The 45,036-nt window shown below is 60.7% G+C and carries 42 protein-coding genes; 26 read left to right on the top strand and 16 right to left on the bottom strand.

All coding sequences use genetic code 11. From position 1 onward, the window contains the following. Positions 1-142: 142 nt before the first annotated feature. A complete protein-coding gene (gene amn / locus ACSFE6_RS18775; protein ID WP_435429028.1) occupies positions 143-1,642 on the top strand; it encodes an AMP nucleosidase in 1,500 nt (499 codons plus the stop codon). Between the two features lie 70 nt (positions 1,643-1,712). Continuing rightward, a complete protein-coding gene (locus tag ACSFE6_RS18770; protein WP_435429027.1) occupies positions 1,713-2,354 on the top strand; it encodes a pseudouridine synthase in 642 nt (213 codons plus the stop codon). On the opposite strand, the gene ACSFE6_RS18765 is transcribed toward ACSFE6_RS18770, so the two are convergent. Beyond that, complete coding sequence (locus ACSFE6_RS18765) at positions 2,349-2,558, bottom strand: DUF2788 domain-containing protein (RefSeq protein ID WP_046815823.1); 210 nt, start codon at positions 2,556-2,558, stop codon at positions 2,349-2,351. The genes ACSFE6_RS18770 and ACSFE6_RS18765 overlap by 6 nt on opposite strands. A gap of 198 nt (positions 2,559-2,756) precedes the next feature. Further along, positions 2,757-3,236: an Lrp/AsnC family transcriptional regulator gene (locus ACSFE6_RS18760; protein WP_007937367.1), complete on the bottom strand. Its 480-nt coding sequence runs from the start codon at positions 3,234-3,236 to the stop codon at positions 2,757-2,759. A 569-nt stretch (positions 3,237-3,805) separates the two neighbouring features. Here ACSFE6_RS18760 and ACSFE6_RS18755 point away from each other — a divergent pair. After that, positions 3,806-4,780, top strand: coding sequence for a DUF6515 family protein (locus ACSFE6_RS18755; protein ID WP_435429026.1), 975 nt, complete (start codon positions 3,806-3,808; stop codon positions 4,778-4,780). Here the strand turns inward: ACSFE6_RS18755 and ACSFE6_RS18750 are convergent. Beyond that, entirely contained in the window at positions 4,762-5,670 is a 909-nt protein-coding gene (locus ACSFE6_RS18750; RefSeq protein ID WP_435429025.1) for a cation diffusion facilitator family transporter, read from the bottom strand. The genes ACSFE6_RS18755 and ACSFE6_RS18750 overlap by 19 nt on opposite strands. A 29-nt stretch (positions 5,671-5,699) precedes the next feature. Further along, complete coding sequence (locus ACSFE6_RS18745) at positions 5,700-6,119, bottom strand: polyribonucleotide nucleotidyltransferase (protein ID WP_435429024.1); 420 nt, start codon at positions 6,117-6,119, stop codon at positions 5,700-5,702. Between the two features lie 110 nt (positions 6,120-6,229). On the opposite strand from ACSFE6_RS18745, the gene hrpB reads away from it, so the two are divergent. The 6 genes from hrpB to argE all read left to right on the top strand — a co-directional run bounded on the left by hrpB (position 6,230) and on the right by argE (position 13,715). Further along, positions 6,230-8,746, top strand: a complete 2,517-nt coding sequence (hrpB, locus tag ACSFE6_RS18740) for an ATP-dependent helicase HrpB (RefSeq protein ID WP_435429023.1) — start codon at positions 6,230-6,232, stop codon at positions 8,744-8,746. Positions 8,747-9,215: 469 nt separating this feature from the next. Continuing rightward, the gene (locus tag ACSFE6_RS18735) at positions 9,216-9,575 is read left to right on the top strand and encodes a DUF6124 family protein (protein ID WP_435429022.1); all 360 of its coding nucleotides are present in this window, start codon (positions 9,216-9,218) and stop codon (positions 9,573-9,575) included. Between the two features lie 305 nt (positions 9,576-9,880). Then, entirely contained in the window at positions 9,881-11,290 is a 1,410-nt protein-coding gene (locus ACSFE6_RS18730) for a PAAR domain-containing protein (RefSeq protein ID WP_435429021.1), read from the top strand. Beyond that, the gene (locus ACSFE6_RS18725) at positions 11,287-11,670 is read left to right on the top strand and encodes a hypothetical protein (protein WP_435429020.1); all 384 of its coding nucleotides are present in this window, start codon (positions 11,287-11,289) and stop codon (positions 11,668-11,670) included. The genes ACSFE6_RS18730 and ACSFE6_RS18725 overlap by 4 nt, the downstream gene beginning before the upstream one ends. A gap of 187 nt (positions 11,671-11,857) precedes the next feature. Next, the gene (locus tag ACSFE6_RS18720; RefSeq protein WP_435429019.1) at positions 11,858-12,535 is read left to right on the top strand and encodes a DUF1028 domain-containing protein; all 678 of its coding nucleotides are present in this window, start codon (positions 11,858-11,860) and stop codon (positions 12,533-12,535) included. Next, entirely contained in the window at positions 12,528-13,715 is a 1,188-nt protein-coding gene (gene argE / locus ACSFE6_RS18715; RefSeq protein ID WP_435429018.1) for an acetylornithine deacetylase, read from the top strand. Before ACSFE6_RS18720 ends, argE begins: the two co-directional genes overlap by 8 nt. A gap of 104 nt (positions 13,716-13,819) precedes the next feature. Here the strand turns inward: argE and ACSFE6_RS18710 are convergent, their stop codons facing one another. Then, the gene (locus tag ACSFE6_RS18710) at positions 13,820-14,734 is read right to left on the bottom strand and encodes a LysR family transcriptional regulator (protein WP_435429017.1); all 915 of its coding nucleotides are present in this window, start codon (positions 14,732-14,734) and stop codon (positions 13,820-13,822) included. A 232-nt stretch (positions 14,735-14,966) separates the two neighbouring features. Between ACSFE6_RS18710 and ACSFE6_RS18705 the strand changes: the two genes are divergently transcribed. The 5 genes from ACSFE6_RS18705 (at position 14,967) to ACSFE6_RS18685 (ending at position 21,141) form a co-directional block, all read left to right on the top strand. Next, positions 14,967-16,457: an aldehyde dehydrogenase gene (locus ACSFE6_RS18705; RefSeq protein WP_435429016.1), complete on the top strand. Its 1,491-nt coding sequence runs from the start codon at positions 14,967-14,969 to the stop codon at positions 16,455-16,457. Positions 16,458-16,601: 144 nt separating this feature from the next. After that, positions 16,602-17,657 (top strand): ABC transporter substrate-binding protein, encoded by a 1,056-nt coding sequence (locus ACSFE6_RS18700; RefSeq protein WP_435429015.1) that lies wholly within the window; start codon positions 16,602-16,604, stop codon positions 17,655-17,657. Positions 17,658-17,716: 59 nt separating this feature from the next. Continuing rightward, entirely contained in the window at positions 17,717-19,099 is a 1,383-nt protein-coding gene (locus ACSFE6_RS18695; RefSeq protein ID WP_435429014.1) for an aspartate aminotransferase family protein, read from the top strand. 298 nt (positions 19,100-19,397) lie between these two features. Next, the gene (locus ACSFE6_RS18690) at positions 19,398-20,678 is read left to right on the top strand and encodes a flavin-containing monooxygenase (protein WP_435429013.1); all 1,281 of its coding nucleotides are present in this window, start codon (positions 19,398-19,400) and stop codon (positions 20,676-20,678) included. Between the two features lie 37 nt (positions 20,679-20,715). Further along, on the top strand, positions 20,716-21,141 hold the full coding sequence (locus ACSFE6_RS18685) for a RidA family protein (RefSeq protein WP_435429012.1): 426 nt from the start codon (positions 20,716-20,718) through the stop codon (positions 21,139-21,141). Between the two features lie 104 nt (positions 21,142-21,245). Here the strand turns inward: ACSFE6_RS18685 and ACSFE6_RS18680 are convergent, their stop codons facing one another. Next, positions 21,246-22,325, bottom strand: a complete 1,080-nt coding sequence (locus ACSFE6_RS18680; protein WP_435429011.1) for an endonuclease/exonuclease/phosphatase family protein — start codon at positions 22,323-22,325, stop codon at positions 21,246-21,248. Between the two features lie 66 nt (positions 22,326-22,391). Further along, entirely contained in the window at positions 22,392-23,066 is a 675-nt protein-coding gene (locus ACSFE6_RS18675; protein ID WP_435429010.1) for a YciC family protein, read from the bottom strand. Positions 23,067-23,246: 180 nt separating this feature from the next. Between ACSFE6_RS18675 and ACSFE6_RS18670 the strand changes: the two genes are divergently transcribed. The 3 genes from ACSFE6_RS18670 (at position 23,247) to ACSFE6_RS18660 (ending at position 25,338) form a co-directional block, all read left to right on the top strand. Then, positions 23,247-24,017, top strand: a complete 771-nt coding sequence (locus tag ACSFE6_RS18670) for a DUF2076 domain-containing protein (RefSeq protein WP_435429009.1) — start codon at positions 23,247-23,249, stop codon at positions 24,015-24,017. Between the two features lie 207 nt (positions 24,018-24,224). Beyond that, a complete protein-coding gene (locus ACSFE6_RS18665; RefSeq protein WP_110965011.1) occupies positions 24,225-24,704 on the top strand; it encodes an NYN domain-containing protein in 480 nt (159 codons plus the stop codon). 22 nt (positions 24,705-24,726) lie between these two features. After that, positions 24,727-25,338, top strand: coding sequence for a 3'-5' exonuclease (locus ACSFE6_RS18660; protein WP_175387864.1), 612 nt, complete (start codon positions 24,727-24,729; stop codon positions 25,336-25,338). Positions 25,339-25,532: 194 nt separating this feature from the next. Here ACSFE6_RS18660 and ACSFE6_RS18655 read toward each other — a convergent pair whose 3' ends face one another. Further along, positions 25,533-25,991, bottom strand: coding sequence for an Lrp/AsnC family transcriptional regulator (locus ACSFE6_RS18655; protein ID WP_435429008.1), 459 nt, complete (start codon positions 25,989-25,991; stop codon positions 25,533-25,535). A 166-nt stretch (positions 25,992-26,157) separates the two neighbouring features. Between ACSFE6_RS18655 and yedA the strand changes: the two genes are divergently transcribed. Together yedA and ACSFE6_RS18645 are read left to right on the top strand one after the other, a co-directional pair. After that, entirely contained in the window at positions 26,158-27,099 is a 942-nt protein-coding gene (gene yedA, locus ACSFE6_RS18650) for a drug/metabolite exporter YedA (protein ID WP_435429007.1), read from the top strand. A gap of 65 nt (positions 27,100-27,164) precedes the next feature. Beyond that, the gene (locus tag ACSFE6_RS18645; protein ID WP_435429006.1) at positions 27,165-28,502 is read left to right on the top strand and encodes a DEAD/DEAH box helicase; all 1,338 of its coding nucleotides are present in this window, start codon (positions 27,165-27,167) and stop codon (positions 28,500-28,502) included. A 223-nt stretch (positions 28,503-28,725) separates the two neighbouring features. Here ACSFE6_RS18645 and ACSFE6_RS18640 read toward each other — a convergent pair whose 3' ends face one another. Then, entirely contained in the window at positions 28,726-29,967 is a 1,242-nt protein-coding gene (locus ACSFE6_RS18640) for a TIGR03862 family flavoprotein (protein WP_435429005.1), read from the bottom strand. 281 nt (positions 29,968-30,248) lie between these two features. Then, the gene (locus tag ACSFE6_RS18635) at positions 30,249-31,169 is read right to left on the bottom strand and encodes a histone deacetylase family protein (RefSeq protein WP_435429004.1); all 921 of its coding nucleotides are present in this window, start codon (positions 31,167-31,169) and stop codon (positions 30,249-30,251) included. Between the two features lie 93 nt (positions 31,170-31,262). On the opposite strand from ACSFE6_RS18635, the gene ACSFE6_RS18630 reads away from it, so the two are divergent. The 3 genes from ACSFE6_RS18630 to ACSFE6_RS18620 all read left to right on the top strand — a co-directional run bounded on the left by ACSFE6_RS18630 (position 31,263) and on the right by ACSFE6_RS18620 (position 33,397). Then, a complete protein-coding gene (locus ACSFE6_RS18630; protein ID WP_435429003.1) occupies positions 31,263-31,832 on the top strand; it encodes a GNAT family N-acetyltransferase in 570 nt (189 codons plus the stop codon). A gap of 105 nt (positions 31,833-31,937) precedes the next feature. Beyond that, positions 31,938-32,807: an acyl-CoA thioesterase II gene (gene tesB, locus ACSFE6_RS18625; protein WP_435429002.1), complete on the top strand. Its 870-nt coding sequence runs from the start codon at positions 31,938-31,940 to the stop codon at positions 32,805-32,807. Next, on the top strand, positions 32,804-33,397 hold the full coding sequence (locus ACSFE6_RS18620) for an HAD family hydrolase (protein WP_435429001.1): 594 nt from the start codon (positions 32,804-32,806) through the stop codon (positions 33,395-33,397). Before tesB ends, ACSFE6_RS18620 begins: the two co-directional genes overlap by 4 nt. Before the next feature lie 96 nt (positions 33,398-33,493). On the opposite strand, the gene ACSFE6_RS18615 is transcribed toward ACSFE6_RS18620, so the two are convergent. From ACSFE6_RS18615 to ACSFE6_RS18595, 5 genes are all read right to left on the bottom strand, one after another. Next, entirely contained in the window at positions 33,494-34,465 is a 972-nt protein-coding gene (locus tag ACSFE6_RS18615; protein WP_435429000.1) for an alpha/beta fold hydrolase, read from the bottom strand. Further along, positions 34,466-35,359: a KPN_02809 family neutral zinc metallopeptidase gene (gene ypfJ / locus ACSFE6_RS18610; protein ID WP_435428999.1), complete on the bottom strand. Its 894-nt coding sequence runs from the start codon at positions 35,357-35,359 to the stop codon at positions 34,466-34,468. Between the two features lie 148 nt (positions 35,360-35,507). Continuing rightward, complete coding sequence (ypfJ, locus tag ACSFE6_RS18605; protein WP_435428998.1) at positions 35,508-36,365, bottom strand: KPN_02809 family neutral zinc metallopeptidase; 858 nt, start codon at positions 36,363-36,365, stop codon at positions 35,508-35,510. Between the two features lie 95 nt (positions 36,366-36,460). Continuing rightward, complete coding sequence (locus tag ACSFE6_RS18600) at positions 36,461-37,294, bottom strand: aldo/keto reductase (protein ID WP_435428997.1); 834 nt, start codon at positions 37,292-37,294, stop codon at positions 36,461-36,463. Next, positions 37,278-39,026 carry an FAD-dependent oxidoreductase gene (locus ACSFE6_RS18595; RefSeq protein WP_435428996.1) on the bottom strand — a complete coding sequence of 583 codons (1,749 nt, stop codon included), beginning with the start codon at positions 39,024-39,026 and terminating at the stop codon, positions 37,278-37,280. Before ACSFE6_RS18595 ends, ACSFE6_RS18600 begins: the two co-directional genes overlap by 17 nt. 176 nt (positions 39,027-39,202) lie before the next feature. On the opposite strand from ACSFE6_RS18595, the gene ACSFE6_RS18590 reads away from it, so the two are divergent. The 4 genes from ACSFE6_RS18590 (at position 39,203) to ACSFE6_RS18575 (ending at position 43,120) form a co-directional block, all read left to right on the top strand. After that, positions 39,203-39,979: an IclR family transcriptional regulator gene (locus tag ACSFE6_RS18590; protein ID WP_435428995.1), complete on the top strand. Its 777-nt coding sequence runs from the start codon at positions 39,203-39,205 to the stop codon at positions 39,977-39,979. 239 nt (positions 39,980-40,218) lie between these two features. Then, positions 40,219-41,274: a Gfo/Idh/MocA family protein gene (locus tag ACSFE6_RS18585; RefSeq protein ID WP_435428994.1), complete on the top strand. Its 1,056-nt coding sequence runs from the start codon at positions 40,219-40,221 to the stop codon at positions 41,272-41,274. Between the two features lie 2 nt (positions 41,275-41,276). Next, the gene (locus ACSFE6_RS18580) at positions 41,277-42,092 is read left to right on the top strand and encodes a sugar phosphate isomerase/epimerase family protein (protein ID WP_435428993.1); all 816 of its coding nucleotides are present in this window, start codon (positions 41,277-41,279) and stop codon (positions 42,090-42,092) included. A gap of 149 nt (positions 42,093-42,241) precedes the next feature. Further along, the gene (locus tag ACSFE6_RS18575) at positions 42,242-43,120 is read left to right on the top strand and encodes a DMT family transporter (RefSeq protein WP_435428992.1); all 879 of its coding nucleotides are present in this window, start codon (positions 42,242-42,244) and stop codon (positions 43,118-43,120) included. A gap of 75 nt (positions 43,121-43,195) precedes the next feature. Here the strand turns inward: ACSFE6_RS18575 and ACSFE6_RS18570 are convergent, their stop codons facing one another. Then, positions 43,196-44,533, bottom strand: a complete 1,338-nt coding sequence (locus tag ACSFE6_RS18570; RefSeq protein WP_435428991.1) for an MFS transporter — start codon at positions 44,531-44,533, stop codon at positions 43,196-43,198. Positions 44,534-45,036: the final 503 nt, after the last annotated feature.

The raw sequence follows: 45,036 nt of genomic DNA, 5'->3' as shown, positions 1-45,036 counted from the left end.
GCTCGCGAAAGCAGTCTGTCAGTCACATTGATGTTGGATGTGCCATCGCATTCGCGAGCAGGCTCGCTCCCACAATTGATCGGTGGTGAACACGGTATTTGTATAGTGGCCACTGTTCCCGTGAGGCGACGATGCAGGCAAGATGAAGCTCTGCAAGTCAGAACACAGGATGCTGATCGTGACCGAAGCTTTTATTGTCGTTCAAACCGCCGAGCAAGCCGTGGATCAGCTTGCGTATCTGCACAATCGTGCAACCACCGCGCTGAGTCAGGCGCTCAAGCGTTACCTCAAGGATCGCGTCGAGCCCGATGCCGAGCAGCGATCGATGTTCCGTTATCCCGAACTGCGCCTGACCTATCACTGCCAGGGCGAGGTTCCGCAGACCACCCGCGCTTACGCCAAGGTCCAGCTGCCGGGCACTTACCGGGTCACCGTCACTCATCCCACCGCGTTCCGTAAGTACCTGCTGGAGCAGTTGGTCCCGCTGATGCATGACTTCACCGTGACCGTGGAAGTCGGAATCAGTGAGCAGAACATTCCTTATCCGTACGTGGTCGAGCAGGGCGATGAACTGGCCGGCTCAGGCGTCACCGCTGCGGTGCTGGCGCGAGTGTTCCCGAGTACTGACCTATCCGCGGCCAGTGATGGCATTGCCGATGGCCTGTACGACTGGGAAAACACCGATCCGCTGCCCCTGGCCTTGTTCGACGCGGCACGGGTGGACTTCTCCCTGCGCCGTCTGGTGCATTACACCGGCAGCGACTGGCGCCACGTGCAGCCCTGGATCCTGCTGACCAACTACCACCGTTACGTCGACCAGTTCATCGTCCATGGTCTGGAGCAACTACGCAGCGACCCGCGGTTCGTGCGCATGGTGTTACCGGGCAACGTGATCATCGAAAAGAGCATGGACCACGGCGAAGCTTCGGCGATTGCCGCCGGCGTGGTCTGGCACCGGTATCAGATGCCGGCCTATCACCTGATCGCTAGCGACGGTCACGGCGTGACGCTGGTGAACATCGGTGTCGGCCCGTCCAACGCCAAGAACATCACCGACCACCTGGCGGTGCTGCGTCCGCATTGCTGGCTGATGATCGGTCACTGTGGCGGCTTGCGTCAGTCGCAGACCATCGGCGATTACGTCCTGGCGCACGCTTACATGCGCCGCGACGGGATTCTCGATCGTGTGGTGCCGCCGAACATTCCGATCCCGGCCCTGGCCGAAGTGCAGATGGCCTTGCAGCAAGCGGCGGCGAACATCACCGGCGAGAAGGGCGACGAACTGAAGAAACGCCTGCGCACCGGCACCGTGCTGACCTACGACGACCGCAATTGGGAGCTGCGCTGGGCCCAGGAGCGTCCGCTGATCAACCTGTCCCGCGCGGTGGCGGTGGACATGGAAAGCGGCACCATCGCCGCCCAGGGTTATCGCCTGCGGGTGCCTTACGGCACGCTGCTCTGCGTCTCGGACAAACCGCTGCACAGTGAAATCAAGCTGCCGGGTTCGGCCAACGCCTTCTATGAGCGCGCGGTCAGCCAGCACTTGAAGATCGGCCTGGAGGCGGTGGATCTGTTGCGTACCGAGCTCAACTCGCTGCACTCGCGCAAACTGCGCAGCTTCGACGAGCCGCCGTTCCGCTGATTTGCCGATGGTCATTTAACGGTTGGGCTACTAGCATTAGCAGCCCTGACCGTTAGATGTTCCTTTTCCCATGTCCCGTCCTCAACGTCCCGTTTCCCGCCGTCCTGGTGCGAAGCCTTCATCACCGTCCTCAGCCCCGCGCCGTGTCGCCAAAGCGCCACCGGCCGAGCCGAAGCTGATCCTGTTCAACAAACCATTCGATGTGCTGACGCAATTCAGCGACGGCGAAGGGCGGGCGACGCTCAAGGATTTTATCGAGATCCCTGGCATCTACCCGGCAGGGCGGCTGGACCGCGACAGTGAAGGCCTGTTGCTGCTGACCAACGACGGCCAGCTTCAGGCGCGCATTGCCGACCCGAAACACAAGCTGGCCAAGACTTATTGGGTACAGGTCGAAGGCGAGCCGAGCGCCGAGCAATTGCAGCGTTTGCGCGATGGTGTGGAGTTGAACGACGGCATGACCTTGCCCGCCGAGGCGCGGCAGTTGGATGAGCCCGAACTGTGGCCACGCAATCCACCGGTCCGCTTCCGCAAAAGCGTGCCGACGAGCTGGCTGGAGTTGGTGATTCGCGAAGGGCGCAACCGGCAGGTACGGCGCATGACGGCGGCGGTCGGGTTGCCGACGTTGCGGCTGGTGCGGGTCAGGATCGGCGACTGGACGATCGAAGGGCTCGATCAAGGCCAGTGGAAGGAAGTGCCGGCGCGCTTATAACGTGCCGGTTTCGATCAGGCCGATCACCACGCTTTTGATCACGAATGCCGCGACACCCAGCCCGAGCACGAAGAACAGGATGAAGGAACCAAAGCGGCCGGCCTTGGACTTCTTCGCCAGATCCCAGACGATGAAACCCATGAAAATGATCAGGATGCTGACAAGACCAGTCATCATCCACTCTTCGAATACTGCAGGATCCATTGGACATCTCCAGCGCGGGCGGGGCTAAAAGGGCGCTGGAGTATAAGGCATGGAGGTGGTGTGCAGTGCGGGCCTGCGGCGGTGTGTCGCAGCTATTCGTCGCCTGTCCTGGCCTCTTCGCGAGCAGGCTCGCTCCCACAAGGATCTTGCATACACTGAAGATTCACTGTGGGAGCGAGCCTGCTCGCGAAGGCGTCATCAGCTTCGCAGATGAGTCAATGGCAGTTCGGTACTGTTGAGTACCTGGTTCAACACAAAGCTGGAACGCACACTGGTCACCCCTTCAATCCGCGTCAGGTGACCGAGCAGCAGTTTCTGGTAATGGTCCATGTCCGGCACCACGACCTTGAGCTGGTAGTCGGCGTCCATCCCGGTCACCAGGCTGCATTCCAGCACCTGCGGCAAGGTGCGAATGGCCGCTTCGAAGTTCTCGAAACGCTCCGGGGTGTGGCGGTCCATGCCGATCAGCACATAGGCTGTCAGGCTCAGCCCCAGCATCTTGCGGTCGAGCAGGGCGACCTGGCGGGAGATGTAGCCGTCGTCTTCCAGCTGCTTGACCCGACGTGAGCAGGGTGAAGGCGATAGGCCGATGCGTTCGGCCAGCTCCTGATTGGAGATGCGCGCGTCGCGCTGCAATTCAGCCAAAATGCTCAGATCGTATCGGTCGAGTTTGCTCATCAAACGGCTCCTTGTTGTAACTATTGCGACAGATTATCTATCCAGGGTTAAAAATTGCGCAAGCAATGTTTATTTGAGCAATCTTCGCAATCCTCTGCCGGCGCCTCCGGCCTATTCTTATCACCAGAATCACTGCTCGGACAAACAGTCCAATGCGGCTCGCCCAAACAGGCCAGCTGCGGTCGCCACCCCCACAGGGGATGTGCCGGCCCCCGAGCTACACACTGTCCAGAAGACGGCGTGAGGTGAGCCGACGTCAAAAGCGTCGAGCACGGACGAAGTTCACTAAGGGGAGGCCGACGGGTCTCCCCTTTTCTTTGCCTGGAATTTACCTCCTGGCCTCAATAAATAAGTTGCGCGACTGATAACCTGTTGCAGAACCGGCCCAGGCATTTCCAGTCTTAAGTACAAACGCGGTTCGCTTCACTGTAGGAGCGAGCTCGCTCGCGATGGACGTTAACGATGACGCGAGTTTTCTGGTTAAACGCGTCGCCCTTGAGTCCATCGCGAGCAAGCTCGCTCCTACAGAATCCTTATCCCGACAGCCATTACCCGCAATGAGGAATAGCATGAAGTCGCGCATCTGGCGTTTGGCCGGTGTTGGATTGTTGTGTATTTGTGCCACTGCTCAATCGCAAGCCGATGAGCCGCAGAATCGTGGTCCCGATGGCGGTCATCAGGGCAACAACCAGCCGCGCCAGCAGAACAACGACGTCATTCGCGGCGATAATAGCCGCCAGTTCGAGCACAACGGCCAAAATCAGAACAACGGCCAATGGCAGAACCGTCCACAGCCCGACTTCAACAACCCGGTGCGATCGCCGCCGCCACCGCCACAATTACCGGCCAATGACCTGCCGATCCAGCCACGTCCCGATGCGGTGCAACAGACTCAACCGCCACGGCGTGGCTACTATCAGGACCAGCCACAGCGCAATTACCCCAACCAGCAGTGGGGTGGCTATATCGGCGCGCCCTCCAACGACAATCATTGGCAAGGTCGCCCCAGTGGTCACGGCAATGGCTGGGGTCCCGGTCCGAGGTATCAGCCCGGGTATGTGATCGATCGCTTCCCGGATCGCGACTACCGCGTGCCCTATGGTGGTCGTGATTATTTCTACTCCGGTGGCTACTGGTATCGCCCCCAGGGTCAGCGTTATGTCGTGGTGCAGCCACCGCGCGGGATCCGCATCCAATACCTGCCCGATTACGCCCAAGAAGTCTTGATCGGCGGTTCGGTGTTGTTCCTGGCGGCGGGCTCCTATTACGCCTATCAGGAAAGTACTCAGGATTACATGGTGGTCGAACCGCCCGGTCAGCCACTGGCGAGCGCTAACGGTATCGACGTGGAGGCTTATCCGGCCAACGGCCAGACGCCGGAACAGGTCAATCAGGACGGCTACGATTGCTATCGCTGGGCAGTCGAACAGAGTGGTTTCGACCCGCGGGTGGACACCTATCAACCCGACCCGAGGGTGGTGCAAACCTACCGTCAGGCCCAGGGTAACTGCCTGAGCACCCGCGGTTATCGTGTGACGTTCTGAGCCTTGGCGGCTTTCACCACTTCCTGCGGGTCGGCGTGCACCAGCACTTCGGCTCGCGGATAGGCGGCGTGAATCGCATCGGCGGCCTGGTCGCTGATGCCGTGGGCGACTGACAAGGTCAGCTCGCCGGGCAGTTCCAGGTGCAGTTGCACGAACCATTGATTACCGGAAATCCGCGTGCGCAGGTCGTGCGCGCCCAACACACCGGGCACGCTGCAAGCCAGTTCGAGCATGTGCTGGCTGACCTCCGGCGGCAGTTCTTCGTCCATCAACACCGCAAAGCTTTCCCGGGCGATGGTGATTGCACTCCAGAGAATGTAGGCGGCAATCCCCAGGCCGAACCAAGGGTCGACCTGATGCCAGCCAAACCCGGCCAGTACCAGCGCCACCAGAATGCTGCCGTTGAGCAGCAGGTCCGAACGATAGTGCAGGGAGTCGGCGCGCACCGCATTGGAGCCGGTGGCCTTGACCACGCGATGTTGCAACATCAGCAACGCCAGGGTCAGGACCAGCGAAAACACAATCACCGCGATGCCGATCCACGGCGCGCCCACCGGCTCAGGGTGCTTGATCCGCTCGAACGCCTGCAACGCAATCAGCACCGCACTGCCACCAATGAACAGCGCCTGGGCCATGCCGGCCAGTGATTCGGCCTTGCCGTGGCCATAGCGATGATCATCGTCGGCCGGACGCAGGGCGTAATGCACGGCCAGCAGATTGAGTAGCGATGTCACGCCGTCGAGAGCCGAGTCGGTCAACCCGGCGAGCATGCTCACCGAGCCGCTCAGCCACCAAGCGATGGCCTTGGCGATGATCAGCGTACAGGCGACCGCCACCGAGGCACGGGTCGCCAGCCGCAGCAGGCGGGCGTGTTCGGAGCTGGAAGTCATAAGAGCGGTTGTTCCCTGAAAGGCACCGTTTAAGCGGCAGGTTGCAGGCCGAACATGGCCAGTTGCTGGGTGCTGCCCTTGTGCTGGATCAGACGAGGATCGTCCAGGGGCAAGCGGCGGCCCGTTTCACGCTCCAGAATAGTCTGCAACTTGAGGTTATCGACCTTGCCGTCGGCGCCGATGGCTTCCTTGAGCTTTTCCGGCGCCACTTGTGCAGTCTCGCCCGGCGCGAAGTAAATCGCGCCGGTGGCGAAGTCCACGCCAAACGCGATCAGGCCGGGGATGATGTAAAACAGCAGGCCCACCGCATCGAGCACGGCGATGGCCGGGTCGATCTTGCCGTCGATCTGGCCACGGCGATCGGGGTAGAAGATCGAACCGCACGCGGTGACCTGGGTCAGCAGGGTCGCAATCAATACACCGCCCATCAGGCGAAAGGGAGCACGCATATGAAATCTCCTTGGGTCATCTCAAAACGAAGCGTCGTCGATACGAATTAAGACCGCAACGAACACTGCGCAGTTCGCCGTTATACTCGCCGCTCTGTTTGGGAGCCAGCATGATTTCTTTGCCGATCGATGAAGTTTTACCCGCCCTGCGTGAAGCCCTCGCGACGCGCCACGAAGCCGTGCTCGAAGCACCGCCCGGCGCCGGTAAAACCACCCGCGTGCCCCTGGCCCTGCTCGATGAGCCATGGCTGGCCGGGCAGACCATCCTGATGCTCGAACCGCGCCGTCTGGCAGCGCGGGCGGCAGCGGAGCGGCTGGCCAGTGAGTTGGGGGAGAAGGTCGGCGAAACCGTGGGTTATCGTATTCGCCTGGACAGCAAGGTCGGCCCCAACACCCGCATCGAAGTGGTCACCGAAGGCATTCTCACCCGGCGCTTGCAGGACGACCCGGCGCTGGAAGGCGTGGGCCTGCTGATCTTCGACGAATTCCACGAACGCAGCCTCGATGCCGATCTGGCCTTGGCCCTGAGCCTCAACGGCCGGGAGCTGTTCCGTGACGATCAGCCACTGAAAATCCTGTTGATGTCCGCCACCCTGGAAGGCGAGCGCCTGGCCGGTTTGCTCGACGATGCGCCAATCCTGCGCAGCGAAGGCCGCATGTTCCCGGTGGCCATGCGCTGGGGCCGACCGTTCCAGGCCGGTGAGTTCATCGAGCCGCGACTGGTGCAGACCGTTCTAGAAGCGCTGAACGATGAAACCGGCAGCGTGTTGGTGTTCCTGCCGGGGCAGGCGGAAATTCGTCGTGTCCATCAACAGCTGGCGGATGCGTTGGGTGATAACACGCAGATTTTGCTCTGCCCGCTGCACGGTGAGCTGGACTTGGCCGCGCAGCGTGCGGCGATCGATCCGGCGCCAGAGGGCAAGCGCAAAGTGGTGCTGGCCACCAACATTGCAGAGACCAGCCTGACCATCAACGGCGTGCGGGTGGTGATCGATGCCGGGCTGGCGCGGGTGCCGCGCTTCGATCCTGGCAGCGGCATGACCCGTCTGGATACGCAACGCATTTCCAAGGCCAGCGCCACCCAGCGCGCGGGCCGGGCCGGGCGTTTGGAGCCAGGCGTGTGTTATCGCCTGTGGTCGCAGGATCAGCATGAGCAATTGGCAGCCTACGGCAGTGCGGAAATACTCTCGGCCGATCTCGCCGGGCTGGCCTTGCAACTGGGTCGTTGGGGCGTGGCTCCAGGGCAACTGGTCTGGCTCGATGTGCCACCGGCTGCGGCGTACTCCCAGGCTCAGGATCTGCTTGAGCGCTTGGGCGCATTGGACGGCGAGACATTGACCCGCCACGGCCAAGCCATGGCCGAATTGCCAGCGCATCCGCGCATCGCCCATTTGCTGTTGCGTGGTCAGGCGCTGGGGCTGGCGGACATGGCGTGCGATGTCGCGGCGCTGCTCGGCGAGCGCGATATCCTGCGCGGTGCCGGCGCCGACTTGCACAGCCGACTGGTGTTGTTATCCGGGGAAGAGCGGGCCGCTCGCGGCGCCCAGGGCGGGGTGCAACGGGCCCGGCAACTGGCGCGGCAGTATCGCGGTTATCTGCGTGGCAAAGCCTCGGAACCGGTCGGCGATCCTGATCATCCGCGTTGGCTCGGCGCACTGCTGGCGCTGGCCTATCCCGATCGCGTCGCCCAACAGCGCCGTGCTGGGGGCGCTGAGTATCGCCTGGCCAACGGCCGCGCCGCGTTGTTCGCCGAGGCCGACAGCCTGATGAAACAGCCGTGGTTGGTGATTGCCGATCTTGGCAGTCGTCAGGGCCAGCGAGAGGAACGGATTTACCTGGCGACGGATTTCGATCCGGCGCTGTTCGACTCGGTGCTCGCCGAGCAAGTGCGTTGTGTCGATCAACTGGATTGGGATGAGCGCGAAGGCGTGCTGCGCGCCGAGCGCCAACGCAAGGTCGGCGAACTGATCCTCAGCCGTGAACCGCTGACCGGTCTCGACGAAACCGCTCGCAGTCAGGCACTGGTCAATCTGGTGCGGCGCAAGGGGCTGGAGTTGTTGCCGTGGACGCCCGAGCTGCGTCAATGGCAGGCGCGGGTGGCGTTGCTTCGCCAGCTGGATCTGGCGGGTAAAGGCGACAGCGAATGGCCAGACGTCAGCGACGCCGCCTTGTTGAAAAGCCTCGAACACTGGCTGATGCCGTACCTGGGCAAAGTCTCGCGGCTCAGTCATTTCGCCAATCTGGACTTGTCGAGCATCGTCCACAACCTGCTGCCATGGCCGCTGCCGCAACGGCTCGACGAGCTGGCGCCGCATCACTTGAGCGTGCCTTCGGGGTCATCGATTCGTCTGGATTACAGCGAGCAACCGCCGATTCTGGCGGTGCGTTTGCAGGAGCTGTTTGGCCTGTCCGACACCCCGCGCATTGCTGGAGGCCGGCAAGTGGTCAAACTGCACCTGCTGTCCCCGGCACGGCGACCGGTGCAGGTGACCCAGGATCTGGTGAACTTTTGGCGCAGTACTTATGCCGAGGTGAAGAAGGATTTGAAGGGGCGGTATCCGAAGCATTATTGGCCGGATGATCCGTTGGTGGCTGAAGCCACTGCCCGCATCAAACCGCGCAAATAAACCCCAAACCCTGTAGGAGCGAGCTCGCTCGCGAAAAACCAAAGGACGCCACTGGGCATCTGGTTTCACGCGTTATCGTTCACGACCATCGCGAGCGAGCTCGCTCCTACAGGCGTCTTTGTAGCGCGTGTTTAAGCGGCCTCAACATTACTTCCTGAAAGCCACAATTCCTTGCGCCGTTGCCTACCGTTACGCCAGAATCCGCCGGCTTGTGCGCCTCTGGGCCGCTGGGTAACTTGATTCGCGTCACTGCCCATCAGTGATCGGGTTTAGCAGCTCGGCGACAAACTTGGTTGTGCGTGCATCAGTCATGCAGGTTTTTTATTGCCTGTACTTGATGGTAGCTGTACGTGGGGCGCCCTCGGGCGCGCCGGATTTCTGAGTTTGCCGGTCTGCTAACCTGCGTGCAGCTGCCACCCCTCTCCGTTTAGCAGCGGGAAGGTTGGCAACCATTAAGGAAACTCATGATATGAAAAAGCATTCACCCAACCCCCCGGACATCGATCCAGCCTCCCCATACGAACCCGATTCAAACAAACTCAACGAAGCCGCTGAACGCGCCCTCGACTTCCACTTCCCTTCGACAGCCGACATCAAGGCCACGCCGCGTAAACCCAGCACACTGTTTACCGTGAACCCGGAAACCACCACCGAAACGCTGATGGTGTACCTGGTCGAAACCCTGGCCTCGGTCGATGTGATGGTCCATCAGTTGGTGGATCATCTGGACGGTGGCGATCGCCATGCACTGCTGGGCATTTCCAACAGCGTGATGCTGGCGGAGATCACGGCGAACCGGGTGCTGGATCAGATTGATCCGGCGGAGTAGGAAAATGGGGACATCCATTGGCCTGGTTTGATATTGCCAAGGGATGTCCCCTTTGCATTCCTGAAAGCAGCAGGCAAAGAGCGGCGTTTGTTGGGTATTTCAGCTGACCGGCCAGGCTGCTGTAGGAATTGGGTTCGTGTATTTGCAGAATTTTCCTAATCGCTCTTGAGGGGCGCGCCATGGGTATTGCCCCTTAAAGCGCCCGGACGTTCTATTCCTTGTCGCCCCGATATTCATCCGGCGCAACGCTATTGCCGACGTGAACGGTGGACGCAACTCAATACCGACAAGGAGGAAGAACATCAATGAACGAAGGACATTTCATTGGCCTGCATGACAAGACCACCTGTGGCGGCGAGGTCCTGGATGGTCATGACGGCATCATCATGTTTGGCATTCTCCATGCCCGTGAAGGTGATCGGGTCACCTGTGGCAAGGACGGCAAGACTTACAAGATCGTCGGTGGCATCTCGTACATGATCAGTCATGGCGCGGCCTTAGCAGGCACGCTGGATAGCTATAGTGATTGTCCCTGTAAAGCCCGATTGATCCCCTCGGTGTTTGAGGCCACCTATCAAAGCGATAACTCCGCACCGCAAATGGTTAGAGGCGCCGAGCAATCCGTTTCCAATGCTGCGACCAGTCAACCGGCCGCGCCGCGTCACTCCGGTTTCGCCCCTTCGAACACTCCAGCACCTGCGATTTTTGCCCGCCCAGAATCTCAGGAGCCGGGCTTCTACGTGGTGCCCAAAAGCATGACCCGCGAAACCTTGGAGGCAACGCTTTTCGCCACGCCCGATGCCGCCGTGATGCGCAAGTTTCGAGCGCTAAATCCTGAGCAAGGCGATATCAAGGCCGGTTCGCTGATCGTGCTGAGCGATCCGAACAACACTTCCTGCACTTGTCAGGAAGCCCAACTGATGCAGGCTGCGCAGCAGGTCAAGGCAGCCCTTGATCCGTTGACGCCGGACGAGGCTGAGTTCATGCACCGCAACGCGGCTGAAATCGCCAGCTTTACCGGGCAAACCTCAACCTGGCTTGGCGTCAGCGCGGCGATGATGGAACAACATGTGAACCGAATGCGCGACACGCTGCTCGCCATGGAACGCCTTCACCAGGACAGCTATCGCCAACACGGTCATCTGAGGTCACCTCAGTTCCTCCAGGACCGCAAACATCTGCTGAGCCAGCTCGATGCCCAACTGCTGAACTCTACCCGTCTGCGCAGTCACACAACCCTTGGCGATCACCCGAAGCTTAAAACTGCGCTGGGCATTTCGAGCCGCAGCCTGGTGCATCGCTGGGATAAGGCCGGTGGGCCGGGGCAGATACCGGGTTATGCGACGCACGTGGACGCCACCAGCCGCGCGGCCAAATACATGCAGACCGGTGGTTACATCGGGATCGGGCTGGGTGCGGTTTCTTCGTTGCTAGCTATTCAGGAGGTTTGTAATGGTGGGTCGCAGGAGGCTTGCGAAAAGATCTGGTTTACCGAGGGTGGGAAGTTTGTCGGGTCGACCGTGGGCGGCTCTTTGGGTGCATATTTTGGACAAACTGTCAGCAAATCAGCTTGCATGGCACTTAAGCTTACGCCAGTTGGCGGGGTTATCTGTGTTCTGATCGGGACAGGGGGTGGTGCATGGACAGGTGCGACAGTCGGGGGCGACCGCGGTGAGAGAATTGGTGAACTGTTGTACGAAACAACACTGCAATGATGGTTGAGTACTTTGGTTCTCACTGGCTTGCTATTTTGTTTTTAGGTAGCCCATTCGTCATGGCTATTTTCAGTCTCGGATTCGCCTTTTATCTGAGCCGGCGTTATCTGGATGCGATGATAGAAGCCTTGCCTAATAGTCGATACCTCTACGTCTGGGGGCCGTTCTTGCGAAGACCGGGATGGTTTGAACGATTCTGGCTTATGAATAGCATCGCAGCGATGGTGGTGTGGGCTCCGATACATATTCGTAGCGGTGAAATCGACCCTGTCGATATCCAGAAATTTCCTGCGCATCTCAAGCGATTGGTGCTTATCGATATAGCGCTGCTGTATGGCGCGGTGATCTGGATGCTTGTTGTCTACGTACTGAGCAAGTAGGCATGATTATTTGGGCAACCTAGCAGTGCATAAAAAAAACGGGCGCCATCAAGGCGCCCGTTTTGATTTACCCATCAACGCACCCCAGTTTTTTCCTACCCCAAAACCACAAAAAACCTGCTTTCTCCCTTTCCCGTGCATGAACAGAATGCACTCACGCAGGCACAGCAAACCTAGGGAGTGAGCCATGACGTTCTCAATTATCGGGCGCTGCCCTGAAACCGGGCAGCTCGGTATTGCCATCAGCTCTTCAAGCATTGCGGTAGGCGCGCGTTGCCCTTGGGCGCGGGCGGGGGTTGGGGCGGTTTCGACGCAGAACATTACGTTGCCGGCCTTGGGGCCGCAGATTCTGGATCTGCTGGAGCATCAGCATCTGGATGCTGACGCGGCGCTGGACAAGGCGCTGACGTCCAATGGCTGGAGTCAGTACCGGCAGGTCACGGTGATTGATGCGTCAGGGCGTATCGCCTGTTTCAGCGGCAAGGAATCGCTGGGCGTGCACAACGCGGTCAAGGGCGAACACTGTGCGGCGGCGGGCAATCTGCTCAGCGATGTGCGGGTGATCGAGGCCATGGTCGAGGCGTTCGAGGTCGAGCCGGGTCAGTTGGCCGATCGGTTGTTGGCGGCCATGCACGCTGCCATGGCCGCCGGTGGTGAGGCGGGGCCGGTTCACTCCGCGGCGTTGAAAGTGGTGGGCGACTACACGTGGCCGATTATCGACTTGCGGGTCGACTGGGCGGATGAAGATCCCATCGGGCAGCTTGATGGTCTCTGGCAGGCGTATCGACCGCAAATGCAGGACTACCTGACCCGTGCACTCAACCCGACGGCTGCGCCAAGTTACGGAGTGCCGGGGGATGAGTAATGCCTCCAGCCGCGACCTTCTGGAGCGTCTGGTGGGCTTCGCCACCGTCAGCCGGGATTCCAATCTGGAATTGATTCGCTTCATCGAGGCGTATCTGGCCGGGCATGGTGTGGAAAGTGAACTCTTCTACAACGATGAAGGCACCAAGGCCAATCTGTTCGCCACCATTGGCCCGCTCAAGTCAGGCGGAGTGGTGCTCTCCGGTCACACCGATGTGGTGCCGGTCGAGGGGCAGGCCTGGACGGTCGATCCGTTCCGCCTGACGGAAAAGGACGGGCGTCTGTACGGTCGTGGTACGGCGGACATGAAAGGCTTCATTGCCTCGGTGCTGGCTGCGGTTCCCATCTTTGTGCGGCGTCCCCTTAATGCTCCGGTGCACCTGGCGTTTTCCTACGATGAAGAAGTGGGGTGTCTGGGTGTCAGGCCGATGCTTGCCGAACTGGAGAGACGGCCGCACAAGCCCAAGCTGTGTTTGATTGGCGAACCGACCGAACTCAAACCTGTGCTGGGCCACAAGGGCAAGCTGGCAATGCGCTGCGAAGTGCGCGGTGCCGCGTGTCATTCGGCGTATGCGCCTTACGGGGTCAACGCGATCGAATATGCCGCGCAGCTGATTGGGAAACTGAGCACCATCGGTGCCGGACTTTCGCATCCTGATCATCACGACGAGCGTTTTGATCCGCCGTATTCAACGGTGCAAACCGGTGTGATCAAAGGCGGTCGGGCGCTGAATATAGTGCCAGCCGAATGTGAGTTCGATTTCGAGGTGAGGGCGCTGCCGGACTTCGATGCTCAGGAAGTTGCCAATCAGTTGCAGATGTACGCCGAGGAACAGCTGTTGCCCAGGATGCGGGCGGTACAGGCGGACACCGATATTAAACTGCGGCCGCTGAGTGCCTACCCCGGTTTGGCGACTTCGCCCGAAAGTGAAGCGGCGCGGCTGCTGGCGCACTTGAGCAACTCTTCGGTGTTTGGAACGGTGGCCTTTGGCACCGAGGGCGGTTTGTTCGATCAGGCTGGCATCCCCACGGTGGTCTGCGGCCCGGGCAGCATGGATCAAGGGCACAAGCCTGACGAGTTCATTGCGCTGGAGCAATTGAGTGGTTGCGATGCGATGTTGATTCGATTGGCCGGTTACCTGTGCTCCGATGCGGCACATCCGGCCCCGGAATCGTTGTAGGAGCGAGCATGCTCGCGATGGATTCGAACGCGCCGCGTTAAACCAGTAAGCAAGCGTTATCGTTAACGACCATCGCGAGCAAGCTCGCTCCTACAGTATTGATTTCAATTCGAAACCTTCTGGCTCAGTTGTTCGCGGCAAAAGTCCACGAACAGCTGCGCAGGTTTGGTCAGTTGGTTGCGTTTGAGGCGGGCGGATGCCAGGCCGGAGGTTGAGACCGGTTCCTTGATATCGACAGTGACCACCTTTTTCCCATCGTAAGTGCATTCCGAGTGCGGGCGGGTCACCAGGATCGAGAAACCGAACCCCTGGCCGACCATGCCGCGCACCATCTCGATCGAAGGCGAACTGAACACGATGTTTGGCGTCAGTTCCAGTTCGTGGAACAGGCTGACGAAGTAGGTCCGGCTCGGTTGCACATCGAGCAGAATCATCGGCTCCCCGCACAAGTCCCTCAGCGACACCTCTTTCTGGTCCGCAAAACGGTGCCCTTCAGGCAGCAGGACGTAGGGCTTTTGCGGTGGCATCAGTGGCGTGGTTTCGATGGTGCTGTCCAGCCCGTGATCGTAGAGGAAGGCCACGTCGAAGGTGCCGGCGGTCAAGCCCTGGACCAGATCCTGTTGCTCGCCGTCGCGAATGCGGATGTCGACGCCTGGATACAGCTTGCGGAAGTCGGCGATCAGCCGTGGCAAATACAGCGGGGCGACCGTCTCGAAGCAGCCGATGTCGATTTGCCCGGACACTGTGTCGTTATCCGCCAGTGCATTCTGTTCGAACTCCCGGGCCATGCGCAGCAGTTCTTGCGCCTTGTGGTAGAAGCGCGTGCCGGTGGGTGTCAGGGACACGCCCTGGGCATGGTGTCGGATGAACAGCTGGACGTTGAACGACTCCTCCAGGCTCTTGATCGCCGTGGACACCGAGGGTTGCGCGATATAGAGCTGTCTTGACGCTTCTGCCACGCTGCCGGCTTCCACCGTGGTGACGAAGTACTTGAGTTGCCGCAAGGTATAGGAAGCCACACGCACCTCTTTTTGCTCTTGTTTGCGGTGAGAGCCTGGATGGCCCTTGTCGCATGAATGCTTGACCGAACCTTACCTTATGACGCTGGTTGGCTGGTCAGGCACTTGCCCAGTTTTTTCTTATGTCCCGAGCATATTTTTAATAATTTTCCTCTTTGCCCGGTTGACGCACTATCCCTGCCACCTCTGATAAAAACTCTGACCACCCCGGCGGTCGCAAAGGGAGCGTAGCGTGTTCGACCTCGACTATTGGCAGCAAAGCGCTGCCCGGCAAACCTTCCCGGACAAAGCCTTGATCGATGGCCGGCAGGTTTCTGCCTCTTCGGGCGCAACATTCGATTCCATCAACCCAGCCACCAACCAGTTGCTGGCCAGGGTGGCCGCGTGTGGTGAAGCGGAAGTGGAGCTGGCGGTGCACAGTGCTCGCAAGGCCTTTAACGAAGGCCCTTGGGCACGCATGGCGCCGGTTGAGCGCAAGCGGGTGATGCTGCGTCTTTCCGAGCTGATGCTGGCGCATCGCGAAGAACTGGCATTGCTGGACTCGCTCAACATGGGCAAACCGGTGATGGATGCCTACAACATCGACGTCCCCGGCGCCGCCCATGTGTTTGCCTGGTATGGCGAAGCGCTGGACAAACTCTACGACCAGGTCGCGCCCACTGCGTCATCGGCGCTGGCGACCATCACCCGTGAAGCGCTGGGTGTCGTCGCGGCGGTCGTGCCGTGGAACTTCCCGCTCGACATGGCGGCCTGGAAGCTGGCGCCAGCCTTGGCGGCCGGCAATAGCGTGGTACTCAAACCGGCCGAGCAATCACCGTTCTCGGCCCTGCGCCTGGCGGAGCTGGCCCTGGAAGCAGGCTTGCCGGCCGGTGTGCTGAACGTGGTGCCGGGGCTGGGTGAATCCACCGGCAAGGCGCTGGGCTTGCACCCGGATGTCGATTGCCTGGTGTTTACCGGGTCGACCCAGGTGGGCAAATACTTCATGCAGTACTCCGCGCAATCGAACCTCAAGCAGGTTTGGCTGGAGTGTGGCGGCAAGAGCCCGAGCCTGGTGTTCGATGACTGCAAGGATCTGGACCTGGCCGCGGAGAAAGCCGCTTTCGGCATCTTCTTCAATCAGGGTGAGGTCTGCTCGGCCAACTCTCGACTTTATGTCCAGCGTTCGATCAAGGACGCGTTCATCGAGCGGCTTGTGGAAAAAGCCAAGGCCTGGATGCCGGGCGATCCACTGAATCCGGCAAGCCGCGCAGGCGCCATCGTCGATGCGGGGCAGGCGGCCCGTGTGATGAGCTTTATCGAGCGTGCCCGGGAGGATGGGGCGACATTGCTCACCGGCGGCCGTCGCTTGAGCTTCAACGGTTCGGACAATTTCATCGAACCGACCATTTTTGCCGACGTTGCCCATGATTCGCACCTGTCGCGTGAAGAGGTGTTTGGACCGGTGCTGGCGATTTCCACGTTCGACACCGAAGAGCAGGCGGTGCAGTTGGCCAACGACAGCGTCTATGGTCTGGCCGCCTCCGTATGGAGTGATGATCTGAGTCGCGCGCACCGCGTCGCCCGGGCGCTGAAGGCGGGCACGGTTTCAGTGAACACCGTGGATGCCTTGGACGTCACCGTACCGTTCGGTGGTGGCAAACAATCGGGTTTCGGTCGAGACCTGTCGTTGCACTCGTTCGATAAATACACCCAACTGAAGACCACCTGGTTTCAGTTACGTTGACGTAAACAACTGAGCGCACGCTGAAGTAGCGTGCGAATCAAAAACAACAAGATGTCATCGCGCGGATGGATATGCGCATATTTGCGGCCACATGGTCGTGACTGCCTCAGTAACTAATCACAATTAAAAAGTGAGGGAGATTCTATGTTCAGCTATTCATCTTCGAGCGTTAAAGCGGCTGCTGGTTTTACAGCATTATTTGTATTAAGTGCGCCACTGGTCGCACATTCAGAAAGTATTACGGTTATTTCATTTGGCGGTGCCACAAAAGCAGCGCAAGAGGGTGCTTACTTCAAACCCTTTGAAAAAAGTGGTGCCGGCAAAGTGGTGGTCGGTGAATACAGCGGCGAACTGTCCAAGGTGAAGGCCATGGTCGATGTGGGCCAGGTCAGCTGGGACGTCGTCGAGGTTGAAAGCCCGGAACTGGTGCGTGGCTGCGAAGAGGGGTTGTTCGAGCGGCTCGATCCGGGGCTGATCGGGGAGGCCGGCAACTACTTGCCTGGTGCGGTGAGCGAATGCGGTGTGGCCAGTTACGTGTGGTCGATGGTGCTCGCCTACAACTCGAGCAAGGTGGGCGCGGCGCCAACGTCCTGGGCTGCCCTGTGGGATCTGCAGCAGTATCCGGGCAAGCGCGGCCTGCGCAAAGGTGCCAAGTACACACTGGAAGTGGCGCTGCTCGCCGATGGCGTCAAGCAGGCAGACCTTTACAAGGTCCTGGGGACCAAGGAAGGCGTGGATCGGGCTTTCCGCAAGCTTGACCAGATCAAGCCCTCGATCCAGTGGTGGGAAGCCGGCGCACAACCTCCTCAATGGCTCGCGGCAGGCGATGTCGTGATGTCCGCCGCCTACAACGGCCGAATTGCCGTGGCGCAAAAGGAAGGTTCGAAACTCGCCATTACATGGAACGGCCACCTTTACGATCCTGATCACTGGGCCATCGTTCGCGGCAGTCCGAACAAGGCATTGGCCGAGCGCTTCATCGTGTTTGCCAGCCAGGCGAGCGGGCAGAAATCCTTCTCCACCCAGATTCCCTACGGCCCGATTCGCAAGGATGTGCTGGCGCAGTTGCCAGCGGATACCCTTTCCCAGCTGCCTACGGCCCAGGCCAATCTGGCTGAAGGTCAGTTGGTGGAGGCCACGTTCTGGGTCGATCACGGCGAAGAGCTTGAGGAACGTTTTAATGCCTGGGCTGCACGCTAAGCCGCACGGGCGCCTATTTTCCGGGAACTGAATCCTTACTCAATTCAGGAGCATTTGAGATGACAACAGACTACAAGCCGCAGCGGGAAACCAGGGACTATCAAGCCGGTGACGCTGCCCACCACATTCATGCCTTCCTCGATCAGAAGGCGTTGAACGCCGAAGGGCCTCGCGTCATCGTCGGTGGCGAGCGCTTGCACCTGTGGGACAACGATGGCAATCGCTACCTCGATGGCATGTCCGGCCTGTGGTGCACCAACCTCGGTTATGGGCGTAAGGATCTCGCCGCGGCGGCGACCCGTCAGTTGGAGCAGTTGCCTTACTACAACATGTTTTTCCACACCACCCACCCGGCGGTGGTCGAGCTGTCCGAGTTGCTGTTTAGCCTGTTGCCCAAGCACTACAGCCACGCGATCTACACCAACTCCGGCTCCGAAGCCAATGAGGTGTTGATCCGTACCGTGCGCCGCTACTGGCAGATTCTCGGCAAGCCGCAGAAGAAGACCATCATTGGTCGCTGGAACGGTTACCACGGCTCGACCCTGGGCGCCACCGCACTGGGCGGCATGAAGTTCATGCACGACATGGGCGGTGTGATTCCCGATGTCGCGCACATCGACGAACCGTACTGGTTCGCGCACGAGGGTGAACTGACCCCGGCGGAATTCGGCCTGCGCGCTGCCCGTCAGCTGGAGACGAAGATTCTCGAACTGGGCGCCGAGAACGTCGCAGCCTTCATCGCCGAGCCTTTCCAGGGCGCCGGCGGCATGATTTTCCCGCCGGAAAGCTACTGGCCGGAAATCCAGCGCATCTGCCGCCAGTACGACGTGCTGCTGTGTGCGGACGAGGTGATCGGTGGCTTCGGGCGTACCGGCGAATGGTTTGCCCACCAGCACTTCGATTTCCAACCGGACACCCTGTCCATCGCCAAAGGCCTGACCTCGGGCTACATCCCGATGGGCGGCCTGATCCTGAGCCGGCGCATGGCCGAGGTGTTGGTGGAGCAGGGGGGTGTGTTTGCCCACGGCCTGACCTATTCCGGTCACCCGGTGGCGGCCGCGGTTGCGATCGCCAACCTTACAGCGCTGCGCGATGAAGGGGTGGTCACCCAGGTGAAAACCGACACCGGCCCCTACCTGCACAATTGCCTGCGCGAGGTGTTCGGCAATCACCCGTTGGTGGGCGAGATCCAGGGCACAGGGCTGGTGGCCGCGCTGCAGTTCGCGCAAGACAAGGCGACCCGCAAGCGCTTTGCCAACGAAAACGACATCGCCTGGCGCTGCCGTACCATCGGTTTCGAGGAAGGCGTGATCATTCGTTCGACCCTGGGTCGCATGATCATGGCACCGGCATTGATCGCCACGCGTGGTGAAATCGACGAACTGGTTTCCAAGACGAAGATTGCGGTTGATCGGACGGCCCAGGAAATCGGCGTGCTTTAAATAATTGTAGGAGCGAGCTCTGCTCGCGAAAAACGTCCAGACAACGCGTTCATTCAAGTTGCGCGCGTTATCGTTGACGTCCATCGCGAGCAGAGCTCGCTCCTACAAGGTTTGTGTCATTACATATTGATTGAAATTGCCACGCAGTTTTTTTCTGGCTAACAACTACAAAAATCATAATTTCGCTATTTGCACTTACCGCACAGAATAAAACCATCCCGCAAGCAAAGTTATAAGTGCGGAACTAACACATAAACATGACTGATCTGTAGCGACTTGGCGCGCCATAGTTGCCTCAATGAAGGGCACAAGCATGACTGTAAATAAGATAGAAATAGATACGCTTGTTGTCGGAGCCGGCCAGGCTGGCGTCGCCATGAGTGAGCACCTGAGCAAACTCGGTGTTCCCCACCTCGTTCTTGAGCGTAATCGCATCGCTGAAGCATGGCGCACCGGACGCTGGGATTCGCTGGTGGCCAACGGTCCGGTCTGGCATGACCGTTTCCCCGGCCTGGCGTTCGAAGACCTAGAGCCCGATGCCTTCGCTTCGAAAGATCGCGTCGCGGCTTATTTCGAAGCCTATGCCGAGAAATTCGAAGCGCCGATCCGTACCGGTGTCGACGTCAAAAAAGTGATACGCAACGCCGATCGCCCGGGCTTCACCATCGAGACCTCCGAGGGCGTGATCGAGGCCAATCGCGTGGTGGCGGCTACCGGTCCATTCCAGCGTCCGGTCATTCCGCCGATTGCTCCAAAAGACGATCGCATCACGCAAATTCACTCGGCCCAATACTTCAATCCGCAGCAACTGCCCGAGGGCGGTGTGCTAGTGGTGGGTGCGGGTTCTTCCGGTGTTCAAATCGCTGATGAACTGCAGCGCGCTGGTAAACAGGTTTATCTGTCTGTCGGCCAGCATGATCGTCCGCCTCGCGCCTATCGCAACCGTGACTTCTGCTGGTGGCTGGGGGTGTTGGGGCTGTGGGATGCCGAGGTCATGCAGCCGGGGCGCGAGCACGTGACCATCGCGGTCAGCGGTGCCCGTGGCGGCAACACCGTCGATTTCCGGGCGCTCGCCAGGCAGGGTGTCACGCTGGTGGGGCTGACCCAATCCTTCAACGACGGCGTGGTGACGTTCCAGCAGGATCTGGTGCGAAACATCGCGGCTGGCGACGAAAATTACCTCTCGTTGCTGGACGCCGCGGATGCCTACGTGGCGCGTAACGGCCTTGATCTGCCGGAAGAGCCCGAAGCCCGGTTCATGCTGCCCGACCCTGATTGCATGACCAACCCGATCCTGGAGCTTGATCTGGCTGAGGCGGGCATCACCTCGATCATTTGGGCGACCGGCTATGCCGTCGACTACAGCTGGCTGCAGGTCGATGCGTTTGACGACAAGGGCAAACCTCGCCACCAGCGCGGTGTATCGAGCGAACCGGGCGTTTACTTCGTGGGGCTGCCGTGGCTGTCGCGTCGTGGGTCGAGCTTTATCTGGGGTGTCTGGCATGACGCCAAGCATGTCGCAGGCCACATTGCCACCCAGCGCCAGTACCTCGAATACCGCGACCGGTCGCAGCGCTAAGAGTCGATCATAAATCAAGTTTCAGGGGAGTCAGTTGATGCCTACTCACACGCGAATTCGCATGTTCAATACCAAAGACACCTATCCCAATCAGTCTTTGGACAACGACCTTTGCCAAGCCGTACGGGCGGGCAATACGGTGTATGTCCGGGGTCAGATTGGCACCGATTTCGAGGGCAACCTGGTGGGGCTTGGCGACCCGGCAGCCCAGGCCGAGCAGGCGATGAAAAACGTCAAACAGCTGCTGGAAGAGGCGGGCAGCGATCTTTCGCACATCGTCAAAACCACCACCTACATCATCGATCCCCGTTATCGCGAACCGGTTTACCAGGTGATTGGCAAGTGGTTGAAGGGTGTGTTCCCGATCTCGACGGGACTGGTCATTTCCGGGCTCGGCCAGCCGCAGTGGCTGATGGAGATCGATGTGATCGCGGTCATCCCGGATGACTGGCAGGCAAACTGAAGGCGTGATCCTTGTGGGAGCGAGCCTGCTCGCGAAGAGGAATTGTCAGCCGACATTTGTAGTGTCTGACACACCGCTTTCGCGAGCAGGCTCGCTCCCACAGGTCACTGCCCAGCGGGCAGCAGGAACCGTGCAATCACCGGCAAGTGATCGGAGATGCGCAAGGTATCGTCCTGCCTCACCATCGCTTCGACCCGTTTGATGCGCGGGCTGTAGAACAGGTAGTCGACAGTACGGTCCGGACCGTTCAGGCCCGGATCGTTCGGGTAGTGAGTCAGCCAGCGCGCACGGTCAATGCCGCTGGCTTCGTTGTTGGTGGGGATCATCGGGTATTTGTCCCACAGCACATGCAGCGCGCTGTCGGCGGAGTAGGGCGTGCGTTGTTCGGCAGGCAGGCGTTGGTATTGCCCCAGCGGCAGCAGATTGAAGTCACCGCCGATCAACCACGGCGTGCCGCGGCCTTCGAGCTTGTCCAGGGTCTTGGCCACGGCGCTCACTTGGGCTTGCAGCGTTTCGTCAGGCTGCGTCACGCGATCCAGATGGGTGTTGAGCACCGCGATCTGGCCACCCTCGCTGAGCGGTAAGTAGGCCACCAGCACAGCGTTTTTGGGTTGGAACTGGCGGCTGATCAGGTTGGCTCGCGCCACCGGCAATTGCAGGCGCTGGGCATGTTCGATCTGGTAGCGGCTCAGGGTTGCCAGTTGCCGGCCAACGCTGCCGAAGATATGCGGATCAGGGACGAAGTCAGCCTTCCAGTCGAAGGCATGAGCACTGCACGGATACAGATCGGCAACCCGTTCCTGCAACAATTTGAGCTGGTTCTGGTAGTCACTGGCCTTGGCGCCGTCATCGAGTTCCTGCAACAGCACGACGTCCGGTTGCTCGTCACGAATCACCCGCGCCACTTCATCGAGGCTGAAGGCCATGTCATCAGGTGTAGGGGTGTCGTCGTTGCCGGAAGCCAGGTCATTCCAGAAGACATAGCGCTTGCCCGCCAGGTACTGGACGTTCCAGGTCATCACCTTCAGTGCCTGGCCGGTCGCTAGGGTTGGCGCCTTGGTGCTGCAACTGACCGGCAGCACTTCACGGGCCGCGGGGCGCCAGGTCAGGCTGTGGATCATTGCCCCGATCAGGCCGATAACGATCAGCAATCCCGGCAAGGTGTAGCGCAGCAGTCGGGTCATGGCTCGGCTTATCGCGTTACGGAAATTGAGCCCGAGCATACCCGACTGACGGTCGGTCACCCAAGGTCAGAGTGGCCCGTCGATTTTTTCCGGTACATCGCTGATCAACATGAACAGGCGGAACAGCACCACGCTGGTGAACAGTTGCAGGAAACTGTGGGCACTGTCGATCAGCAGCGAGATCACCGGGTTCTGCGGCTCGGGATAAACCGCCAGGGTGGCACCCTTGAGCAACCACAACGGCCCCATTACACACAGAATGCTCACCAAGATGCGGATGAAGTGCCCACGGGTCAGGCGCAGGCTTTCCTTCATCGCTGCCAGCGGCGCCAGGCCACGCAGCACCAATAGGTATTCGCCGAACGCCAGGGTCACCATCAGATAGATGCCCGGCAGGAAATACAGCGACAGGCCAAGCAGAATCAGCAGGGTATTGAGGGCGGTCAGCAGGGCGAAGCGTGGCCACAGGTAGGCGGATCGCGACAGCAACTCGCGGTTGCTTGGCGACTCGCCACGGCTGCGGGCATCAAGGAACAAAATCAGCGCGGCGGTGTACAGCGGATACACCAGCAGGCCGACGATCACGCTGATGCCGGGGAAACTGCCCGGCTCGGTGGAGTGGTCGACCACTTGTTGCAACAGGGCTTCGATGATCACCAGCGGCAGGCACAGCTGCACGATCTGGCCCAGATTGCGTTTGAAGAAATACAGGGAGTCACGCAGAACATCGAACGGATTCATCAGTCGGTATCGCAGGTCATAACAGGTTACACACTGTAACCGATGATGTACGGGCACAAGCAAACGTAAACGTTCGGTAAAGCTCATTGAAACAACTTGTTTCAGCCTCCATTAAGGTCGGGCGCCTTATCCTCAAGCGGACAAGGGCAACGATTTCCCCCGGCAATCTACGAGGTCGCCATGAACAGCGAAGAACAAACCCTGATCGATGGACTGTTTTCCCGCCTGCAACAGGCCGAAACGGAGGCAGCCCCGCGCGACGCCCAGGCCGAGGCGCGGATCAAGGAACACCTGACGCGCCAACCGGCGGCAGGTTATTTCATGACCCAGGCGATTCTGGTGCAAGAGGCGGCGATCAAGCGCCTCGATGAACAGAACAAGCAACTGACTGCGCAAGTCCAGCAATTGGAGGCCGACCTGCAACAGGCCAGGGCGCAGACAACGGCGCCGGCGCCAAGCAGCGGTGGTTTCCTGTCGAGCATCTTTGGCGGCAGTTCCCGTGATCCTCAGCCTGCGCCGAGCCAGAGCGCACCTGCGTCGAGCGGTGGCGGCTGGCGTGAACCGGGACGGTCTTCGTTCAATTCGCAGCCACCGCAGCAGAACTTCGGCGCGCCACCTCAACAGAACTACGTACCGCAACAGCAGGCTCCGTCAGCCGGCAGCAGCTTCCTCGGCGGAGCACTGAAAACCGCCGCCGGTGTCGCTGGTGGCGTGATGCTGGCGCAAGGCATCAGCAGTCTGTTCCATCACAATCAGCAACCGCAGGAAATCGTCGAAGTCATCAAGGAAGAACCAGCCCAGGTCAATGATCAGGGCAACAACGGTTGGGGCGATGACCAGCGCATGGCCGGTAATGATTCCTGGAGCAATGACCAGGGAGGTTTTACCGACGCTGATTACAGCGATGACAGCTCATCGTTCTTTGGCGGCGACGACGACACCTTCGTCTGACACCCTGTGGCGAGGGGATTTATCCCCGTTCGGCTGCGCAGCAGTCGTAATCCGAACAACTCCGTCTGTCTGAACGGACGCAGGGGGGGCTGCTTCGCAGCCCAACGGGGATAAATCCCCTCGCCACAATCCTCCTTTAGACTGGCATACTGGGCGCCTTTTCGGGCCTGGTGCCTGATCCTGCCTGCGCTCTGATGAAGGTGTCCGGTGAAGAAAATCGCAGTGTTCGCCGATGTCCAGAACCTCTATTACACCGTGCGTCAGGCTTACGGGTGTCACTTCAACTATGCCGCGCTGTGGGCTGAAATCAGCAAACAGGGGCAGATTGTCGAAGCCTACGCCTACGCCATCGATCGCGGCGACAGCAAGCAGCAGCAGTTCCAGCAGATCCTGCGCAACCTCGGTTTCACCGTGAAGCTCAAGCCCTACATCCAGCGCAGCGACGGCTCGGCCAAAGGCGACTGGGACGTGGGCATTACCCTCGACGTCATGGACGCGGCGGACCATGTCGACGAAGTGGTGCTGGCTTCCGGCGACGGTGATTTCGACATGCTGTTGGAGCGCATCATCAGCAAGCACGGCGTGCAAGCGGTGGCTTATGGCGTACCGGGCCTGACCGCCAACTCGCTGATCCGCGCCGCCAGCCGCTACGTGCCGATCGAAGGCGCCTTGCTGCTCAAGAATTGATCATTACGGAGTTGAAACAGGTTTGGAACGCATCGCAGTCATCGACTTTGAAACCACCGGGATCTCCCCGAGCAGCAGCTGCCGGGCCACGGAAATTGCCGTGGTGATCCTTGAACAGGGGCGCATCGTCGAGCGTTACCAGAGCCTGATGAACGCCGGCGTGCGCATCCCGGCCTTCATCGAACAACTCACCGGCATCAGCAACGCCATGTTGCGTACTGCGCCCTCGGCCGAACAGGTGATGAACGAGGTCAACGAATTCGTCGGCACCACGCCACTGCTGGCGCACAACGCCGCGTTCGACCAGAAGTTCTGGGATTTCGAACTGGGGCGGATCAAACGCACCCGCCTGCAGAACTTTGCCTGCTCGCTGCTGCTGGCCCGGCGCCTGATGCCGGCGGCACCGAACCACAAGCTCGGCACCCTCACCACGTTCGCCAACCTTCCCCATACCGGCAAGGCTCACCGGGCCATGGCCGATGCGGAAATGGCGGCCAACCTGACGGCGCATCTGGCTGAAGAGTTGCGCCAGAAGCATGGACTGCGCGAGTTGTCCCATGATCTGCTGTGCAAATTGCAGAAGGTGCCGGCGGCGAAGGTGGGCGAGCATCTCAAGCGTTACCGCGGGTTCTGACAACGACACAATTCCCTTGTGGGGGGGGGGGGGGGGGGGGGGGGGGGGGGGGGGGGGGGGGGGGGGGGGGGGGGGGGGGGGGGGGGGGGGGGGGGGGGGGGGGTGGGGGGGGGGTGGGTGGGTCTCCCCTCCCTCCCCCCCCCCCCCCCCCCCCCCCCCCCCCCCCCCCCCCCACAGGGTACCCTCTCAAAAAATTAAATCGCCTTACCATTCCCTTCCAGCTGCCCCAACGGCACGCGCTTTTCGATGGCGCTGGACAACACGATCGACGTCTTGCTGAACCCGAACTGGGCGACGCGATTGATCAGCTCTTCCAGTTCCGGCATCGAGCCCACCGCTGCTTGCATGATCACGCACGGATCCCCTGTCACCCGATGGCATTCGGTCAGTTGCGGGATCTGGATCAGCTCGTCGTAGGCTTTCTGGTTGCCGTGCTGGTTCAGGCGCAGTTCGATCACGCACTGGATCGGTAGCCCGACCTTGGACATGTCGACTTTGGCCTGGTAGCCGGTGATCACGCCGCTGGTTTCGAGCTTGGCCACGCGCTCGGCCACGGCCGGGGCGGACAGATTGACCTTGCGCGCCAGGTCGGCGTAGGACGCGCGGCCGTTTTCCAGCAGGGCGCTGAGCAGCATGCGGTCGTACTTATCCATCGGGGTGACTCCTGAAAAATGGCCGACTTTCGAAAACACGGTTTATAGCCATCAACTCCGTGTTTTGAAAAGTGTACGGGCGCTTTAAACAGGTTTTGTAACTTATTTTCCCGCGCCAGCCTTTCTAGAATAGCCGTTCATCTGTTCTGCCTGCGAGCTGCCCATCATGTCCAGCCTACGTCGCTTTCCCTTACCGTTGATCGCTGCCTTTTTCGCCTTGTACGTGATTTGGGGCTCGACCTATCTGGTGATCCGCATCGGCGTGGAGTACTGGCCGCCCTTGCTGCTCGCAGGTATCCGTTTCGTGATCGCCGGCACTTTGATGTACGCCTTCCTGCGCTGGCGCGGGGCGCCGGCACCGACCTGGGCACAATGGAAGGCTGCTGGGATTATCGGTGTGTTGCTGCTGGCGTGCGGCAACGGGGCGGTCAGCGTGGCCGAACACACGGGCGTGGCTTCCGGGGTGGCGGCCCTGGCGGTGGCGACGGTGCCGCTGTTCACCTTGCTCTGTGGCTACTTCTGGGGCGCGCGCAATACCCGTCTGGAATGGGCGGGTGTCGTGCTCGGAATGATCGGCATAGTGATGCTCAACCTCGGCTCCAACCTGCAATCGAGCCCCTTGGGCGCTGCCCTGCTGATTTTTGCCGCAGCCACTTGGGCGTTCGGTTCGGTGTGGAGCAAACACCTGCCGTTGCCGCAAGGGGCCATGGCCAGCGCTGTGGAAATGCTGGTGGGCGGCGTGGTGTTGCTGATCGGCAGCGCGGTCAGCGGTGAACACCTGGAAAAAATGCCACCGATCGAAGGCTGGGCCGCGCTGGCATACCTGACCGTGTTCGGTTCGATCATCGCCTTCAATGCCTACATGTACCTGTTGAAACACGTGCGTCCGGCGGCGGCCACCAGCTATGCCTACGTCAACCCGGCGGTGGCGGTGTTGCTGGGGATCGTGTTTGTCGGCGAGACCATCGGTATCGAGGAAGCGCTGGCGATGCTGGTGATCATCAGCGCCGTGGTGTTGATTGGCCTGCCGCAGTGGCGTCGTGCACCGGAAAAGCCAGTAGCGAAGGTCGTGCCGCCCGTGGTGTCGGCGGAATCCCGTGTGAATTAGGGTAAACTGCGCGCCATTGCACTCTTGTTTTGCGCAATCGCGCTGAATTTTCCTACGGTACTCCCATGACTTTCGCCACCCTTGGCCTGATCGATCCCTTGCTGCGCTCCCTCGAGAAGCTCGGCTACCAGACGCCGACGCCGGTTCAGGCGCAAGCCATTCCGGCGGTGTTGGCCGGTCGCGACCTGATGGCCGCCGCCCAGACCGGCACCGGCAAGACCGCCGGCTTCGCCTTGCCGCTCCTGCAACTGCTGGCGATGGAAGGGCCGAAAGTCGCCGCCAACTCGGTGCGCGCACTGATTCTGGTGCCGACCCGGGAATTGGCCGAGCAGGTTCACGAAGCCGTGCGCCAGTACGCCGAGAACCTGCCGCTGCGCACCTATGCGGTATACGGCGGCGTCAGCATCAACCCGCAAATGATGAAGCTGCGTGGCGGCGTGGACCTGTTGGTCGCGACCCCGGGCCGTTTGCTCGACCTGTTCCGTCAGAACGCGTTGAAGTTCAACCAGTTGCAAACCCTGGTACTGGACGAAGCCGACCGCATGCTCGACCTGGGTTTTTCCGAAGAGCTGGCGAACATTTACCGCGCGTTGCCGAAGAAACGTCAGACGCTGCTGTTCTCCGCGACCTTCTCCGATGACATCCGCCTGCTGGCCGGGCAAATGCTCAACGATCCGCTGAGCATCGAAGTCAGCCCGCGCAACGTGGCGGCCAACACCGTCAAGCAATGGATCGTGACGGTCGACAAGAAGCGCAAGCCGGAACTGTTCGTGCACTTGATGCGCAAGGGCAAGTGGAAGCAGGTGCTGGTGTTCGCCAAGACCCGTAACGGCGTGGATGCGCTGGTGGAAAAACTCCAGGGCCTGGGCGTCAATGCCGATGGCATCCACGGCGACAAACCCCAAGCGACGCGCCAGCGCGCACTGGACCGCTTCAAGGCCAGCGAAATACAGATCCTGGTGGCCACCGACGTTGCCGCCCGAGGCCTGGACATCGAAGACTTGCCGCTGGTGGTCAATTTCGACTTGCCGATCGTGGCCGAGGACTACATCCACCGGATCGGTCGCACTGGCCGTGCGGGTTCGACGGGTGAAGCCATTTCGCTGGTATGTGCGGATGAAGTGAATCTTCTGTCAGCCATCGAGATGTTGACCCGTCAGACGTTGAAGCGGCAGAACGAACCCGAGTTCGAACCCGAGCACCGCGTGCCGGAAACCGATGCCAGCGGGCAGGTGATCAAGAAGCCGAAAAAACCGAAGAAACCGAAAACTTCCGGTGGTGGCGGCAAGCGCAACCTTGGCAAGTGGGTGGACAGCGGGGAGGTTTCTGCGCCGGAACCTGCGGTCAAGCCGGTGCGCAAGGTGCCGGTGTTCAACACCGGGCCGCGTAAGCGCAAGCCTTGAATATTAGCGGGGGCTGTTAAGCCGCCTTGGGGGGGGGGGGGGGGGGGGGGGGGGTGGAGGGGGGGTGGGGGGGGGGGGGGGAGGGGGGGGGAAGGGGGGAGGGGGGGGTGGGGGCGTGGTGGGGGGGGGTTGTGAGTCCTTTTTCTGGGGCGGTTTCGCTCCAGCGTTGGAAGGATGTTCTGGTGGGGGAGAGGTCTTTCTCGCGAACGGCGCGCCTCGGTCTTCAACCCGTGCGCTGCAACCACTCCACCATCCCCAACCCCGCCGCACGCCCACTGGCGAAACAGGCGGTCAGTAGATAGCCACCCGTCGGCGCTTCCCAATCGAGCATTTCCCCTGCGCAGAACACGCCTGGCAATTGCTTGAGCATCAATCGCTCATCCATCGATTCGAACAGCACACCGCCAGCACTGCTGATGGCTTCGTCCAGAGGCCGGGTTTTAACCAGCGTCAAAGGCAGGGCCTTGATCGCCTGGGCCAGCAGCGCCATGTCGGCAAAGGTTTCGGCAGTGGTCAGCTCCCGTAACAGAGCGGCCTTTACACCGTCGATTCCAAGTTGACTGTGCAGATGCTTGCTCATCGAGCGTGAGCCACGGGGTTTGCTCAGCGCCGCCTGGACTTTATCCACAGGTCGGCCCGGCAACAGATCGAGATTGATCGTCGCTGAGCCGTGCAGGTTGATGGCCTCGCGGATCGGTGCCGACAAGGCGTAAATCAGGCTGCCTTCGATGCCTGTCGCGGTGATCACGCATTCGCCCAGCCGTGGAATGTCATCGTTCAACCCGATGGCGATGTTTTTCAGCGGGGCACCGGCGAATTTGCTGACCATCAATTCGCTCCAGGCCTGCACCTCGAAGCCACAATTGCTGGGTTGTAGCGGTGCCAGTCCTACACCGTGTTGTTCCAAGGGCAACATCCAGGCGCCGTCCGACCCCAGGCGTGCCCAGCTGCCGCCGCCGAGGGCGAGCAGGGTGGCGTCGGCCCGGACGGTTTTTTCGCTTTCGGGGCTGTGGATAAGCAAGTGGCCGTGTTCATCCCAGCCGAGCCAGCGATGACGGGTGTGGATAACCACACCGCTGTCACGCAGGCGCTTGAGCCAGGCACGCAACAATGGCGCGGCTTTCATGTCGGTCGGGAAGACCCGGCCGGAACTGCCCACAAAGGTTTCAATCCCCAGGTCATGAATCCATTGGCACAACGCGTCGGCACCGAAGCCGCGGAGCAACGGCGCAATCTGCGGTGCCCGCTCGGCGTAGCGCGAGAGGAAGGCCGGGTAGGCTTCAGAGTGGGTGATGTTCATGCCGCCAACGCCGGCCAGGAGGAATTTTCTTCCCACTGAGGGCATGGCGTCGTACAGGTCGACCTTGATCCCGGCCTGGCTCAGCACTTCGGCCGCCATCAATCCGGCGGGGCCGCCGCCGATGATGGCGACGCTGGGAGGGGAGGAGGTCGACGGTTGAGTCATGATGAGAGCTGCGGTGTGGCTGAATAGCCGCGCATTCTAGCAGTACGCGATCCCTGTGGGAGCTGGCTTGCCAGCGATAGCAAGCGGTCTGGCGACAAAGATGTTGAGTGTGCCGACGTCATCGCGGGCAAGCCCGCTCCCACAGGGATCGATGATGAATTCAATATCTGGTTAAAAAACAACCACCGCTCTGTAGCTCAAGGTCAGTAAGGGCTGTAGTCCCTTTCGCTCAGGTTATCCACAGGCGGTTCCACAGGCATTGTGGGTAAAGCATCCACAACTCAGTGACAACCTGATGACTGCCACACCCGTTGCGCGCTGTGGTGGAGAATGCCGTGACGGCGAGCCAGGGCCTTGCGGTCCTTGCTGTAACCACCGCCGATCACCCCGACCACCGGGATATCCCGGCCCAGGCAATGGCGCATGACGCTTTCATCGCGGGCAGCAACGCCTTGGTCTGTCAGTTTCAGATAGCCCAACGCGTCATCTTTGTGCACATCGACACCCGCGTCATACAGCACCAGATCCGGCTGGTAGAGCGGCAGCAAGTAGTTGAGCGCGTCGTCCACCACATTGAGGTACTCGGCATCGCCCATGCCATTGGGCAGTGGAATGTCCCAGTCACTTTCGGCCTTGCGTGCGGGAAAATTCTTTTCGCAATGCAGGGAAACGGTAATCGCCTCCGGGGTGTTGTGCAGGATGCGGGCAGTACCGTCACCCTGATGCACATCGCAGTCGAAGATCAACACCCGGTTGACCCGGCCGCTTTCCAGCAGGAAATGGCTGATCACCGCCAGGTCATTGAAAATGCAGAACCCGGCGGGGTAATCATAATGTGCATGGTGGGTGCCGCCTGCCAGGTGACAGGCCAGACCATGTTCCAGTGCCTGTTCGGCTGCAAGCAGGGAGCCGCCGACCGCCCGAACCGTGCGCCGGGCCAGGGCTTCGCTCCAGGGCAGTCCGAGGCGTCGCTGATCTTCCCGGGACAATTCGCCCCCCATGTAGCGCTCGATATACGAAGGGTCATGGGCGAGGGCGAGAATCTCCGGCGGGCAGAGTTCCGGGCGCAACAGATCGGCGTCGCGGGCCAGGCCACTGTCCACCAGGTGATCGCGCAGCAGGCGAAACTTGTCCATCGGGAAACGGTGATCCGCCGGGAACTCAGGACTGTAGTCTTCGTGATAAATCAGCGGCAGGGGCATGACTGCATTGTCTATAAAAGGCGTACAGGAGTGAGAGACGAATCCTACCAGCGTTGTAGACTGGCGACATCCTGACTGAGGGGGCGGGGGACGATGGAACCGATATTGGAGCTCGAGAGTGCGCGGTTGTTGTTGCGCCAGTGGCGCGACGAGGATTTGCCGGACTTTGCGGCAATGTGTGCCGACCCGCAGGTCATGCGCTATTTTCCGGCGCCTCTGAGCCGGCTGGAAAGCGCGTCATTGATCGGGCGAATCAGAGGTCATTTTGCCGAGCACGGGTTTGGCCTGTGGGCACTGGAGCGCAAGGACACCCGGCAGTTCATCGGTTTTACCGGCCTTGGCGTGGTCGGATTCGAGGCGCCGTTCACCCCGGCCACGGAAATCGGTTGGCGCCTGGCTCGGGAGCACTGGGGGCTCGGCTACGCCAGTGAAGCGGCGTGGACCGCTCTGCGTTGCGGCTTTGACCGGCTGCCGTTGAACGAAATCGTCTCGTTCACCGCAGCTAACAACCTGCCTTCGCAAAAGGTCATGCAGGCCATCGGCATGCACCATGACGCCTTTGATGACTTCGAGCATCCGAAGCTCGCCATCGATCATCCCCTGCGTCATCACGTGCTCTATCGCATTAGCCGTGAACAATGGCTGCAAACGTTGCATGGATAACCTGACACGGACGTTTACAATGGCCCCATGTTGGCAGTGGCCAGAATCTGAATCGACCGACGCAGCCAGGACTGCGCGGCATTGCGTTGTGTTAGGAGAGTCTGAATGAGCCAAGTGTTGGAAGATCTGGTGGACTTGCTGACCCTGGAGCCCATTGAAGAAAACCTGTTCCGTGGCCGCAGCCAGGACCTGGGATTTCGTCAGTTGTTCGGCGGTCAGGTGCTCGGCCAGTCGCTGTCGGCGGCCAGTCAGACCGTAGAGCAAACACGTCACGTGCATTCGATGCACGGTTACTTCCTGCGCCCGGGCGATGCCGGGTTGCCGGTGGTGTATCAGGTTGACCGCGTTCGCGATGGCGGCAGTTTCAGCACGCGCCGGGTGACGGCGATCCAGAAGGGGCAGCCGATTTTCACCGGCAGCGCCTCGTTCCAGTACGACGAAGTGGGATTTGAGCACCAGTCCGAGATGCCGCAGGTGGTCGGCCCGGAAAACCTGCCTTCGGAACTGGAGCTCACCCAGCAGAGAGCGCACCTGATTCCGGAAAAAATGCGCGAAAAGCTGTTGTGCCCGAAGCCGATCGAGTTTCGCCCGGTCACCGAGAAAGACCCCTACAATCCACTCCCTTCGGATCCGATCAAGTACGCCTGGTTTCGCGCCGACGGTGCGCTGGCTGACACACCGGCATTGCACAAATACCTGCTGGCCTATGCCTCGGATTTCGGCTTGCTGACCACCTCGATGCAGCCCCATGGCAAATCGGTCTGGCACAAGGACATGCAGGTCGCCAGCCTCGACCACGCCCTGTGGTTTCACCAGGATCTGCGCGCAGACGACTGGTTGCTCTATGCGATGGACAGTCCCTGGGCCGGCAACTCCCGTGGATTCTCCCGTGGCAGCGTGTTCAACCGCGCCGGGCAACTGGTGGCGTCCGTCACTCAGGAAGGCCTGATTCGCCACCGCAAGGATTGGGCATGAGCCTGGCCGATGTGCGTCATTGGGTGTTCGACATGGACGGCACCCTGACGGTGGCTGTGCATGACTTCGCCGCGATTCGCGTGGCGCTGGCGATCCCGGCCGATCACGACATCCTGACTCACCTCGCCGCGCTGCCCGCCGATGAAGCAGCGGCCAAACACGCGTGGCTGCTGGAGCACGAACGGGACCTGGCGTTGGGGTCGAAGCCGGCACCGGGCGCTGTGGAGCTGGTACGCGAGCTGGCCGGACGCGGGTACCGACTGGGCATTCTCACGCGCAATGCCCGTGAGCTGGCGCACGTTACCCTGGAAGCCATCGGCCTGGCCGACTGCTTCGCCGTGGAGGATGTACTCGGTCGCGACGAAGCGCCACCAAAACCGCATCCCGGTGGTTTGCTGAAATTGGCCGAAGCCTGGAACGTGCCGGCGAGCGAGATGGTCATGGTCGGCGATTATCGCTTTGATCTTGATTGCGGGCGAGCGGCGGGGGCGCGGACGGTGTTGGTGAACTTGCCGGATAATCCGTGGCCGGAATTGACCGATTGGCATGCACAGGATTGCGTCGCGCTCAGGCAGATGCTGTTGGCTTGAGGGCCTCTTCGCGAGCAGGCTCGCTCCCACAGTTGATCGCATTCCTCTGTGGGAGCGAGCCCGCTCGCGAAGGCATTAGATCAAGCACCGCAAAACTCACTGTCCAAACAATGCCTTTTGCCCCTCAGGCGAGGTAAACATCCCATCCCCGTTATGCCCCACCCCGGGCACTTCGATCAGTTGCTGTTCCAACCCCTGCGGTTGCAGTCGCTTCAGATAATCGAAGTAAAACCGCCCACGGGCCAATCGATTCGGTCCTTGAGCCTTGGCTTCGCAGCTTTTATCCAATGCCGGATGATTCGGGTCGATGTCCTGCTGCCCTAACAGGTAAACGATGTCGCGATTGAGGTATTTTTCCTGCAGTTGCGCGGCGGTTTGTCCTTCGGCATAGGCCGGTAGATCCGCCAGCCCGTACTTCCAGCGATTGAAGTCCGGGCAGCCGGCGTGGCTGAAGGCGACTGGCCGGCGTTCGTCGAAATAGGCATAGGAGGAGGGGTTGGCGATCACGTAGCGCACCTTCACGCCAGCGGCTTGCAGTGCAGGTTGATCGTGACCCAGCAGAGCGTAGCGCTGAACCACCTGAGCGCCGCCGGAATGCCCGGCGATGACGATTTGTTTCACGTCCGGAAACTGCTGGCGATCACCCAGTCGGGCGATGATCTCGTCCAGTGCTTCGTAGGAACTCAGGCGAAACGGTGCGGTGGAATCGCCGCCGGCCATCCATTCATTGCCTTGCCAGCGCAACACGGTGTCGGCTACCGGCTGTAGCGCGACGTCGGTTTCATTGAGGAATTGCGGGGCGATCACCAGGGTCGTTGCGCTTTGCCCGGCCAGTTCGGCCGTGTGCTCGCCGCTCTGCAGATAGGTTTGTGCATTGCGCAAGCGACCGTGGACGATGATCAATACGCGCTCGATTTTTGTCGGGGCGGGGCTGATACCCACCGCGATCTCGCCTGATTTCAACAACAGACGTCCTGGACTGATCTCCTTGACCCCCTGCTCGGCGGCCCAAGTATTTGTGAAAGGAATCGCGCAAGTGAACAGCCACATCAACAACCGTTTATTCATTTACAAATTTTTCGTCGAGAAGGTATCGCACTGGCCGACCTGGCCCTGGGCGAATCCGGTTTTGAACCAGCGCACCCGTTGCGCTGACGTACCATGGGTAAACGAGTCCGGGACCACGCGGCCCTGACCCTGTTGTTGCAAGCGATCGTCACCAATGGCGTTGGCGGCGTTCAGTGCTTCTTCGATGTCGCCCGGCTCCAACCAGTTCAGGCGTTGCTGCGCATGGTTGGCCCAGACCCCGGCCAGGCAGTCAGCTTGCAGTTCCTGACGGACCAGCAGGCCGCCGTCGCCTTCCATTTGCCGGCCCTGTTGACGCGCGGCCTGGATCTTCGCCGAGACGCCGAGCAAGGTCTGCACGTGGTGGCCGACTTCATGGGCGATCACGTAGGCCTGGGCGAAGTCACCCGCGGCCGCGAAGCGTTGTGACATCTCCTGGAAGAACGACATGTCCAGGTAAACCTTCTGATCCGCCGGGCAGTAGAACGGACCGGTTGCCGAGGTCGCCAAGCCGCAGGCCGAGTTGACGCGGTTGCTGAACAGCACCAGGGTCGGGTCCTTGTATTGCCGGCCGGCTTGTTGGAACACCTGACGCCAGGTGTCTTCGGTATCGCCGAGGATCGAGCGCACGAATTCGGCGCCTTCATCGTTGGCCGGTGGTGTCTTGCGGGTCTGGTTGGTGGCCGGTGCCGATTGCTCGCCCATCTGGCCAGCCAGCTGTCCGAGGATCTGCATCGGGTCCTGGCCGGTGATCCAGCCGATCCCGACAATCAGCAGGATCGCCGTCAGGCTCAGGCCCTTGCCGCCACCGAAACGCATGCCGCCACCGCCACCGCCAACATCATCGCCACGGGCATCGACCACGTTGTCGCTGCGTCGGCCTTTTTTCCATAGCATGTGGGAATCCTCTTGTGTTCCGGGTAAAGAACCGTGCGATGAGTGTTGCTGCTGAGTGGAAGCGGCGCCAGTCCGGTCGTCTGACCGCCTTGTGTGGCGCCGGTTCTATGCTGGGGGTGATATCAGTGATTGGGTTGACAGGCGGGTGTTACAAATCCACTGCGGTGAAGGTGTCGCATGCGTCCGTTTGGCCTGTGTCAAAACCGGTTTTGAACCAGCTAACGCGCTGCTCGGAGGTCCCATGGCTGAACGTCTCTGACCGAACGGGGGCGTTCTGGGCGCGCTGCAGGTTGTCGTCGCCGAAGGTCGCAGCGGCATGTAACGCGGCTTCCATGTCGCCGGGCTCAAGCCACGCGAGGCGTTGCTGCGCATGGTGCGCCCAGACGCCGGCGAGGCAGTCGGCCTGCAATTCGCCGCGTACTTCCAGGCCTCCGTCGCCGGTGACGGGTTTCTGGTCCAGCAAGGCTTCTTCAAGGGGGGCGGACATTCCCAGTATCAGTTGCACGTGATGCCCGATTTCGTGAGCGATGATGTAGGCACGCGCAAATTCTGCGACCACTGAAAATTGCTGCTCCAGCTTCGCGAAAAATGCCAGGTCGAGATACAGCTGTTGATTGCCCGGACAGTAGAAGGGACCGATAGCGGAACTGGCATATCCACAGGCCGAGCTCACGCCATTGTCGAACAGCGTTAACGAAGGCGGGGGGTAGTTCCGCCCTGCTTGCACAAAGATTTGCTTCCAGGTGTCTTCGGTTTCACCCAGCACTGACTGGATAAACATCAGTTGCAGATCCTGCTCGAGCTTGGCTTCGAAGGAAGCGACGGGTGGGCCCGATATGTCCGAAGGGGCGGGCGGAACGTCACTCAGCAACGAGTAAAGTCCAGCGCTGGCCAGCGCGACAGAGGCCAGTCCGGCGCCCAGGGTTTTCCCTGTGTAGGTACGGGCATCCTTGCCCTTGCGCGTGTCATTCACGTTGTCGCTGCGTCTTGCCTTGTTCCATAGCATGTTGACGGTCTCTCATGGATTGATGGGGCGGGTATCACCGGCTCCATGAATAACCGCACTGGCAAAACGCTGTGGGAGAAATGTGTAAGGGTTGGTTAATCGTCGAACGCATCCCACACCGGCGCGAAGTCCGGGCTGACCTGACGTTCACGCTTGGACAGGCCGGCGATCAAGCGGCGATCCTCGTCATCGAGTTGTATGTCGAGCGCGGCGAGATTGGCCCGTTGATTGGCCTCACTGCTGGCCTTGGGAATCGCGGCCACGCTCGGTTGATCCAGCAGCCACTTGAGCGCGACCTGGGTTGGCAACACGCCATGCTTGGCGGCGATCTGTTGAATGGCCGGGAGCTCCGACACCTTGTTGCGTGCCAACGGCGTGTAGGCTGTCAGTGCTATGTCGTGTTGACGGGCGTAATTCAGCAAGGCGTTTTGTCCGAGCAGCACGTGGTATTCGAGCTGAATCGCTGCCAGTGGCGTGCCCAGCTCCTCGACGACTTTGCGCAGCAACGGCAGCGGAAAATTCGCCACACCGATGCTGCGCGCCAGGCCTTGCTCCTTGAACGACACCAGGGTTTCGAGGGTACGCGGCAAATCCCAATCGGGGTTGGGCCAATGGATCATGAACAGGTCGACGTAATCGCTGTGCAGGGCCTTGAGGCTGCGGTCCATGGAATGGCGCATGGCATCGGGTTGCAGCTGATCCCACCAAACCTTGGTGGTGATGTGGATCTGATCACGGGGTGTCGGACTGTTCAGCAGCGCCTGACCGACTGCGTCCTCGTTGTTGTAGGCCGCCGCCGTGTCGATATGCCGATAGCCCAAGGCCAGCGCTTGTTCCACGGCACGGGTGCATTCTTCGCCCAGCATCGGCCAGGTACCGAGGCCGAGTTTGGGCATGTTCAATCCTTGAGCATTAACGATGTGCTGCATGGTCGATCTCCTGTTCGTAAGCGGTGATTCCTGCGATGTGGCGTGCTGCGATGTAGCCGAATGTCAGTGCCGGACCGATGTTGATGCCGCCGGCGGGGTAGTGGCCGCCCATGATGCTGGCCATGTCGCCACCCGCTGCGTACAGCCCGGCGATGGCTTGTCCCGAGTTGTCGAGGACCTGGGCGTGCTCATTGACCTTGAGCCCGGCGAAGGTGCCGAAGCAGCCGGGCTGGACCTTCACGGCGTAGAACGGGCCGTGTTCGATGGGGGCGACGCACGGGTTGGGTTGTTGCGATGCATCACCCTGTTTGCGGTTGTAGGGCGTCGAGCCACGGCCGAATTGCGGGTCTTCACCATGGCGTGCGTGGCGGTTGTATTCCGTTACGGTGGTGCGCAATCCCATCGGATTGATGCCGCAAGCCTGCGCCAATTCCTCAAGGGTGTTGCCGGTTTTCAGATAGCCACTGCGGATGAAGGGTGACAGCGGCACGGGAAATGGCCGAGAGATGCCCAGGCCATAACGTCGCTGAAAACCGTGGCTGCAAATCAGCCACGAGGCGACTTCTTCATCGGGCGGGGCGGCGGCGACCATGGCCGTGACGTAGTCGTAATAGCCGTTGGCTTCATTGACGAAGCGCTGGCCGTTGCTCAGCACGCCAATGATGCCCGGTTTGCCACGTTCGATGATGTGCGGGAAGTGACCGGTGCTGCCGTCGCTGTGCGGCACCCGAGACACCGGTGCCCAGGCGACCGGCGACTGCATGTCGGTGTCCAACTTGGCACCTACGCTTTCACCCAATCGCAGGCCGTCGCCGGACACACCCCATGGCGGCAGGGCCAAGTGCTCCTGACCTGTGGGTGTGCGCGGGAACAGGGCCTTGCGACGTTCGATGTCATTGGCGAAGCCACCGGCTGCGAGTACCACGGCTTTGTGTGCGGTGATGCGCACCGAACCTTTGGAGGTCCTGACCACGGCGCCGCGTACCTGATCGTTTTCACGCAGCAATTCAGTGACCGGTGCCGACTCCCAAAGCAACACGCCAAGGTCTTCGGCGGACTTTGCCAGGCGCGCCACCAGCGCCACGCCGTTGACCAGTTGCATCGCCCGACCATGGACGGCGAGATCGAACAGGTGGCGGGTAAAGCGCCGGGTGACATGCCAGGCCGCGGACACCGAACGGGTCAGGTTGAGAAACGCGGAGAGGTCGGCGCCTGCCATGATCGGCATGCCCATGAAGGACGTTTCGCGCATGGTTTTGCGCAGACGCTTGAGCAGCTTGCCGACTTTTCTGGCGTCGTACGGGGCCGCGATCACAGAGCGCCCCCCGGTGCCGGCGCCCGGCGTATCGCCATGAATGTCGGCAATTGCGTTGCCGTCGGCGAATTGCAACGAGGTGTACTGTTCGAAGAAGGCGACCATTTGCGGGCCAGCCTCAAGGAATGCATCGATCATCGCTGGCTGGTAGCGCTCGCCCAATTCGTGTTTCAGGTAGGTGCGCGGTTGTTCCACGTCTTCGACGATGCCGCCGCGCCTGGCCAGCGGGTTGCACGGCACCCACGCCCAACCGCCCGACCAGGCCGTGGCACCGCCGAACACCGGGTCCTTTTCGACCACGATGACTTTCAGCCCATGCCACGCTGCCGTCACCGCCGCTGACAGCCCGGCCGCGCCGGAGCCAACAACCAGCACATCGCAGTCAATGTCGGGAAGAAAGTGCGGTTCGGCAGGCATTGTTCGGGCTCCGGCGTTTTATTATTTTGGAATTTAATTCCAGAAAATATAAGAATCGGTTGAGAGCAAGGCAAGGACGCAGCGCGTAAAACGGGCGGTTATCGGACAGTCAGTTCCAGATTTTGGATTCCGACCGTTGTCTTCTAGAATCGAGCAAATTTTGCGTGGAAACCCCCATGGCCGGCAGTCAGATCGAACGTGTTTTCAGTGTGCTTGAGAGCCTCACCAGCGACCCGCGCGGGCTGCCGATGCAGACCCTGGCGGAGCAACTGGACATCCCTAAAAGCGCCACCCACCGGCTACTCGCCGAACTGATCCGCCTGGGTTACGTGCGACAGAATCCGGAGAACCTGCGCTACCACTTGTCGACCAAACTGGTGGCGATGGGGTTCCGTTATCTGTCGAGCAGTGGCGCCGATATCGTGCAGCCGGTGCTCGACCGGTTGGCGCAGGAAACCGGCGAACTGGTGCGCCTGGGCGTGATTGAAAGTGACCGGCAGACCTGGATCGCCAAGTCCCAGGGCGCCCGATCCGGGCTGCGTTACGACCCGGACATGGGTCGTGATGCGCCGCTGTTCTATACCGCGTCGGGCCATGCCTGGCTGGCGACCATGAGTGATGCCGAAGCCCTGTCGCTGGTGGAACGCCAGGCATCGGATCGGCCGCTGGAGTTGGGACCGAATGCGCCGCGTTCCAACATCGAACTGTTGGAGCGCTTGCGCCTGGCGCGGGAGCAGGGCTACGCCTGTGTCGAGGAAAGTTCGGCCGTGGGCACCTCGGCGATAGCCGCGGTGGTGCGTCATCCGGGGGATGGACGGGTGATCGGCGTGCTCAGCATCGCCGGGCCGAGTGCGCGAATGCCGGGGGCGCGGCTGCATGAGTTGGCGCCGTTGCTGCTGGCGTTTACCGAGGAGCTGTCGGCGGCGAGTGTGGCGTCGGAGTTGTTTAGCTGATTCAACCAACACAAAAAAACTGTGGGAGCGGGCTTGCCCGCGATGAGGGACTCACATCCGACATTTATGTCGGCTGACAATCCGCTATCGCGGGCAAGCCCGCTCCCACAGGATTCTTGGTTGTCCTGAAAATGTGCGCTGTTCGAACACTTTCTATCCATGTCTATGTGAGAAATTGGAACTCGGTTCTAAATTGTTGGAATTCCCCCTTCCAACAATAACCACAAGAGGACCGCAGCATGAGTTCGCCCCTTCGCATCGCCTTGATCGGTGCCGGCAACATGGGTCAGCAGCATTACCGGCATCTGAAATCCCTGACGGAAGCCACCTTGTGTGCCGTGGCCGATCCCGGGCCGCAAGCGGCCAGTCTCGCAGCCGAATGGGGTGTGGCGTATTTCGCTGACCACTGTCAGATGTTGGAGCAGGCAAGGCCGGACGCTGTCATCGTCGCCAATCCGAATAATCTGCACGTCAGCACCGCGCTCGATTGCCTGGCCGCCGGTGTGCCGGTGTTGCTGGAAAAACCGGTGGGCGTGCACATGGATGAAGTCCGCGAATTGGTGGCCGCAACGAAAGCCACGGGTGTTCCGGTGCTGGTCGGTCATCATCGCCGTCACAATCCGCTGATCGTCCGGGCCCATGAGCTGGTCCATAGCGGCGCCCTGGGTCGGTTGACCACGGTCACGGCGCTCTGGCAGTTGCGCAAACCCGACAGCTATTTCGAGACAGCGTGGCGTCGCGAGGCCGGGGCGGGGATGCTGTTGACCAACCTGATCCACGATCTCGATCTGCTGCGGCATCTGTGCGGTGAAGTGCGTCAGGTGCAGGCCATCACCAGCAATGCGATCCGCGGATTTGCCAACGAAGATTGCGCGGCGGTGCTGCTACAGTTCGACAACGGAGCGTTGGGCAGCCTGACCGGGTCCGATGCGGTGGCGGCGCCCTGGAGTTGGGAGCTGGATGCGGGGGAGAACCCGGTGTATCCCCGTCAGGCCGATCAGCCGTGTTACTTGCTGGCCGGGACCGGTGGCGCGTTGAGCATCCCGCAACTCAAACGCTGGCACTACGCCGAGGCCGATGGCGGCTGGCACGAACAATTGCAGGCGACTCAAGAACGCTTCAGTGCCGATCAGGCCCTGCGCTTGCAGTTGCGGCACTTCGTGCGCGTTGCGCGCCGGGAAGTCGAACCGCTGGTAAGCGCCGCCGACGCGGCACGCACGCTGGCGCTGATCGAAGCCATTCGCGTAGCCGCCGACACCGGTCGCGCTTGCGCGCCATCCTTGATCGAGGGTTGACCATGAGCGAACGGATCTTTTCCCTGGCCGCCCTGACGGTGCTGGAGTTGTCGCCACCGGACATGGTCGAGGTGGCTGCGCGTGCGGGCTACAGCCACGTCGGCTTGCGTCTGGTGCCGGCGACGCCGGAGGAACATCACTTTGCGCTGGTGGCTGATGCTGATTTACGGCGCCGGACCCTGATGCGTCTGCGTGACACCGGCATTGGTGTACTGGACGTCGAAATCCTTCGGCTTAAACCAGACACCGTCGTCGCCGATTTCGAGAACATTCTGGCGGTCGGTGCTGAATTCGGTGCCAGTGAATTACTGGTGGCCGGTAACGATTCTGACGAGCAGCGCATGACGGAAAATTTTGCCGAACTTTGTGATCTGGCGGCGTCTTATGGGTTGCATCCACACCTGGAGTTCATGCCCTGGACCGACGCGCGCAATCTTGAACAAGCTGTGCGCATCGTCGAGGCTGCCGGGCGCGAAAACGGTGCGGTACTGGTGGACGCGTTTCACTTCGACCGATCGGGTTCGCGGCTGGAAGAACTGGCCAGGGTTGCGCCTTCACGGTTACGGTATGCGCAGTTGTGTGATGTGGCCGGACCGCGACCGGCCGACATGGCCGAGATCTTGCGTCAGGCGCGCAACGAACGACGTTTTCCCGGCGACGGCGATTGTGATTTGCCGGGGTTGTTGCGTTGTTTGCCGGCTAACATTCCCTTGAGCCTGGAGATTCCCACGGTGCAGCTTCTGGAGCAGGGTGTGAGCGGGTTGGAGCGGGCGCAGATGGCGTTAGATAAAACCCGGGATTTGTTGGCGCGGCTGTAATCGGTGCTGCGCATTGTTCACCTGTAGGAGCGAGCCTGCTCGCGATGGACCACAGATCGCCGCGGGGTATCAGGTACCCCGCGTTATCGTTTTCGACCATCGCGAGCAGGCTCACTCCTACAGATTAAAGATGTGAAAAAGGAAACCCAATGACCGTCAGCACCCCGCTTTCCGGCGTCAATCAGCCCTTCAAAGGGATCCTGCTGATCGTTGTCGCCACCTTCCTGTTTTCCAGTCATGACGCGATATCGAAATACCTCTCCGGGTTTTATCCGATCGTCATGGTGGTGTGGGCCCGATACGTGGTTCATACCCTATTGATGGCGGGGATTTTTCTGCCGCAATCCGGGTTGCGGGTGCTGCGCACGAAGCGACCATTGCTGCAGGTGATCCGGGCATTGTGCTTGCTGGGCACCAGCCTGTTTTTCACCACCGGCCTGATGTACATCCCATTGGCCGAAGCCACATCGGTTAACTTCCTGGCACCGGTGCTGGTCACCGCGTTATCGGTGCCGCTGCTGAAAGAGCGGGTGACGCGGGGGCAATGGCTGGCGGTGATTTGCGGCTTTGTCGGGGTGCTGATCGTCGTCCATCCCGGCGGCGATTTGTTCACCCCGGCGGTGCTGCTGCCGTTCTGCTCGGCGTTGTTTTTCTGCTTCTACCAATTGCTGACGCGCAAGCTCAGCGAGATCGACAGCCCGACCACCAGTAACTTCTTCGCCGGGCTGTGCAACACCCTGGTGATGAGCGCGCTGGTGCCGTTCTTCTGGCAAATGCCAAACCTGATCCATGGCGCGATGATGCTGGCGCTGGGGGCCTGCGGGATGACCGCACACTTGTTCCTGACCCAGGCCTTCCGTCTTGCGGCTCCGGCACTGCTGGCGCCGTTCAGTTACTGCCAGATCGTTTTTGCCGGCCTGCTGGGTTGGCTGGTGTTCTCCCACACGCCGAGCCTGACCACCGTGATCGGCATCGCCGTGATCTGCTGCAGTGGGCTGGCGGCGGCGTGGCAGCAAAGTCGCCGCTGAGCGCAAGCCTGATTAGCCACAAATCGCGGGCAAAAAAAAGCGCAGGCCCGATCAAGGGCCCGCGCCGAGGGAACATCATTCTTCTACTTTCGGAATCTTGCGCGGTGCCATGAAGTACATCCAGGTCAGCGCGATGAAGTACATCGCCGGAATCAGGGTGAACAGCACGGTGTAGTTGTTGTTGGTGACGGTCAGGATGTGGCCGACCAACTGGGTCATGAACATCCCGCCAATCGCGGCACACATGCCCCCGAAGCCGAACACCGTACTCATCATGTGCTTGGGCGTGTAGTCCATCACCAGGCTCCAGATGTTCGCGGTCCAGGCCTGGTGCGCGCCGATGGCCAGGGAAATCGCGGCGACCGCGACCCACAGGTTACTGGAACCGGCCGCCACGATCACACCGATGATGCAGCAGGCGAACAGGAACATGGACATCAGTCGCGCCTTGATCGGATTGACCCCACGGCCGATCAGGAACGAAGACAGGATCCCCCCGCCGACACTGCCGAAGTCGGCGGTGAGGTAAATGATGATCAGCGGAATGCCCATCTGGGTCACGTTGATGCCCAGGTTGTATTGCTGGTTGAGGAACGGTGGCAGCCAGTACAGGTAGAACCAGAACACCGGCGCTGTCATCGAATAGGCCAGGGCAAAGGCCCAGGTGCCACGCATGCGCAGGATTTTCGAGAAGGGTACGCGGGCTTGTTCCGGCTCGACTTCGTTCTGGATGTAGTCCAGTTCCGACTGTTTGACGCTTGGGTGATCTTCCGGGTTGAAATACTTCAGGCCCCAGAACAACAGCCAGATACCGCCCAGTGCCGACATGCAAATGAAGGCCGCTTGCCAGCCCCAGGCGTGCAGGATCAGTGGCAGCAACATCGGCGTGAACATCGCACCGACGTTGGTCCCGGCGTTGAAAATGCCGGTGGCCACGGCGCGCTCACCGGCCGGGAACCACAGGCGCGTGGTCTTCACGCAGGCCGGGTAGTTGGCGGCTTCGGTCAGGCCGAGGATGAAGCGGCAGACCATGAAACCCGCCGCCGAAGTGGCCAGGCCATGGGCGCCGGTTGCCAGGCTCCAGAGCAGCACGGCGCAGAAGAACACACGCTTGACGCCGACCCGGTCGATCAGGCGACCTTGCAGTACGAAGCCGATGGCATAGCCAACCTGGAACCAGAAGTTGATGTTGGCGTAGTCCATCGCCGTCCAGCTCATTTCCTTGGCGAGGATGGGCTGCATGACACCGAGGGCGGCGCGGTCTATGTAGTTCAGGGTGGTGGCGAAGAACACCAGCGCCAGCATGCCCCAACGGGTTTTGCCGACGGCCATGGCGCCGCGGATTTTGTCGCCGATGCCGCCAGTGGCGACACTCATGGCCGGAGCCATGCGAGAGCTTTGAGTAGGATTCATCTGTGCCATCCGTTCAATGACTGACAAGCGAGGCTCGTCGGGACTTCAAGGGCGCGTGATCAATCGATGGCGACGGGCGCGAAAGGACTGATCGGCTGTTTTCGTCGGCTGACGGGTTATTCAGCGAGCGGCACGGGGATGCCGGCGGTGCGCAAGGTTCGGATGGACGCCAGGCAAGGCGTAATGATGGTGGTTCGAGCGAGCAGGGCGTTGAATGAGCGCATGAGCGTATACCCGTTTTTTGAAATTTTTATGTGGTGTTCTGGGTCTGGTTACCTGAGACCGGCGGTTTGAAACCGGCCTCAATGTGGTGTTGATGTTGCGCAGTGAACAAAAAATCGTCAATTCGCCAAGGGTCATTTTGTTCGATAATCGAACACAAAACTAACCGGGTAGTACACTTTAAATTGCTGTGTTGGATCGCGCAGCCAATAATTCACCTCAAGACAAACGCGATCCCTGTAGGAGCCGGGTTGGGGGGGGGGGGGGGGGGGGGGGGGGGG

The organism is Pseudomonas baetica (assembly GCF_051216495.1).
GTDB lineage: Bacteria > Pseudomonadota > Gammaproteobacteria > Pseudomonadales > Pseudomonadaceae > Aquipseudomonas > Aquipseudomonas baetica_B.
The sequence above is the reverse complement of the archived record's forward strand: the minus strand, read 5'-3'. Positions and strand labels throughout refer to the sequence as shown.

Bases quoted from the DNA above. Each gene is read 5' to 3' on its own strand.
- ACSFE6_RS18750 (WP_435429025.1), bottom strand. From the start codon at position 5,670: ATGACTTCCAGCTCCGAACACGCCCGCCTGCTGCGGCTGGCGACCCGT.
- ACSFE6_RS18675 (WP_435429010.1), bottom strand. From the start codon at position 23,066: ATGAATCCGTTCGATGTTCTGCGTGACTCCCTGTATTTCTTCAAACGC.
- tesB (WP_435429002.1), top strand. From the start codon at position 31,938: ATGAGCCAAGTGTTGGAAGATCTGGTGGACTTGCTGACCCTGGAGCCC.
- ACSFE6_RS18755 (WP_435429026.1), top strand. From the start codon at position 3,806: ATGAAGTCGCGCATCTGGCGTTTGGCCGGTGTTGGATTGTTGTGTATT.
- ACSFE6_RS18670 (WP_435429009.1), top strand. From the start codon at position 23,247: ATGAACAGCGAAGAACAAACCCTGATCGATGGACTGTTTTCCCGCCTG.
- ACSFE6_RS18680 (WP_435429011.1), bottom strand. From the start codon at position 22,325: ATGACCCGACTGCTGCGCTACACCTTGCCGGGATTGCTGATCGTTATC.
- ACSFE6_RS18620 (WP_435429001.1), top strand. From the start codon at position 32,804: ATGAGCCTGGCCGATGTGCGTCATTGGGTGTTCGACATGGACGGCACC.
- ACSFE6_RS18770 (WP_435429027.1), top strand. From the start codon at position 1,713: ATGTCCCGTCCTCAACGTCCCGTTTCCCGCCGTCCTGGTGCGAAGCCT.
- hrpB (WP_435429023.1), top strand. From the start codon at position 6,230: ATGATTTCTTTGCCGATCGATGAAGTTTTACCCGCCCTGCGTGAAGCC.
- ACSFE6_RS18585 (WP_435428994.1), top strand. From the start codon at position 40,219: ATGAGTTCGCCCCTTCGCATCGCCTTGATCGGTGCCGGCAACATGGGT.
- ACSFE6_RS18600 (WP_435428997.1), bottom strand. From the start codon at position 37,294: ATGCAGCACATCGTTAATGCTCAAGGATTGAACATGCCCAAACTCGGC.
- ypfJ (WP_435428998.1), bottom strand. From the start codon at position 36,365: ATGCTATGGAACAAGGCAAGACGCAGCGACAACGTGAATGACACGCGC.
- ACSFE6_RS18725 (WP_435429020.1), top strand. From the start codon at position 11,287: ATGATGGTTGAGTACTTTGGTTCTCACTGGCTTGCTATTTTGTTTTTA.
- ACSFE6_RS18690 (WP_435429013.1), top strand. From the start codon at position 19,398: ATGAAGGGCACAAGCATGACTGTAAATAAGATAGAAATAGATACGCTT.
- ACSFE6_RS18700 (WP_435429015.1), top strand. From the start codon at position 16,602: ATGTTCAGCTATTCATCTTCGAGCGTTAAAGCGGCTGCTGGTTTTACA.
- ypfJ (WP_435428999.1), bottom strand. From the start codon at position 35,359: ATGCTATGGAAAAAAGGCCGACGCAGCGACAACGTGGTCGATGCCCGT.
- ACSFE6_RS18590 (WP_435428995.1), top strand. From the start codon at position 39,203: ATGGCCGGCAGTCAGATCGAACGTGTTTTCAGTGTGCTTGAGAGCCTC.
- ACSFE6_RS18655 (WP_435429008.1), bottom strand. From the start codon at position 25,991: ATGGATAAGTACGACCGCATGCTGCTCAGCGCCCTGCTGGAAAACGGC.
- ACSFE6_RS18575 (WP_435428992.1), top strand. From the start codon at position 42,242: ATGACCGTCAGCACCCCGCTTTCCGGCGTCAATCAGCCCTTCAAAGGG.
- ACSFE6_RS18630 (WP_435429003.1), top strand. From the start codon at position 31,263: ATGGAACCGATATTGGAGCTCGAGAGTGCGCGGTTGTTGTTGCGCCAG.
- ACSFE6_RS18735 (WP_435429022.1), top strand. From the start codon at position 9,216: ATGAAAAAGCATTCACCCAACCCCCCGGACATCGATCCAGCCTCCCCA.
- ACSFE6_RS18695 (WP_435429014.1), top strand. From the start codon at position 17,717: ATGACAACAGACTACAAGCCGCAGCGGGAAACCAGGGACTATCAAGCC.
- ACSFE6_RS18685 (WP_435429012.1), top strand. From the start codon at position 20,716: ATGCCTACTCACACGCGAATTCGCATGTTCAATACCAAAGACACCTAT.
- argE (WP_435429018.1), top strand. From the start codon at position 12,528: ATGAGTAATGCCTCCAGCCGCGACCTTCTGGAGCGTCTGGTGGGCTTC.
- ACSFE6_RS18765 (WP_046815823.1), bottom strand. From the start codon at position 2,558: ATGGATCCTGCAGTATTCGAAGAGTGGATGATGACTGGTCTTGTCAGC.
- ACSFE6_RS18645 (WP_435429006.1), top strand. From the start codon at position 27,165: ATGACTTTCGCCACCCTTGGCCTGATCGATCCCTTGCTGCGCTCCCTC.
- ACSFE6_RS18635 (WP_435429004.1), bottom strand. From the start codon at position 31,169: ATGCCCCTGCCGCTGATTTATCACGAAGACTACAGTCCTGAGTTCCCG.
- yedA (WP_435429007.1), top strand. From the start codon at position 26,158: ATGTCCAGCCTACGTCGCTTTCCCTTACCGTTGATCGCTGCCTTTTTC.
- ACSFE6_RS18760 (WP_007937367.1), bottom strand. From the start codon at position 3,236: ATGAGCAAACTCGACCGATACGATCTGAGCATTTTGGCTGAATTGCAG.
- ACSFE6_RS18570 (WP_435428991.1), bottom strand. From the start codon at position 44,533: ATGAATCCTACTCAAAGCTCTCGCATGGCTCCGGCCATGAGTGTCGCC.
- ACSFE6_RS18730 (WP_435429021.1), top strand. From the start codon at position 9,881: ATGAACGAAGGACATTTCATTGGCCTGCATGACAAGACCACCTGTGGC.
- ACSFE6_RS18640 (WP_435429005.1), bottom strand. From the start codon at position 29,967: ATGACTCAACCGTCGACCTCCTCCCCTCCCAGCGTCGCCATCATCGGC.
- ACSFE6_RS18595 (WP_435428996.1), bottom strand. From the start codon at position 39,026: ATGCCTGCCGAACCGCACTTTCTTCCCGACATTGACTGCGATGTGCTG.
- ACSFE6_RS18720 (WP_435429019.1), top strand. From the start codon at position 11,858: ATGACGTTCTCAATTATCGGGCGCTGCCCTGAAACCGGGCAGCTCGGT.
- amn (WP_435429028.1), top strand. From the start codon at position 143: ATGAAGCTCTGCAAGTCAGAACACAGGATGCTGATCGTGACCGAAGCT.
- ACSFE6_RS18745 (WP_435429024.1), bottom strand. From the start codon at position 6,119: ATGCGTGCTCCCTTTCGCCTGATGGGCGGTGTATTGATTGCGACCCTG.
- ACSFE6_RS18580 (WP_435428993.1), top strand. From the start codon at position 41,277: ATGAGCGAACGGATCTTTTCCCTGGCCGCCCTGACGGTGCTGGAGTTG.
- ACSFE6_RS18615 (WP_435429000.1), bottom strand. From the start codon at position 34,465: ATGAATAAACGGTTGTTGATGTGGCTGTTCACTTGCGCGATTCCTTTC.